Origin of the sequence: Bacillus sp. MZGC1 (genome assembly GCF_002998605.1) — a bacterium.
GTDB lineage: Bacteria > Bacillota > Bacilli > Bacillales > Bacillaceae > Bacillus.
The window spans coordinates 919,990-975,766 of the sequence record NZ_PVRE01000001.1 but is presented as its reverse complement, the minus strand read 5'-3'; the positions used below and the strand labels follow the sequence as shown (position 1 = coordinate 975,766).

At 41.4% G+C, this 55,777-nt stretch carries 64 protein-coding genes, 1 tRNA gene, 1 rRNA gene, 3 pseudogenes and 1 riboswitch (1 of these 70 cut by a window edge); of the genes and pseudogenes, 13 read left to right on the top strand and 56 right to left on the bottom strand.

Annotated features, from left to right (window positions below; all coding sequences use genetic code 11):
* Window positions 1–130: ribosomal RNA gene (locus C6Y06_RS04960) — 16S ribosomal RNA — on the bottom strand; the annotation flags it as partial.
* Between the two features lie 435 nt (window positions 131–565).
* A riboswitch (TPP riboswitch) is annotated at window positions 566–667 on the top strand.
* A 98-nt stretch (window positions 668–765) separates the two neighbouring features.
* On the opposite strand from C6Y06_RS04960, the gene thiT reads away from it, so the two are divergent.
* Window positions 766–1,341 carry an energy-coupled thiamine transporter ThiT gene (gene thiT, locus C6Y06_RS04955; protein ID WP_034659700.1) on the top strand — a complete coding sequence of 192 codons (576 nt, stop codon included), beginning with the start codon at window positions 766–768 and terminating at the stop codon, window positions 1,339–1,341.
* Between the two features lie 240 nt (window positions 1,342–1,581).
* Here thiT and C6Y06_RS04945 read toward each other — a convergent pair whose 3' ends face one another.
* Window positions 1,582–2,136 (bottom strand): GNAT family N-acetyltransferase, encoded by a 555-nt coding sequence (locus C6Y06_RS04945; RefSeq protein WP_106036569.1) that lies wholly within the window; start codon window positions 2,134–2,136, stop codon window positions 1,582–1,584.
* Window positions 2,137–2,307: 171 nt separating this feature from the next.
* On the opposite strand from C6Y06_RS04945, the gene C6Y06_RS04940 reads away from it, so the two are divergent.
* Genes C6Y06_RS04940 through ftsW form a run of 3 tightly spaced genes read left to right on the top strand, consistent with a single transcriptional unit; the run spans window position 2,308 to window position 5,251 of the window.
* Window positions 2,308–2,943: a helix-turn-helix domain-containing protein gene (locus C6Y06_RS04940; RefSeq protein ID WP_106036568.1), complete on the top strand. Its 636-nt coding sequence runs from the start codon at window positions 2,308–2,310 to the stop codon at window positions 2,941–2,943.
* 14 nt (window positions 2,944–2,957) lie between these two features.
* Window positions 2,958–4,112 (top strand): rod shape-determining protein RodA, encoded by a 1,155-nt coding sequence (rodA, locus tag C6Y06_RS04935; protein ID WP_106036567.1) that lies wholly within the window; start codon window positions 2,958–2,960, stop codon window positions 4,110–4,112.
* Window positions 4,113–4,117: 5 nt separating this feature from the next.
* Window positions 4,118–5,251 carry a putative lipid II flippase FtsW gene (gene ftsW, locus C6Y06_RS04930; RefSeq protein ID WP_106036586.1) on the top strand — a complete coding sequence of 378 codons (1,134 nt, stop codon included), beginning with the start codon at window positions 4,118–4,120 and terminating at the stop codon, window positions 5,249–5,251.
* A gap of 30 nt (window positions 5,252–5,281) precedes the next feature.
* Here the strand turns inward: ftsW and floT are convergent, their stop codons facing one another.
* Window positions 5,282–6,829 carry a flotillin lipid rafts scaffold protein FloT gene (gene floT / locus C6Y06_RS04925; RefSeq protein WP_106036566.1) on the bottom strand — a complete coding sequence of 516 codons (1,548 nt, stop codon included), beginning with the start codon at window positions 6,827–6,829 and terminating at the stop codon, window positions 5,282–5,284.
* Between the two features lie 11 nt (window positions 6,830–6,840).
* Window positions 6,841–7,371 (bottom strand): NfeD family membrane protein, encoded by a 531-nt coding sequence (locus tag C6Y06_RS04920; protein WP_060597128.1) that lies wholly within the window; start codon window positions 7,369–7,371, stop codon window positions 6,841–6,843.
* 204 nt (window positions 7,372–7,575) lie between these two features.
* On the opposite strand from C6Y06_RS04920, the gene C6Y06_RS04915 reads away from it, so the two are divergent.
* The gene (locus tag C6Y06_RS04915) at window positions 7,576–8,055 is read left to right on the top strand and encodes a DinB family protein (RefSeq protein ID WP_060597213.1); all 480 of its coding nucleotides are present in this window, start codon (window positions 7,576–7,578) and stop codon (window positions 8,053–8,055) included.
* 40 nt (window positions 8,056–8,095) lie between these two features.
* Here the strand turns inward: C6Y06_RS04915 and gbsB are convergent, their stop codons facing one another.
* A complete protein-coding gene (gene gbsB / locus C6Y06_RS04910; RefSeq protein ID WP_106036565.1) occupies window positions 8,096–9,304 on the bottom strand; it encodes a choline dehydrogenase in 1,209 nt (402 codons plus the stop codon).
* 27 nt (window positions 9,305–9,331) lie between these two features.
* Window positions 9,332–10,801, bottom strand: a complete 1,470-nt coding sequence (betB, locus tag C6Y06_RS04905) for a betaine-aldehyde dehydrogenase (RefSeq protein WP_060597130.1) — start codon at window positions 10,799–10,801, stop codon at window positions 9,332–9,334.
* 206 nt (window positions 10,802–11,007) lie between these two features.
* Between betB and gbsR the strand changes: the two genes are divergently transcribed.
* Complete coding sequence (gbsR, locus tag C6Y06_RS04900) at window positions 11,008–11,565, top strand: transcriptional regulator GbsR (RefSeq protein ID WP_106036564.1); 558 nt, start codon at window positions 11,008–11,010, stop codon at window positions 11,563–11,565.
* A gap of 72 nt (window positions 11,566–11,637) precedes the next feature.
* Window positions 11,638–11,709 (top strand) — tRNA-Ala (locus C6Y06_RS04895).
* A gap of 52 nt (window positions 11,710–11,761) precedes the next feature.
* Here C6Y06_RS04895 and C6Y06_RS04890 read toward each other — a convergent pair.
* The 18 genes from C6Y06_RS04890 to C6Y06_RS04805 all read right to left on the bottom strand — a co-directional run bounded on the left by C6Y06_RS04890 (window position 11,762) and on the right by C6Y06_RS04805 (window position 26,126).
* A complete protein-coding gene (locus C6Y06_RS04890) occupies window positions 11,762–11,953 on the bottom strand; it encodes a hypothetical protein (protein ID WP_066030501.1) in 192 nt (63 codons plus the stop codon).
* 112 nt (window positions 11,954–12,065) lie between these two features.
* On the bottom strand, window positions 12,066–12,875 hold the full coding sequence (locus tag C6Y06_RS04885) for a peptidoglycan recognition protein family protein (protein WP_060597133.1): 810 nt from the start codon (window positions 12,873–12,875) through the stop codon (window positions 12,066–12,068).
* Window positions 12,876–12,894: 19 nt separating this feature from the next.
* Window positions 12,895–13,158: a phage holin gene (locus C6Y06_RS04880; RefSeq protein ID WP_034659731.1), complete on the bottom strand. Its 264-nt coding sequence runs from the start codon at window positions 13,156–13,158 to the stop codon at window positions 12,895–12,897.
* A gap of 12 nt (window positions 13,159–13,170) precedes the next feature.
* The gene (locus tag C6Y06_RS04875) at window positions 13,171–13,383 is read right to left on the bottom strand and encodes a BhlA/UviB family holin-like peptide (RefSeq protein ID WP_066030499.1); all 213 of its coding nucleotides are present in this window, start codon (window positions 13,381–13,383) and stop codon (window positions 13,171–13,173) included.
* Window positions 13,384–13,518: 135 nt separating this feature from the next.
* Window positions 13,519–14,604, bottom strand: coding sequence for a pyocin knob domain-containing protein (locus C6Y06_RS04870; protein WP_066030498.1), 1,086 nt, complete (start codon window positions 14,602–14,604; stop codon window positions 13,519–13,521).
* A 146-nt stretch (window positions 14,605–14,750) separates the two neighbouring features.
* A complete protein-coding gene (locus C6Y06_RS04865; RefSeq protein ID WP_081311384.1) occupies window positions 14,751–14,897 on the bottom strand; it encodes an XkdX family protein in 147 nt (48 codons plus the stop codon).
* A complete protein-coding gene (locus C6Y06_RS04860) occupies window positions 14,898–15,245 on the bottom strand; it encodes a hypothetical protein (protein WP_066030497.1) in 348 nt (115 codons plus the stop codon).
* A 2-nt stretch (window positions 15,246–15,247) separates the two neighbouring features.
* Complete coding sequence (locus C6Y06_RS04855; RefSeq protein ID WP_066030496.1) at window positions 15,248–16,396, bottom strand: hypothetical protein; 1,149 nt, start codon at window positions 16,394–16,396, stop codon at window positions 15,248–15,250.
* 273 nt (window positions 16,397–16,669) lie between these two features.
* A complete protein-coding gene (locus C6Y06_RS04850; RefSeq protein ID WP_003212666.1) occupies window positions 16,670–17,053 on the bottom strand; it encodes a phage tail-collar fiber domain-containing protein in 384 nt (127 codons plus the stop codon).
* A gap of 11 nt (window positions 17,054–17,064) precedes the next feature.
* Window positions 17,065–17,988 (bottom strand): YmfQ family protein, encoded by a 924-nt coding sequence (locus C6Y06_RS04845; protein WP_106030406.1) that lies wholly within the window; start codon window positions 17,986–17,988, stop codon window positions 17,065–17,067.
* Window positions 17,972–19,021, bottom strand: coding sequence for a baseplate J/gp47 family protein (locus tag C6Y06_RS04840; RefSeq protein ID WP_106036563.1), 1,050 nt, complete (start codon window positions 19,019–19,021; stop codon window positions 17,972–17,974). The genes C6Y06_RS04845 and C6Y06_RS04840 overlap by 17 nt, the downstream gene beginning before the upstream one ends.
* Window positions 19,014–19,436, bottom strand: coding sequence for a DUF2634 domain-containing protein (locus tag C6Y06_RS04835; protein WP_060597150.1), 423 nt, complete (start codon window positions 19,434–19,436; stop codon window positions 19,014–19,016). The genes C6Y06_RS04840 and C6Y06_RS04835 overlap by 8 nt, the downstream gene beginning before the upstream one ends.
* Before the next feature lie 14 nt (window positions 19,437–19,450).
* A complete protein-coding gene (locus C6Y06_RS04830; protein ID WP_034659738.1) occupies window positions 19,451–19,717 on the bottom strand; it encodes a DUF2577 family protein in 267 nt (88 codons plus the stop codon).
* Window positions 19,714–20,724 (bottom strand): XkdQ/YqbQ family protein, encoded by a 1,011-nt coding sequence (locus tag C6Y06_RS04825; protein WP_106036562.1) that lies wholly within the window; start codon window positions 20,722–20,724, stop codon window positions 19,714–19,716. Before C6Y06_RS04825 ends, C6Y06_RS04830 begins: the two co-directional genes overlap by 4 nt.
* Before the next feature lie 11 nt (window positions 20,725–20,735).
* Window positions 20,736–21,404: a LysM peptidoglycan-binding domain-containing protein gene (locus C6Y06_RS04820; protein WP_003213616.1), complete on the bottom strand. Its 669-nt coding sequence runs from the start codon at window positions 21,402–21,404 to the stop codon at window positions 20,736–20,738.
* Window positions 21,397–25,506, bottom strand: a complete 4,110-nt coding sequence (locus C6Y06_RS04815) for a transglycosylase SLT domain-containing protein (RefSeq protein WP_223251429.1) — start codon at window positions 25,504–25,506, stop codon at window positions 21,397–21,399. The genes C6Y06_RS04820 and C6Y06_RS04815 overlap by 8 nt, the downstream gene beginning before the upstream one ends.
* Window positions 25,507–25,644 (bottom strand): hypothetical protein, encoded by a 138-nt coding sequence (locus C6Y06_RS04810; RefSeq protein ID WP_095285871.1) that lies wholly within the window; start codon window positions 25,642–25,644, stop codon window positions 25,507–25,509.
* Window positions 25,645–25,685: 41 nt separating this feature from the next.
* Window positions 25,686–26,126, bottom strand: a complete 441-nt coding sequence (locus C6Y06_RS04805; RefSeq protein ID WP_106036561.1) for a phage tail assembly chaperone — start codon at window positions 26,124–26,126, stop codon at window positions 25,686–25,688.
* Between the two features lie 152 nt (window positions 26,127–26,278).
* Here C6Y06_RS04805 and C6Y06_RS04800 point away from each other — a divergent pair, with 152 nt between their 5' ends.
* Complete coding sequence (locus C6Y06_RS04800) at window positions 26,279–26,368, top strand: putative holin-like toxin (RefSeq protein WP_081311383.1); 90 nt, start codon at window positions 26,279–26,281, stop codon at window positions 26,366–26,368.
* A gap of 292 nt (window positions 26,369–26,660) precedes the next feature.
* On the opposite strand, the gene C6Y06_RS04795 is transcribed toward C6Y06_RS04800, so the two are convergent.
* The 18 genes from C6Y06_RS04795 to C6Y06_RS04715 form a co-directional block, all read right to left on the bottom strand.
* Entirely contained in the window at window positions 26,661–27,104 is a 444-nt protein-coding gene (locus C6Y06_RS04795) for a phage tail tube protein (protein WP_003213309.1), read from the bottom strand.
* A 1-nt stretch (window position 27,105) separates the two neighbouring features.
* Window positions 27,106–28,452 (bottom strand): phage tail sheath family protein, encoded by a 1,347-nt coding sequence (locus C6Y06_RS04790; protein WP_060597153.1) that lies wholly within the window; start codon window positions 28,450–28,452, stop codon window positions 27,106–27,108.
* A gap of 3 nt (window positions 28,453–28,455) precedes the next feature.
* The gene (locus C6Y06_RS04785) at window positions 28,456–28,668 is read right to left on the bottom strand and encodes a YqzN/YkzM domain-containing protein (protein WP_003212736.1); all 213 of its coding nucleotides are present in this window, start codon (window positions 28,666–28,668) and stop codon (window positions 28,456–28,458) included.
* Window positions 28,655–29,110: a phage tail terminator family protein gene (locus C6Y06_RS04780; protein WP_066030489.1), complete on the bottom strand. Its 456-nt coding sequence runs from the start codon at window positions 29,108–29,110 to the stop codon at window positions 28,655–28,657. Before C6Y06_RS04780 ends, C6Y06_RS04785 begins: the two co-directional genes overlap by 14 nt.
* 4 nt (window positions 29,111–29,114) lie before the next feature.
* Window positions 29,115–29,615, bottom strand: a complete 501-nt coding sequence (locus C6Y06_RS04775) for an HK97 gp10 family phage protein (protein ID WP_106036560.1) — start codon at window positions 29,613–29,615, stop codon at window positions 29,115–29,117.
* On the bottom strand, window positions 29,612–29,968 hold the full coding sequence (locus C6Y06_RS04770; protein ID WP_034659744.1) for a YqbH/XkdH family protein: 357 nt from the start codon (window positions 29,966–29,968) through the stop codon (window positions 29,612–29,614). Before C6Y06_RS04770 ends, C6Y06_RS04775 begins: the two co-directional genes overlap by 4 nt.
* Window positions 29,965–30,348, bottom strand: a complete 384-nt coding sequence (gene yqbG, locus C6Y06_RS04765; protein ID WP_066030488.1) for a protein YqbG — start codon at window positions 30,346–30,348, stop codon at window positions 29,965–29,967. Before yqbG ends, C6Y06_RS04770 begins: the two co-directional genes overlap by 4 nt.
* A gap of 13 nt (window positions 30,349–30,361) precedes the next feature.
* Window positions 30,362–31,285 (bottom strand): phage major capsid protein, encoded by a 924-nt coding sequence (locus C6Y06_RS04760; protein WP_034659746.1) that lies wholly within the window; start codon window positions 31,283–31,285, stop codon window positions 30,362–30,364.
* 22 nt (window positions 31,286–31,307) lie between these two features.
* Window positions 31,308–32,396, bottom strand: coding sequence for an XkdF-like putative serine protease domain-containing protein (locus tag C6Y06_RS04755; protein WP_066030487.1), 1,089 nt, complete (start codon window positions 32,394–32,396; stop codon window positions 31,308–31,310).
* A gap of 38 nt (window positions 32,397–32,434) precedes the next feature.
* Window positions 32,435–33,892, bottom strand: coding sequence for a phage portal protein (locus C6Y06_RS04750; RefSeq protein ID WP_095285856.1), 1,458 nt, complete (start codon window positions 33,890–33,892; stop codon window positions 32,435–32,437).
* A complete protein-coding gene (locus tag C6Y06_RS04745) occupies window positions 33,889–35,190 on the bottom strand; it encodes a PBSX family phage terminase large subunit (RefSeq protein WP_189288310.1) in 1,302 nt (433 codons plus the stop codon). Before C6Y06_RS04745 ends, C6Y06_RS04750 begins: the two co-directional genes overlap by 4 nt.
* Window positions 35,191–35,198: 8 nt before the next feature.
* Window positions 35,199–35,843, bottom strand: coding sequence for a phage terminase small subunit (gene terS, locus C6Y06_RS04740; RefSeq protein WP_034659751.1), 645 nt, complete (start codon window positions 35,841–35,843; stop codon window positions 35,199–35,201).
* 152 nt (window positions 35,844–35,995) lie between these two features.
* Window positions 35,996–36,514 carry a sigma-70 family RNA polymerase sigma factor gene (locus C6Y06_RS04735; RefSeq protein WP_106036558.1) on the bottom strand — a complete coding sequence of 173 codons (519 nt, stop codon included), beginning with the start codon at window positions 36,512–36,514 and terminating at the stop codon, window positions 35,996–35,998.
* A gap of 119 nt (window positions 36,515–36,633) precedes the next feature.
* Entirely contained in the window at window positions 36,634–36,840 is a 207-nt protein-coding gene (locus C6Y06_RS04730) for an XtrA/YqaO family protein (protein WP_034659753.1), read from the bottom strand.
* The gene (locus C6Y06_RS04725; protein ID WP_106036557.1) at window positions 36,837–37,235 is read right to left on the bottom strand and encodes a RusA family crossover junction endodeoxyribonuclease; all 399 of its coding nucleotides are present in this window, start codon (window positions 37,233–37,235) and stop codon (window positions 36,837–36,839) included. Before C6Y06_RS04725 ends, C6Y06_RS04730 begins: the two co-directional genes overlap by 4 nt.
* A 50-nt stretch (window positions 37,236–37,285) precedes the next feature.
* A complete protein-coding gene (locus C6Y06_RS04720) occupies window positions 37,286–37,528 on the bottom strand; it encodes a hypothetical protein (RefSeq protein WP_095285854.1) in 243 nt (80 codons plus the stop codon).
* The gene (locus tag C6Y06_RS20015) at window positions 37,506–37,658 is read right to left on the bottom strand and encodes a hypothetical protein (protein WP_164847178.1); all 153 of its coding nucleotides are present in this window, start codon (window positions 37,656–37,658) and stop codon (window positions 37,506–37,508) included. The genes C6Y06_RS04720 and C6Y06_RS20015 overlap by 23 nt, the downstream gene beginning before the upstream one ends.
* A gap of 49 nt (window positions 37,659–37,707) precedes the next feature.
* On the bottom strand, window positions 37,708–37,917 hold the full coding sequence (locus C6Y06_RS04715) for a helix-turn-helix transcriptional regulator (RefSeq protein ID WP_223251428.1): 210 nt from the start codon (window positions 37,915–37,917) through the stop codon (window positions 37,708–37,710).
* A 158-nt stretch (window positions 37,918–38,075) separates the two neighbouring features.
* Here C6Y06_RS04715 and C6Y06_RS04710 point away from each other — a divergent pair, with 158 nt between their 5' ends.
* The 3 genes from C6Y06_RS04710 (at window position 38,076) to bioB (ending at window position 40,161) form a co-directional block, all read left to right on the top strand.
* Window positions 38,076–38,453: a helix-turn-helix domain-containing protein gene (locus C6Y06_RS04710; protein ID WP_034659756.1), complete on the top strand. Its 378-nt coding sequence runs from the start codon at window positions 38,076–38,078 to the stop codon at window positions 38,451–38,453.
* 199 nt (window positions 38,454–38,652) lie between these two features.
* Window positions 38,653–39,003: a hypothetical protein gene (locus C6Y06_RS04705; RefSeq protein WP_034659757.1), complete on the top strand. Its 351-nt coding sequence runs from the start codon at window positions 38,653–38,655 to the stop codon at window positions 39,001–39,003.
* A gap of 162 nt (window positions 39,004–39,165) precedes the next feature.
* On the top strand, window positions 39,166–40,161 hold the full coding sequence (bioB, locus tag C6Y06_RS04700) for a biotin synthase BioB (protein WP_034659758.1): 996 nt from the start codon (window positions 39,166–39,168) through the stop codon (window positions 40,159–40,161).
* 41 nt (window positions 40,162–40,202) lie between these two features.
* Here bioB and C6Y06_RS04695 read toward each other — a convergent pair whose 3' ends face one another.
* From C6Y06_RS04695 to C6Y06_RS04680, 4 genes are all read right to left on the bottom strand, one after another.
* A complete protein-coding gene (locus tag C6Y06_RS04695) occupies window positions 40,203–40,676 on the bottom strand; it encodes a stress protein (protein ID WP_106030412.1) in 474 nt (157 codons plus the stop codon).
* A 370-nt stretch (window positions 40,677–41,046) separates the two neighbouring features.
* Complete coding sequence (locus tag C6Y06_RS04690; protein WP_106036584.1) at window positions 41,047–41,880, bottom strand: undecaprenyl-diphosphate phosphatase; 834 nt, start codon at window positions 41,878–41,880, stop codon at window positions 41,047–41,049.
* Between the two features lie 127 nt (window positions 41,881–42,007).
* On the bottom strand, window positions 42,008–43,150 hold the full coding sequence (locus C6Y06_RS04685; protein WP_034659761.1) for an AI-2E family transporter: 1,143 nt from the start codon (window positions 43,148–43,150) through the stop codon (window positions 42,008–42,010).
* Between the two features lie 65 nt (window positions 43,151–43,215).
* A complete protein-coding gene (locus C6Y06_RS04680) occupies window positions 43,216–43,608 on the bottom strand; it encodes a DoxX family protein (RefSeq protein ID WP_095285853.1) in 393 nt (130 codons plus the stop codon).
* Window positions 43,609–43,809: 201 nt separating this feature from the next.
* Between C6Y06_RS04680 and C6Y06_RS04675 the strand changes: the two genes are divergently transcribed.
* The gene (locus tag C6Y06_RS04675) at window positions 43,810–44,814 is read left to right on the top strand and encodes a Gfo/Idh/MocA family protein (RefSeq protein ID WP_034659763.1); all 1,005 of its coding nucleotides are present in this window, start codon (window positions 43,810–43,812) and stop codon (window positions 44,812–44,814) included.
* A 61-nt stretch (window positions 44,815–44,875) separates the two neighbouring features.
* Here the strand turns inward: C6Y06_RS04675 and C6Y06_RS04670 are convergent, their stop codons facing one another.
* The 8 genes and pseudogenes from C6Y06_RS04670 to C6Y06_RS20550 form a co-directional block, all read right to left on the bottom strand.
* On the bottom strand, window positions 44,876–45,400 hold the full coding sequence (locus C6Y06_RS04670) for a type 1 glutamine amidotransferase domain-containing protein (RefSeq protein ID WP_034659764.1): 525 nt from the start codon (window positions 45,398–45,400) through the stop codon (window positions 44,876–44,878).
* 90 nt (window positions 45,401–45,490) lie between these two features.
* Complete coding sequence (locus C6Y06_RS20585; protein ID WP_376745187.1) at window positions 45,491–46,444, bottom strand: methyl-accepting chemotaxis protein; 954 nt, start codon at window positions 46,442–46,444, stop codon at window positions 45,491–45,493.
* A pseudogene (locus C6Y06_RS20580) lies at window positions 46,436–47,479 on the bottom strand (HAMP domain-containing protein); the annotation flags it as partial. The gene C6Y06_RS20585 and the pseudogene C6Y06_RS20580, both read right to left, overlap by 9 nt.
* A gap of 165 nt (window positions 47,480–47,644) precedes the next feature.
* A complete protein-coding gene (locus C6Y06_RS20675; RefSeq protein ID WP_106036556.1) occupies window positions 47,645–49,621 on the bottom strand; it encodes a methyl-accepting chemotaxis protein in 1,977 nt (658 codons plus the stop codon).
* A gap of 176 nt (window positions 49,622–49,797) precedes the next feature.
* The gene (locus tag C6Y06_RS20565) at window positions 49,798–50,748 is read right to left on the bottom strand and encodes a methyl-accepting chemotaxis protein (RefSeq protein ID WP_370876320.1); all 951 of its coding nucleotides are present in this window, start codon (window positions 50,746–50,748) and stop codon (window positions 49,798–49,800) included.
* Window positions 50,743–51,633, bottom strand: a pseudogene (locus C6Y06_RS20560) (HAMP domain-containing protein); the annotation flags it as partial. The pseudogene C6Y06_RS20560 and the gene C6Y06_RS20565, both read right to left, overlap by 6 nt.
* 280 nt (window positions 51,634–51,913) lie before the next feature.
* Entirely contained in the window at window positions 51,914–52,741 is an 828-nt protein-coding gene (locus C6Y06_RS20555) for a methyl-accepting chemotaxis protein (protein WP_407060619.1), read from the bottom strand.
* A 114-nt stretch (window positions 52,742–52,855) separates the two neighbouring features.
* Window positions 52,856–53,722, bottom strand: a pseudogene (locus C6Y06_RS20550) (cache domain-containing protein); the annotation flags it as partial.
* A 339-nt stretch (window positions 53,723–54,061) separates the two neighbouring features.
* Between C6Y06_RS20550 and C6Y06_RS04645 the strand changes: the two are divergent.
* A complete protein-coding gene (locus tag C6Y06_RS04645; protein WP_034659769.1) occupies window positions 54,062–54,802 on the top strand; it encodes a protein-glutamine gamma-glutamyltransferase in 741 nt (246 codons plus the stop codon).
* A 21-nt stretch (window positions 54,803–54,823) separates the two neighbouring features.
* On the opposite strand, the gene C6Y06_RS04640 is transcribed toward C6Y06_RS04645, so the two are convergent.
* Window positions 54,824–55,072 (bottom strand): hypothetical protein, encoded by a 249-nt coding sequence (locus tag C6Y06_RS04640; protein ID WP_095285850.1) that lies wholly within the window; start codon window positions 55,070–55,072, stop codon window positions 54,824–54,826.
* Between the two features lie 24 nt (window positions 55,073–55,096).
* Window positions 55,097–55,777, bottom strand: partial view of a nitronate monooxygenase gene (locus C6Y06_RS04635; protein WP_034659772.1) — the 3' portion only. Its footprint extends 351 nt past the window's final position; 681 of the gene's 1,032 nt are visible here — the last part of the coding sequence; its start codon lies beyond the right edge, outside the window; it ends in the stop codon at window positions 55,097–55,099.

Below are 55,777 nucleotides of genomic sequence, written 5' to 3'. Positions count from 1 at the left end.
AGGTTACCCACGTGTTACTCACCCGTCCGCCGCTAACATCCGGGAGCAAGCTCCCTTCTGTCCGCTCGACTTGCATGTATTAGGCACGCCGCCAGCGTTCGTCCTGAGCCAGGATCAAACTCTCCGAGGTATGCAGGATGCATATCACACATGCGTTGCTACACGATGTAGCGAACTTAGCATGTGATCATTTCCTGCCTCGCCAGTTTGACTGACTACCTATGATGTTTCATAGGATTTTTTTATAAAAACTCGAATTAACAGGTACGTTTTGTCTTGTTTAGTTTTCAAAGATCATCTTCATCGTCTCTCAGAGGCGACTTTATTAATATAACATTCTATCAAGATAAAGTCAACAACTTTTTTCTTTATGTTATTTAATAACCGCGCTGTTTTAGCGGCGAATACAAATATAACACCTTTCGAGAGAGGAAACAAGTATTTTTTCTAAATAATTTATTTTTCCTTATCTCTTCCTATATAATCATACAAAAATTGATTGCCACAGGAATTCTCTATTGTTGATCCTGAAGGTCTTTAGTATATTTATAATAGAAGAAAACTAAATAACCGCAGGGGGAGCTTTGTGCTGAGAGTGAACACTCGTTGTTCTGACCCTTTGAACCTGTCAGTTAATACTGAAGTAGGAATGTGGATTCAATTGAATACATGTGGTGTATTCAACTCGATATGTTTTTCTATGAATAACATACTCATCCTTACACGGTCTCTCCTTGCTCAATTCATGAAAAAGGAGATTTTTTTATGCAGCAATCAAATCAATTGGTACGACTGATGGAAATCGCAATTATGACTTCACTTGCACTTGTATTAGATTACTTATCAGGTCTCTTTTTAAGAATGCCAAATGGCGGATCTCTTGCGCTGATAATGATACCCGTCATTCTTATGTCTATTAGATGGGGAATATCAACCGGGTTTATCATTGGTGTGCTTATTGCAGGCCTTCAGCTGATGAATGGCCCTATTATCGCTACACCTGTTCAAGGATTTCTCGATTATTTCGTCGCATCTGTTGTCATTTCCCTAAGCGGTCTATTTTCTGGATTGATCAAAAAAGCCATTCAGGATCAAAAGCGAAAGCAGCAATTCTTCTATATTACCTTATCCGTATTTGTTGCAAGTTTCTTTAGACTGTTGACGTTCTTTATCTCTGGTGTTGTTTTCTTTTCTCATTATGCACCAAAAGGAACTCCAGGTTGGGTTTACTCTTTAATTTATAACAGCACATATATGGTTCCTTCATTTATTATTTGCAGTATCGTTCTTTGCATACTCATACCAAGTGCATCTCGTTTGGTTTTTCCTCACAAAAAATAACTGGCTGATTTCAGCTGGTTATTTTTTTATGCATAAATTGCCGCTCTATGGAATCTATTAATAGTAGAAGATTTCATGCTGGAGGTACGCCAATGAACCCTTACCCCATTATGCTGTGCTGTTATATTCTCAGTCTTGCTTATTTTTTGGCAGGTTTCTATGAAGCTTTAAAGATAGCAGGAATAAAAGGAAAAGTAGAAGCTTCTCCTCTTATCTCTTATATGCTGCTAGCTGTGCTTTTCACTTTTTTCTCTCATTATTATTGGAAACTGACGATTTAATTCGGTGTAGATGGTCATGTAATACAGGCAGCTCCCACCCATACCCTATTTCATTATACTTCTCGCCAGCCAGCTCGAACTGGCTGGTAACGACAAAATGAGGTTGAAGCTTTTGATAAAAATGCTTTGCCGAATTTTGTTCAAATACCCACAGCATTATATTCTGATACCCTTTCTCTATTAAATAACTCACTCCTTCTGCAATTAAAGCGATACCTGCTCCTGATTTCTGTTTCTCTTGCAATAAATAGATCGCGTAAAGTTCTCCATCATATGTTGAATAGCGCTCATCACGTTGTTTTCCAAAAGAAGCAAAACCAAATACCCCCTCGGCATCTTCTGCGACAAACGTCCCTTCAAGTGACCTTCTTCTCCAGCTCTCTTCTCGATCTTCTATATTTAAACCATCCAAATAATCCTGATTAATAATGCCTTGATAAGTCGTCTGCCAGCTCTTCACATGTATTTCGGCAATTTTAGGAATATCTTTTTGTACAGCATGCCTCACCTTCATCCGCGCCACTCCTTCTCACTGTTTTCACCCTATCTTCATTATGATAAATTCCTATTTCCTAAAATTCAATCAATAAAGGATATCCGTTGACATTTTGTCAACACACCTTTATATTGGGTACGACTTCTTCTATAGAAGAGTTGAAACATCATACAAAGGATGGCGTAAAAGATGGATTTTAAGACAACTGAGCTTGGGCCGCTCTTAAAGGAAAAATTGCAACAATGTTCTCTATCTTTAAGAGATCTCAGCACATACACAGGAATTGATAAAGCGACACTGTCTCGAATCATGAATGGAAAAAGAAAACCAACTTTGAATCACCTGCAGCGGCTTTCAGATTCTCTGAACATATCATTAGATCAACTATTGACTGCTGCAGGGTTTCCAGTCAAAAGCGAAAAGGTGCACGGTGATACGTTCATTCAAGCGGTAGAAGAGATCGAAAAAATACTGAAAGATCAGGACGTCTACGACGGTACATTTAGTCAGACCAAATTGAAACAAAAGTTAAACGAATACGAAGCCTATAGCCAAACAAACGAGGGAAAAGAAACGATCTCGGCAAATTTTGAGAAAAAGATGGAGACGCTAAGCGGCGTCGGACCATTCCTTCAACATTTGAAAAACATGTACAGCTTATTTATGACCGGACGGGGGACTTCTCGAGAATTAATGGTGATGGGGGGCGCACTCCTTTATTTCATTATGCCTGTTGACTTAATACCAGATTATATTTTTCCGATCGGCTATATTGATGATGCTGCGGCTGTGAAAATTGTCATAGACCAGCTGACAAATAGGTAGCAGGACAAGAAGCTATGAAAAAACAGTACAGCATTGACTTCGTACTTTTATTCACTGTGATTTGTTTATTTGTCATCAGCCTGATAGCTGTATATAGCGGATCGGGACAGTATGAAACGCAAGATATGTTTTATTTCGTCAAAAGACAAATTTTCTGGTATATCGTCGGTTTCGGCCTCATGGCAGCTGCTGCATACTTTGATTATGAACTGCTTGAGCGTTTATCTTTTCGGTTATTTGCAGGTGGTATTTTCCTCATTATTCTCGTGCATTTTTTCGGAACGAGTCAAAACGGATCCCAAAGGTGGATCAGCTTCGGTTCAATCAAAGTTCAGCCATCAGAGTTCATGAAAATTTTTGTGATCCTGCTGCTAGCGGCTGTCTTGAACCAATACAAGCATCAGCGATTTTCGTTTAAAGAAAGCATCATTCCTACAAGTAAAGTCGTTTGCTGGACCTTTGTCCCTTTTTTCCTCATCTTAATTCAGCCTGATTTAGGGACAGCGCTCGTGATATTATCCATCGCCTTTACACTGATGCTTGTGTCAGGGATTTCTAGCAAGATGATGGCCGCATTAATGGCTACTTTTCTTACACTTCTTGCATTTTTGGTCTACTTGCACAATGAGCACTTTGAGCATTTTACAAAAATCATTAAGCCTCATCAGCTTGATCGCATTTATGGCTGGCTCTCTCCTGATGAATTTGATTCAACATACGGGTATCAGCTGAAACAATCGATGCTCGGCATTGGATCAGGTCAATTATCAGGAAGCGGTTTTACACAGGGGCATCAAGTACAAGGAGGTAATATCCCTGAAGCGCATACGGATTTTATATTTGCCGTTATTGGTGAGGAGTTTGGTTTTATCGGCGCCTCCCTTTTGATGTGTTTGTACTTAATGATGATTTACCGAATCATTCATGTGGCTATGCATGCTAATACGCTTTATGGATTGTACATATGTGCGGGAGTCGTTGGGCTGATCGTGTTTCAAGTTTTCCAAAACGTAGGGATGACAGTCGGTTTAATGCCTGTGACGGGACTCGCGCTTCCTTTTATCAGCTATGGGGGCAGTGCGCTTTTGACCAACATGATCGCCATTGGCCTCGTGTTTAGCGTCAATCTTAGGTCATCATCCTATATGTTTGGGCGCAATTGGAATTGAAGATGATGACATTTCTTCTATCTCATCTCAAAAGAGTCGACCGCATTCTTGTTGGAACGATTGTGTTCCTCTGTTTATTTGGTTTACTGATGGTTTACAGTGCGAGTTATCCTTTAGGAGAAGTGAAGTATGAAAAGGGCAGCTATTTCTTCATCAAACAATGGCAATGGCTCCTGATTGGGGGATTCTTTTTCTTCATTGCCGCTCTGTTCCCTTATCAGATTTATCGTAAATGGATTCGGTGGCTTGTTATGCTGTCATTGTTATGCCTGATCCTAGTCCTGCTTCCTGGAATCGGTGTTGTCAAAAACAATTCCCAGCGCTGGGTTCAGTTGGGCTCTCTCATGCTCCAACCTTCTGAAGCTGTGAAACTAGTGATGGTGATCTATTTTGCCTATGTGTACGCGAAAAAACAGGCGTACATTACATCTTTTAAAAAAGGCGTACTGCCGCCACTCATTCTTTTAGGTCTTGTTTTTTTGTTGATCTTAAAGCAGCCTGATTTAGGCACAGCTGTGTCTATTTTATTAAGCTGCGGCATCATTTTATTATGCGCTGGGCTGAAAACGCACCATCTCATTTTGCTAGGATCGACTGCGGCAGCAGGTATCACATTTTTTGCAGTGACAGCTCCTTATCGTTTGAAGCGGCTGACTTCTTTTCGTGATCCTTTTCAGTATGAAGATGGAGATGGATATCAGCTGATTCATTCGTATCTCGCAATGAATTCAGGCGGGCTGACAGGGAATGGCTTAGGCGGGAGCATTCAAAAGCTAGGCTTTCTTCCTGAAGCCCATACGGATTTTATCATGGCCATCATCAGTGAAGAGCTGGGAATCATGGGGATTTTGTTTGTGATTGGTGCATATCTACTCATCATGTATCGCGCTATGCGAATTGTGCAGGCTTTACACGACCCTTTTGGAAAGCTGTTAACGATCGGGCTCACGTTTCAAATCATGCTCCAAGCAGTCTTTAATTTAGGCGCTGTCTTTGGTCTTCTTCCAATCACAGGCATTCCGCTTCCCTTTATTAGTTATGGCGGCTCCTCCCTAGTGTTCATGATGATATCTGCTGGTATTCTCGTGAATCTTTCTTCATATGTAAAGAGGAATCCATACTGGGCAAATGCCAAATAGACACCTTCTGATGGAAGGTGTCTATTGATTTTATTCTTCTATTTGAGTATCAGCGATCTCTTTTTTTCTTGGTTGTTTGATTTCATTCGTTAGTTCCTGAATGCTTTGCTTCACATTGCCTTTGCCGGAAAAGTTCTCAATAATTTCTTTGACATCAATTCCAGAGGATGCTTTCAGGCTTTCTTGCAGACTGGACATGAGGTTTGTAGCATAGCCAGTGACTTTATTGGCACCGCTGCCTTCGCCGTTACCTCCCGTATCCACAACAGTAATTTTATCAATGTTAGAAAGTGGTGCAGATACTTGCTTCGCATATTCAGGAAGCATTTTCACAATCATATCAAGGATTGCTGCCTGACCATACTGTTCGAATGCTTCAGCGATTTTCTCTTTGGCTTCGGCTTCCGCAAGTCCTTTCAGTCTAATGACTTCTGCTTCGGTTTCCCCTTTCGCACGATCAGCTTCCGCTTTGGCAAGCCCGTCAATTCGGACTTTCTCAGCTTCTGCCTTTGCCATTGCTTCAATGCTGTATTTCTTGGCATCTGCTTCAGCGAGGCGTTTCGCTTTTTCCGCCGCAGCTGACTGCTCAACAGCATAACGATCCGCATCTGCTTTCTTTTTCACTTCAGAATCGTATTGACGCTCACGACGCTGGATCTCTTTTTCTTCCAATTCAATTTGCTTCTGACGTTCAATGATTTTCACTTGCATTTCTTGTTCAGTTACGTGCTGACGGTTACGAGCTGTTTCAAGATCGTACGCTTGGTCGGCACTTGCTTTCGCTGTATCCTGTTCACGTCTGAATTCTGCTCTTTTCAGCTCATTGACCTTTTCTGCTTCAGCGATTTCAGTAGCACGCTCAAGCTCAGATTTCTTCGCATCTTTATCTGCTTCGGCACGTTTGATACGTGTTTCCTTATCCGCTTCAGCTGTTGCAATATCTGCATCGCGTTTCACTTGGGCAATTCTCGGTTTACCTAGTGATTCTAAATAGCCATTTTTATCACGGACATCTTTGATCGTGAACGACACAATGACGAGGCCCATTTTCGCTAAATCTTGAGAAGCGACACGCTGTACTTCTTGAGAAAATTTTTCTCTGTTTTTATAAATCTCTTCGACTGTCATTGATCCTAAGATGGAGCGAAGGTGTCCTTCTAGTACTTCTCTCGCTTCGTTTTCGCGGTCTTCTTTCGTTTTACCTAAAAATTGCTCTGCAGCAGTAGCAATTTCTTCAATCGATCCGCCAATTTTAATGATGGCCGTTCCGTCCGCCATGACTGGTACACCTTGTTCGGTATAGACTTCAGGCGTTGAAACATCTAGCTTGCTAGATAGTAAGCTGAGCGGCTCTGCTTGTTGAAAAACAGGGAGCACAAAGGTACCTCCGCCTCTTACAATCTTAATCTTGTTTCCACCTTCATCCACGTGGACATTTTTACTTCCTAGGTAACTTCCTGTGACAATTAACGCTTCATCTGGACCTGCTGTCCGGTATTTCGAAACAAATACACCAATAAGTGCAATAAGAATCACAAGCACAATTCCAATGATAATCAAAATGGTTGTTCCTGGCATAGCATTCCCTCCTAGATTTCTTCATTTGGTATAACTGATAAGACGCCTTTGTTCACTTCGACGACCAGCACCCGGGTTCCATATGGAATCTCCTCTTCGTCGAAACTGACGGCAGGCTTTGAGATTTTCCCGCTATTACTAATTAACAGCACTTCTCCAAACCCGTCTTTTGGAACAGATACAATGATCTCCCCAGTTCTTCCTTTTAAGTCGGCCTCTGTATATGAAAGAGATTCTTCAGCAGAGGAAAGAGGGACTAAGACAAATACATTCAAACAGGTCACAAGGACCACTGCGAGGATGGCAGATAATACTGCGCCAAGTCCACTCCCTACAATTGCTGTTTTTTCAGAGATAAACCCTCCAGCCGAGAAAAAGGTAAGAAATGCGAGGATCAATGTTGGTTGAAGGAATGAAACAGGAATCGCTTCAAACAATCCATCAAATACATCGCCGAAAAAGACGAAAACTAGTGTCAGGATTCCTGATATCATCAATATGTATAAATACAGCGTCTCAAGCGGCAGCCCGAACACATCCATCTTCCTCACCCTTTCTTCATGAAATGAACAGCCTTTGTTTCATTTAGACCATGCTCACCTCCAATGTATTCCTTCTAACAGGTAATACGAACCACTTTTGTAAAGGTTTCAAATTTCCTCACAATTCTTCACAGGAATTCCCCGATAGCTCAAGAATGATTGTCATGTACCACTATGTTAAAATTTGATCTTGAGGTGATGAAAATGAGTTTATTACATGAGGCAAGACAAGAATTGTGGCAAAAGCTGCAAGGTTTGAACGAAGAACAATTGAATCAAAAATTATCTGATGATACTTGGAGTATTCAAGAGGTGGCAGATCACTTAAAGAAGATGGATCTCATGGCAGCAAAACATCTAGCTGCTGAGGGAAAAAAAGCACCGATCAAGGAATATGAGCCAAAGCCGGTGGAAATGGCAGAGGACCGTTCTAGAAAAGCCACTGCGCCTAGAATTGTTGAGCCTGAACGCAAGCATGTGACACCTACACATTTAAAGGATGAGCTCGATACAGCACGTGAACAGCTCAATCAAATTTTATCAACGTTTACTGAGGAAGATTTCAAACGTGTCATTGCGCACCCGGTGTTTGAAGAGTTATCCCTTAAGCAATATCTTGATTTTATCGGCGCACACGAAAAACGTCATATTCATCAAATCAAAGAAATTAAAGAACAGCTATAAGACATAAAGAAGACTCCCTTTTGGGAGCCTTTTTTCATTGTTACACTGTTTTCGGTGTTAGATCAAAACAGCGAGCATAAATCCAGTTGTACGCTTTTTCATTTAGATCTCTTGGGTTTCCAATTGTTTGCGGATCTTTCATGGCTTCTTTAGATAAACGGTCAATCATATCTTTTGATACACCTTGTTCTTCTAATGAAGGAACTTCTAGATCTTCCACTAAATCATACATCCAGTTCACAGCAGCTTTTGCTGCTTCCTCTGTAGACATTCTGCTTGTATCAATGCCGAACGCTTGCGCAATACGAGCGAATTTTTCCGGATACCCTTTCCAGTTATACTCCATCACCGGTCCCATCATTGCTGCTACACACTGGCCATGCGCTACAGGAATAATACCTCCGAGTGTTTGACTCATCGCATGCGCAGCTCCAGCTGACTCGCTTCCATAAGAAAGCCCGGCAAGCATTGCAGCTTGTGCCATTCCATATCTAGCTTCTAGGTCCTCACCATCAGCAAAAGCACGGCGGATATAATGAGCAGCATATTCAATGGCCATGAGCGCTACCGCATCTGTAATAGGCTGAGCAAATTTCATCGTATAGCATTCGATAGCGTGAGCAAGCGCATCAATTCCAGTCATTGCTGTCACATGAGGAGGCATGGATACATGAAGCTCTGGGTCAATCACTGTGAGGTGAGCTGCAATAAGTGGTCCACCTGTGTTGAATTTAAATTCTCTTTCTTCATCCGTAATTACTGCCCACTGCGTAACTTCTGAACCTGTACCAGCCGTGGTCGGAATGGTGGTTAAAGGTGGGATTCTGTTTTCAAGCGGTTTTTTTCCCTCTGCCGCTTCGTAATCAAGGACTGAGCCTTCGTGAGTCGCCTCTACTCCGATTGCCTTCGCTGTATCCATTGAGCTTCCGCCGCCTACAGCGACTAATCCATTACAGCCTTCTTTTTCATATAACGCAGATCCTTCATTCACTAAACGGACTGGCGGGTTTGGCTCTACTTTATCAAATAGGATCACATCGATTTGTGCTTCTTTTAATGAAGCAACCACTGGGTCTACTACGCCCGCTTGATAAATACCAGGGTCTGTTACAAGCAATACCTTCGAGACACCGTATGCTTTCACTTCTTCCCCAACATGTTTCACTGCACCGATGCCATGTTTGATGACAGTCGGGATTTCAAATGTGTGGAATTTCTGCATGCTTTCAATTTTCATATTTAATGTCATATAGAATCTCCTCCAAATGTGTGATATTTATTTAAACCAATGAACCGCTTCAGGTTTCGTATTTCGATATACATGCTTCAGTTCCGTATATTCCTCAAGTCCGGTGCGTCCTAATTCACGTCCAAGACCTGACTGCTTATATCCACCCCAAGGTGCTTGAGCGAAATAAGGATGGAAATCATTGATCCAAACTGTGCCTAATCTTAATTGACGAGCCACTCTTTCGGCTTTTCCAATATCAGAAGACCACACAGCTCCTGCTAATCCATAAATCGTATCATTTGCCAGCTCGATCACTTCTTCCTCTGTTCGGAAGGATTCGACTGTCAATACTGGGCCAAAGACTTCTTCTTGGACAATCCGCATCTCTGACGTACAGCCTGAGAAAATCGTTGGCAAGTAGAAGAACCCATTTGAAAGCTCCTCTGCGTCAGGCCTTTTTCCGCCTGTTTCTAATCTTGCGCCTTCATCTAACCCAATGCTGACGTATTTCTCTACTTTTTCTCGATGCTCAGCTGAGATGAGCGGCCCGCTTTGGGTTTCTTCATCAAAGCCGTTGCCTAGCTTGATTTTTTTCGTACGCTTCACCAGTTCTTCTAAAAATTCATCATGAATGGATTCTTCCACTAGCAAACGTGAACCTGCTGAACATACTTGCCCTGCATGGAAAAACACAGCATTCATTGCCTGGTCAACCGCTACGTCTAAATCAGCATCTTGAAACACAATATTCGGATTTTTCCCGCCGAGCTCAAGGGCGATTTTCTTCACATTCCCACTGGCTCCCTGCATGATTTTCTTGCCTGTTTCAATACCGCCTGTAAATGAAATCAAATCTACATGTTCATTCACAGCAAGCTCATCGCCAACCGTTGCCCCTGGTCCAAGGACTAGGTTTGCAACTCCTGCTGGAATTCCTGCTTCTTCCATGAGTTGGAATATTTTGATCGTGGTGAGTGGTGTAATTTCACTTGGTTTTAAAACGATTGTGTTCCCTGCTGCAAGAGCAGGAGCGATTTTCCAGCTTGCTTGAAGCAATGGATAGTTCCAAGGAGTGATTTGCCCGCATACACCGACTGGCTCTCTGACTAATTCACTTTTTGAGTTCGGGATTGGTGACGCAATGATTTCCCCGCCATCTTTGTCAGCCAGACCTGCGTAATATTGGAACACGTTCGCAATATCGTCCATATCTGCTTTGCTTTCCTCTAATGTTTTACCAGTATCAAGCGATTCCAATTTGGCTAGTTCATCAAGATCACGTCTAATCAACTCAGCAATCTTAAACACCATATTTCCTCTTTCAAGTCCAGGCTGATTTGCCCAGTCCCCTTGATCGAAGGCTTTTCTCGCTGCTTTGATGGCTAGCTGCGCATCATTTCTTGATCCTTCGCTGACTGTCGCGATCACTTCTTGATTAAATGGATTGATGATATCCCGTGTGTCGCCACTTTTGGCGCCAACCCATTGTCCATCTATAAATAGTGTTTGACTCATAGAAGGAACCTCCTCTGATTCTCTTTGGTAAGTTTGTTAAATAAAAATTTAACGTTTTGAACATAATTAACTTATCATGTTCAAATTTTTCTGTCAAAGGGAGATAGGCTTCATTTATTTTGACATTTTGTATTCTTTCGTTAACATATAGTCCATAAAGATTTTTTTGAACGTATTGAATTCTCTTAATAGAAAGCAGGGACAAGATGAAAAAGCAGGAACAGCCACAAGCAGAAGATCGTATTTTAGCTGCTAAAGATCTAGTCATTGATTCCATAGCTGAAACAATGGATCTCTATGGCATTACACGAAGTGCAGGTATTCTCTATGGGGCCATGTATTTAAATGAGGAAATGACGCTCGATGAAATGCGTGAAGAGCTGCAAATGAGCAAGCCAAGTATGAGTACGGGTGTGAAAAAACTGCAAGATATGAATATTGTCAAAAAGACGTTTCACCGGGGCCGAAGAAAACACAGCTTTGTTGCTGAAAAAGACTTTTTTAAGTTTTTCACGAACTTCTTTCCGCAAAAATGGGAACGGGAGGTCGAGGTCAATTTAGCGGCGATTGAAGAAGCGCAAGAGCGGCTTCAAGAGGTTGCTAGTGATGATCAGTTGGAGGAACATGTAAGAGAGGAAGCGCAGCAGCTTCTTGAACAGCTTGAAAGCTCGAAAGCCTATTATGACTGGCTGAGACGCTTAGCGGACTCTGTACAATCAGGGGAGATCTTCGACTATATTCCGATTGATCAGAAAGATAAATAGGCGATATGTTTGCGTTTTACAGCTTGAATTTTACAGGAGGATTGATTATAATAAATTATGTCGTCATACATCGGGGCGTTAGTTCAGTGGGAGAATATTTCGCTGGCAGCGAAAGGGTCAGGGGTTCGAATCCCCTACGCTCCATACGAAAAACCATTCTTGAGAAATCAAGGATGGTTTTTTATGTATATATTTCTTACAGTTGTGTTTGTTCTTTGTTTTTTCTTAACCTTAATATCTTTATGATCCGGTACGCGATCACAGAGAGATAAGCCGTGATGAGAATGATTGTGTAAGACACAGGGAAATCGCTCGTCATTCCGTGATAAATGAAATAGATGAGCAGCACCACTGACAGCATGATGACTTGGAACAGTTCCTTTTTCATTTTATTCTCACCTTATGATAGATTCGGTCGATTATATCACAAATGATGTCATTTTTTATTAGCTATCAGCAAGGAAAAATCCCTTCACCTGCTGATAGCACTTTATGAATGATCACTTTTTCAGCAATTGTTCCATTTTGTTCTTCGTCTTTGGTCCGTAAATCCCGTCTGCCGCTAAGCCGTTCATGAGCTGAAACCGCTTGACCGCATTCGCCGTTTTCGGTCCATAATAGCCATCAATCCCATTGTTTTTTGCTCCTTTGTCTGGGTAAAAATAGAGGGAAGATAAGGCTTTTTGCACGGCTGTCACTTGAGATCCTTTTGTCAAGGGCTTGGTTATTTTTAAAATGCCAGATGGCAAATTTGACGATTTCTGTTTGGTCACGGGTGCTTTGTCTTTGTGGCTCAGGCTCTCTGTTCGGACTGGCTTTCTTGTGCTTTTGCTGTCGGTATGAGCTGTGGCTATTCCAGCTTTAAATTGATCCCATCGTCCGAGCAATTTCCTTGGACATTCTTTCCCACTCCAATGTTTATGGGGCACTACATTTGATAAAGGAATCCCCAAATCGCCCATCAGTTTCCGAATGAGCCATTGAGCATTTTCGACTGCTTGTTCAAAGTTGCCGTCTGTATTTTCACAAATTTCAATTCCGATTGATTTCATATTGCCATCGCCTCTGCCATCCCCTGCGTGCCAGCCGTTCTCGTTTAATGGTAAATGCTGATAAATGACCTGATCGTCGACAGTGTAATGCCAGCTGACCCCAGTACTTGAACGTGCAACAAACGCAGCGTGACTTCCCGCATTTGCACCTTTTGCAGTGTTAGAGGTATTATGCACCGTAATATAGAGCGGCTTCATCCTATTTCCTGGTCTGTTGCGGTTGTGTTTTGGAATGTAGGCTTGAATGATATTGACCATATTGTTTCTCCTTCAACTATTATTTTGTTAGCCCTCTTTGTTTCAGGGTATCTTTTTGTAATTGACCTTTGTAGGTCACATAATTGTTTTTAAACCAAGCGATAACGGCTGTAACCATCGTAAAAATGGTGGAACCTGCTACATATAGTGCCTCACCGGCGGTTTGTACTTGCTCCTCACTAATCGGCAGCACCGTCTGTCCAAACATGACTAGCGTTTGATTGATCAGAGCAATAAAAAGAAGCACTGTGCGAATCACAGTGCCTTTGTCGAATGTTTTCATGATTTTTACCTCCTATTTTAAATTCCGCTCAATTTTGTCGAGTTTGTCGATCACAACGTCATACTTTTCACTAAACTTTGCTAACACATCATTTTGCGCCTCGATTTGCTCATTGAGTTTACTTTCTCTTTCTTTTGTTGTATTGAGAACATAAAACAGAATCCAGCAAAAGAGAACGGCAAACGGGCCTTGTGTCATTAAGTTTTGGACGACATCTACTTCCATTTGAAATCACCTTCTTTCCGGCAAAAAAATAAAGCCATTAGGCTTTGTACATTTCTCCAGTTATATCTTGGTAGTCGTCTGCGGTGATTCAAATTAACTACATAAAAAAGTCATAGTAGCTTGCCCATATTATAGCTACCATAGTGGAATTGCTTCATTAATTTCAATACGGGTTACATTTAACGGATCATTTGCAATTAATCCATCAAATTTTAGAATACCATCTTTAGATAAAGACAACCTTGCAGATCCGTATGAACCAACCGTCGCACAAGTGAAAACGGTTAAAGAAGAAGGTTTCTGCGTTAAAATTGCAATTTCTGTTTCATTAGCCGGAACTTGCTCAAATGATCCTCTCAAATATAAAATATTTTGTCTAACAGAATATTTTAATGGGTTGACTAAATATTGCTTTATATTACTATTTAGATTTACATTATACCAGGAGGCATTTAAATCTGTAGATGTAAGCTGCCTTTCCCATTCAGTCCATGTATAGTCAATCTTCCTAATTCTATAAAAAGAATTAAGACCGTTGACTGCATCATAAATAGTTTGTAATAGGGTATTTCCATAACTTATCACTATCATAAATGCCTTTTTGATCTCTTTAGGACCATTTAGACCAGCATTATAAATGAGATACATTCCTGTTTCTGTAATCTCATTATAGTCAGTGGTTTCACTTACCCCTTTATACATAGGCTTACCATTGTTTTGAGTCAATTTATACAGCTGTCCATTGTTCCATTTATCTTTTTCAGCAGTTGTCGGAAGCTGAGTCCAATTGATAGATATATGGCTAGAATTGTAGTAGAAGTAATATGCATTACCTGATGTATCTATCACAAAACCTGTTCCAACATTATTTTGTCCCACTGTCTGAATCCCTCTAATGGCAAATTGTGAAGGGCTATCCTCTATTCCACTAGGTGCATAAAATGTACAAGTCCCTTTGTCTTTAATTGAGTCAAAGATTTTTGATCCGACAGGAATATTTAGAAGATGTACTCCATCATCACCTGTAATTTTATACAGCTGCGACTCATTCCATTTCTTTTTTTCTACTTCTGAAGAGTGTTGTCTCGAATCCCCCATATGAAGAGTTAATTGTTCTGATATCCTAGTGTCGTTATGAAGCAATGTTTTCAACATCTCGTTGAATAGATCAGCATGAGCTTTATCACTCGTTTCAAAAGAACGAGGAGTTTTTATATCCAATGTGTACTCTCCTTTCTACCATTACGTAAGTTGTTTCAATGAGATTAAGACAGAATCCAGCAAAAGAGAACGGCAATGGGCCTTGTGTCATTAAATATTCAGGCAAATCCATTTCCATCCTACTCCCAAAGGCAAAATAAAAACGCCTATTCAGCGTTAGTTGGATATTCTTCGTTTGTTATTTCTTTGTATTGTTTCGGCGTAATCTTCTCGAAACGAACAAATTTTGCTACGTCCTCATTTTCATAACATTTCCATTGATAGAACAATGAAATACTGCGGAACCAATCCAATTAAATGACCTCCTTTTCCCTCAGCAGCATGATAAGTTCTGATAAATTCCTTGATTGTTCTTCTGCTCTCTTTTCTGACTCTGCCAGTTGCTGAAGCAGATCAGCATTTTGCTGTTTTAATAGATCCATTTCTGACAATGGTAGCGGGTCTGGTCGCAAGCTATCAATGTATTTTTGTGTAGCCGACTCATACCATGACTTTTTCGCTTCATTGTATTTACCTTTGTACAAACCATCTTGAGGTCTTACATCTGTATATCCTTTTGGGAGGTCTTCGTGCTCTTCAATTTCTATTTCTTCTCCTGGAAGGTAATTGAATTTTTCATCGTATTTATATATCCATTTCATTTTCATCCCTCCTGAGCCGCCATGAATTTAAAGCCGAACGTGATAAATTCATTTGGGTTTGTTGAATTGGAGACGCCTTGTATATACACATTACCTTTAGTATCAATATGTGTTCTGTGTGTTTGTGGTGTTGAACCAGTGCCGATACTAGATGCTACCCCTATAAAATGCATATCCTGTATAGGACGATAACCACTAGGCAATGTAAAAACAGGTACTGCAAAACCGATAGTACCCCCTGTAATAGAACCAATTAACTCTACCTCTCCAAATGGATTCTTATAAAATTGCACTTTTTGAGTGCCATATTGTTTCCATCCGTTTATTATTGTTGTCGGAAACTTCCATTCTATTTGCTCTACATTTGTTAAAACACGTTTCCAGCCTTGCCACCCCAAATTTAAATCAAGGTAGTTCGTATACATGTAGTTGTTATAATCTATGGCCATAACCCATCCAAATGTCCCTTTTCCATTGCTATCTTGAGAAGTAAAATGATACATACCTCGGCAAGATCTTGTTGTTGGGGTGTTTAGTGCTTTACCTGTGACATAAAATGTACCATGCCTCGGACCTAAAGAAACTAACTTTTCGAGTAAATCTTCACCATCAGAAACAGATATAATCACTCCTCCACTATCCGCAGTGATCTTAGATAATTGGCCTTCATTCCATTTATTTCTCTCCGCATCTGTCGGAAGCTTTGTCCAGTTAATAGAAGTATGCGCAGCATTATAATAAAAACTATAAGCATTACCAGCAATATCTACAGCAAAGCCAGTTCCAATGTTATCTTGACCTACTGTCTGTAACCCTCTTAATGAAATATTCGCTGGAGTTGGGGAATCTTCAACTCCAGAAGCTGCATAAAAAGTACACATTCCTTTCCCTTTTATCGCGTCAAAAATCCTTTCATCAGCAGGAATATTAATTAACTGACTACCATTATCAGCAGTAATCTTATAGCTCTGAGAATCATTCCATTTTTTCTTTTCTGCTTCAGACGTATGTGGATTTGTATCATCAATATGTTGATTGATTGCTTCTAATAGTCCTACATCATTGTCAAAAAAGTCTTCAACTATATTATTAAATAGGTCGGCATGGGCTTTATCAGTTGTTTTAAAAGTTCGTGGTGTCTTAATCTCCATGTTTGATCATTCTCCTTTCAAAATCTATAATCGCTTGTTTAATCTATTTTTACTTGTAATGATATATGACTTCACCTTTTACTAAACTTAAAACCCAGTGGGATTGGCTTTATATGAAGAAAGATGCACACATACCTTTAAATTGATCTAACGATGTGATTGAAGTGCTCCTAGTGCCTTTATACTCAAAGCAACTCCTATAAAGTAGATCGCCTGCTTTGGCTGTATTCTTCTGGCAAAATAAACACTGGGTTATTTCCTGAAGTCACTCCATTAATAAATATCATCAATCTCAAAAACAAATTCGATGTCGCCGTCTTTTTGTTTGTCTGTCATGGTGCGGATGGCGGTGAATTTGCCGGCTTCGTCGACAAGTGCTAGTTCGTTGATGACTTCTCCTGCAAGTTCTCCTTCGGCGATCGTGCAGGTGTAGCGGATTTTTGCTGGTTCCATGAAGGTAAACGAATCAATCTCTTTTTGGACGAGTTCTTTTTTCAGTTTTTGTTCAGTGCCGTCTAGTGAGATCGGTTTGCCATCCTTCGTCCCGCCGTTTCCAAATGCCATTTTGACGACTTTTGTGAGTTTTGTTCCCTCTGCTCTTGCCTTTGCCATTTGTTGACGTGCATATAATGTTGTTACGGTTAATTGATCAGCCATTGTGATCCTCCTTATAGCTCTATTTTTTGAGAAGTTGCTGCTAGCATTTTTGATCCGTCAAGCGGAACAGATCCATCGAGAATCCAGTAATGATCCTTGATCAGTAAGCTGCCGCCCTGTTCAGTTTGGACATGTACTGCCAATCGGAACGTCATCTTCTTTTTGGTTTGATGTGCCAGCTGGTTCTTTGTGCGTAAAGTCAGTGCCGCTTTTTGCCCTGTTTCATGTACAGCTCCAGTGATGACATAATTCATGCGATATGTGGTTTCTGACTTATGCTGAAGCGGCATTCTCATCTTCAACGAATGCCGAAAACGAGCAGGTACATCGGTTGAACCTCTTGTCCCGCTAAGATAAAACGTACCATTTAATACAAATTCACCATTCAGTAAAATCGGGATATGATCGAAAAAACCCACTCTGCTTCGCAGTGTGAGCCTCCCGTGATGATCATTTTTTTCATGTACATCGGTATGATGAAATGCAGTGAACGTATAAGCCAAATGAGCCGGCTTTAACGTTTCAAGTATTTCTACAATATATCTAGTGTTTTGCAGGTCATCTAGGTTCACACGTAAGGCGAAATGATAGCGATTGGTGGTGAGACGGATGATGGCACTTGGATTTTTGAGAAAGCGATTCACCGATTTCTCTAATGAAAGATACGTGATCGGTGGAATGTTTGACATCATATTGAGTAAGCGTGCCCTGCGAAGTTCAATGGAGTCACCTGATTCTCGCTGCACCTTCAGCATTCTTTCCCATCTATTCAATCCCCATGTCGCAGTTAAAGGGAAGAACTGATCCGTTAAATCGAAAATGGATTCATCCAATTGCTCAAACTCCGGTGCTTCTGTTTTGAGTAGATGATCTACTTCATAAATCTCTGTAAAATATGGCGGCAAGTAGTTTTTCATTTCATCCTGTTTGCTCAATAACCTTCACCTGCCTCAGACGCGGTATCTCAATGTCCTGTAACACTAAGTTTTTTGATTCCCCATTCAATAACACGTTTGCATAATCTGATACACTTTCTGAATGGTACAGAATGTCATTTAAGGCGGACATTCGAATGGTACTCTTTTCAAATGCGATTGATTTCAACAGCGCTTTGACCTTTTCTTCTATTTCTTTCTGCGCTCCTTCAAGGGTCCAGTCCATTTGAAGTTCGACGGCTACTTCTATGTCAATATCCAGCCATTTGGCGCTTTCGACGGTTGCTTTTGAACCAATAGGCGCTTGTCCTTCCCCTTCGCCTGATACTGGGTCGATATATTCCTGTACTCTTTTAACAAGCAGATCTGATGCAACATCTAGATTGCCGTCTGTGATGACAATTTTGACCGTCCCTTCTCCGTTCCAAAGCGGGAATACTTTCGCTCTGCCAACCCCTGTCACCTCCTCAGCCCATTTTTTATAATGCGCCTTGTTGGCACTGACAGCCTCTCGCCTAGCACGTATTAAGTAGCGATCATATAACGAAGCGTCATCTTCTTCTTCTTGTCCCGGTATCACCAAATCTTTCATGATAATCGATTCAAGCCCTGGGATTGTATCAAGTGAAAGCAGCGGCTGATCTGTTAATTGACCATTGCCGACCTTGCCAGGTGTCTCGCATTCTAGCGTGCCATCGTTCGAATATTGGAAATAGACATCTTCAATAAAAAACCGTGAACCAGCTGGGATGTTGATATCCTCCGGCTGAATAGCTGCGGACCATACCGCTTTAGTCGCTGGTTTTCTTTCAATTCCTACTTCAGCAGCCCGCCGATCTAGAAACTCTCCTTGTGCTGTATCTGCAAAGACCAGCTCGAATACTTGATCAAGCCAAATATAGGACTGGGCTAATTCAGCGGCAGCAGGTGCCAAGACATTCCAAATGACGCTGTTTTCTCTTTTATCTATGTCATCTGGCAGTCTGTCTAGCATTCTTTCCATTAATGCTTCGTACGTTTGTTCCTCAAACATCGCTCTCCATCACCTCCTCTATTTCTAATGTGCCTTCATCTGTGACAATAGCTAGCTTGACATGAAACGAGTCATTTTGCTTTGTGACCTCTAATTCTTCAATATGATCAATCCGTTCGTCCACAATCAATGCTTCCTCTAGCAGCCTCGGAATCTCCATTTCTTTGTATTCATCCGTGGCTTCTGTATCCGTCAAGAGCTCCTGAATTTCAGTGCCAATGTCGTGGCTGTAGATAGGATATGCATACCGCTCTGTCCTGAGTGTCATATAAACGAATTGACGAATTGCTTCAATGCCTGAAATGGTTTCACCTGTCAGTCTGCCAGTTTCAACATCTATTCGATACGTCGTCGAGGTTTCCACCTCTTCCTCTTCTTCTATTTCCTCGATTTCTTCCTCTGGTGAAAGTGCCACATTCATCACCTCCCTTACAATTTGTCGATGATGTAGAAGGACTGCCCTCCTGCCATTGCCAGCACCATAATGCTGTCTCCCCTTTTCAGTTCATCATCCTCACCCTTATTTAGGCGCTTTGGCCAAATCAGTAATTCTTCCGGAATGACTAGCTTATGGTTTTCATTTAACCGGATGCTTACAGGAGAAACTGCCGTGACTTCTCCAACCACCAGATCAATTGGAGAGGCGGCATCTACAGCATTCACTGCTAATCGTTTAATCGCTTCACTTAATCTCACGCTTGATCACCCTTTGGGATGGAATTTTTCTCAACGACATCAATTGTCATGGTGTGTTTCACCCCACTGAATTCATGTTTGTCTTGATCGATCCAGTAGGTTTTTTTCACGTTGATTTCAGGGATTTTCAAATAGATTGGAAGACCGCTTTGCAGTTCAGGAATACCTAGCGCTTGTATGCTTTTGATTTCTTGCTTGACGCCTTTTTTCTCTGCCAGCCGTACTTTGGCTCTTTTTTGTAGCTGCGGCTGGTTGATTTGCCCTGTAACCGTCTCAACATGCTGTAAAATACCGTATTTACTCTGACCTGCTTTATCCTGTTCGACCACCACAATCTCTGATTTGCTGCCTTTTTTCTTATTCTTTCCCTGTTCATCTGCAGACGTGCGCAGTTTGACACGAGTGGCTGTCTCTTCAATCGAGGTGCTGTACTGATAACCAATGAGATTGACGCCTGATTCAATGACCCATACGTCCTCTGGATCTGGCCAAGCTCTCAGCCCCATCTTTCCTTTAGCAGAATAGATTTGATAGTTTCTACCAGTTTGACGCTTTGTTTCTTTTAACGCTTTCAGAATCATGTCATACAAACTCGTATCGTTTTTAAACACTAGTGATTTTATGACATGTCCTGTATTGGCGATGGAGGTCATTGGAATTTGAAAGTCAGCCCCTATCCGCCTCAAGATTTGATCTGCTCTTTGTTTTGAAAAAACATAGACATCTTGGTTTTTCACCAAATATTGAAGCATGTCGTATGCGGTAAAGGTCAGCTTCCCTTCAACAGGCCTCCGGGAAAACACAATGCCTCTGAACAGCTCTTTTCCTTTCCATTTAAAAAGAACCGTGTCCCCTTCTGAGACACGGTAATATGTTTGACTGCCTTGTTTAGTGATAATATTTGCCTGAATAGAGCGAGGGGCTTGATACCTTTGCCCCTGAAGTGTCACACTCTCTGTGACAAGCTCATACATGGTGCCGCTTCTGATGGCAAAAAGCTCGATCAATGCCAGCCCCCCTATTGTGGTATTTTTAACCTTTGTCCAGGGAAAATCCAATGCCCCGGCTGCTTAATATTGCGTTTGCTACGTTTAATCATCGCTAATTTATTGGCATTCCAAATACGCCGCCATTTTGTACTGTCGCCATAAAATCTGCCTGAAATAGCCCATAGCGTATCCCCTTTTTTGACGGTGTACATTTTTGGCGGGGTTTTTGAAGGCCTTTTCTTTTTCGTTTGTTTTGCTTTTTTCTTTCGTTTAATTTTCCTAGGCGATGCGGTTTTGTATTCCTTTAACTCGATCGTAAATTCACGATCGCCAATATCATATGACCCTTCTTTATGGGTGAAGCTTTCAATGCTACACGTCATATTAATTTTTGTCCCCGTTACAATGAGCCGCACCGACTTCTTTGAACGCATCATTCGTTCTATTTTCGCTATCGCATTCTCCGGTGATGGAATGCTTTTATATTCAGCAATTGGCGAATATTTCTTAGGAAATAATGAAGTGAATGATACTTGCTTAGCCGATGGGACATCAATAAAGGTCAGTTCTCCAAAAGAAGCAACCTTTACCGTTTCATTTTGTACGTTATTTGTGATTTCAAGTTCGGATGGAAGGACAGGGAATCGCAACTTGTCCTTTCCTTGGGAAATCCACAATTGATACACTGATTTACCCATCGATCACGACCCCCTTCGTTCCTGTATGAAGCTCTACTTCCAGTTCATCTACGAGCATTTGTCTAATTTTTTCGACAAGCGATTGCTGATCTTGTCCATTATGGAAATGCTGATCCCCATTGAATTGAATGGTAATTTGCTTATTGCCTGACGCTGTTGTACCACTAGAAGACTGAGCTGAGGTGACTTGCTGCATTTGTGATTCTGGTAAAGGTGCAGACGCATTTGCTGGGTCATATACTTGCATCCCAAGTGCTTTGGCTGCCTGCGTTAATAAATATCTCCCTCGAATCCCTCTTTCTTCAGGAATAATCCATTCGCGTTTGTTTCCTTCTCCGACTCTAGCAACCTGCTCCTGAGTAATCAGTCCACCATTTGCGTAGCCTTTATAAGGCCCGCCTCTTCTCATACTTCGTAATCCCGGTGTATTGAAGACTGTTCCATATCTGCCCTTAATGTAGTTAATGGCTGCTACGGCATTATGAATTGGGTTCCAAATGTCATTCATACCTTTGCCTTTATTGGAGTTAAACGTCGGTCCAATGGTTTGCATTAAGCCTTTAGAAGGCGTTCCCTTTTTAGCGTTGGAATCCCATAAGTTGATTGCTCTCGGATTTCCATTCGATTCATGCTGTGCAATGGTCATAAGACCTGGAAGCCAGTTCATCGATGTGCCAGTTGCCATGAGAGCTGCCATGAGCCATTGCTGAACACTAAGACCTGAAGCCCCCATACCACTGAAAGCTCCGATTAATGAACCAGCCTGATTTTCAGCAAACTTTTTCACATCCACTGAGTCCAGCCCTTTAACGACACCGATCGATGCAAATTTCCCAAGACTCATCATGACGCGTGAAGGGGAATGAATGTCTAATTCCTCTCTAAACGCCTGCTCTACTTTCTTCGCCATTTCTTTGGCAGCTTGTGTGACTTCACTTGCTTTTGAACGCATGCCGTTGTTAAAGGCATCCATCATTCCTGAGCCCCAGCCTGGTGATTCTTGTTTTGCTTGTAGGAATGGTTGTTTGATGTGCTGATCTACGTATTGGCTAGTACCAACTGATGTGGCATTTTGACCTGTGGCAAAACCATTAACTGTTCCAGAACCCCAAGTTGGTGATGCTGTCATCACTTGTTGGTATGGTGCTTTTACACGACTTTGCAAAAAGCTGTCTGTTCCTGTGGGTGTCACCTGCTGACCATTCGCAAAAGCAGCAACTGTTTGCTGACCATACTTACCTGAGTCTGAGGTCAATTGAGCAAAAGGTTGCTGAATATTCTTTTGCTTCCATTGATCAAGTGTAATCACTTTTTGATTTAATCCTTGTTCAAAATCCTTATTAAATTGCTCGCCTATGCTGGAGGCTTGAATGTTCCCAGTCATCGAGACAGATCCGTCTATTGAACCGACAGAAGATGATGAAGCTACTGCTGTAGGAGCTGGAGAGCTTGATACTTGATTTCCAGCTGCTCCGCTTGGCATAACAGACATTCCAAGATGAGAAGCAGCCTGAGCAAGCAGCATCTTCCCGCGTCCTCGGTTATTTTGAGTTGGAATAACAAATTCGTTACCTGCTTCTCCGACCCATGATAAGGTTGGCTGGGTGATATAGCCGCCTGTGGCATTGTTATCGGGTTTTTTCTTCCCAACAATCCAATTTATGACTACATCTACAATACCGCCTGCTTTGTCAAAAATCTTTTTAACCCAACCAAATGCTGCAGAAAACCCATCACTAATAGCTTCTGCTACTTTTACAATCGGCTTTTGAATGTTGTCCTCAAACCATTTGGATAATCCATCCCATATATCTGTCACGACTTTATACGCTTCTTCAAACTTTTTACCGAAACTATCTTTAATGGTTCCTACCGTATCTACAAGTGGGTTCCATACATTTTCCATAAACCATGACGATACAGCTCCAAAGATTGATTGTATCGTTTTCCATGCATTTGATAATGCTGTCCAAATCCCTGTAGCGACTGTAACGACTGTGCTGCTTAGCGGTGTCCAAACGTTTTCAATAAACCAACCCGCTACTGCACTGAACGTTTCTTGAATCCATGTCCAGGCATTCACTAAACTTGACCAGATGGTCGTTGCTACCGTAACAACTGTGTCGCTGAGAGGTGTCCAAACGTTTTCGATAAACCAGCCTGCTACGGCACTGAACGTTTCTTGTATCCATGTCCAGGCATTGACTAGACTTGTCCATATGGTCGTTGCTACTGTGACGACTGTATCGCTTAGCGGTGTCCATACATTTTCAATAAACCAGCCTGCAACTGCACTGAAGGTTTCTTGTATCCATGTCCAGGCATTGACTAAACTTGACCAAATGGATGACGCTACTGTGACAACCGTATTGCTTAATGGTGTCCATACATTTTCTGTGAACCAAGCCGCAACTGTTGACCAAACTTCGACAATTTGATTTTTGATTTCAATGGCTTTTTGGCCAATCTTTTCAAATCCGCCGCCATCAAACCATTTTCCAATTGTTTCACCGATAGATTCTCCACCCATACTTCCAGCGATGCCGCCTACTAGACCGCCGATGGCTGTACCTACCCCTGGAACTACGCTTCCAATAGCTGCACCTGCTGCAGCACCTGCCATCCCGCCAGCGATTCCGCCTCCAGTCGTACCAATCTTTTCACCAGCATTCTCTTTGTTCATACCGATTAGATTTGTTGCACTAAGTACACTTCCTAGAATAGGTACTTTCTTTAATAACTTGCCGCTCCCTTTACCTATACTCTTCATCGCATTCCCTAATCCACTTAACCCCTTGCTACCTTTCACTAAACCCGTAAGTCCGCCAACTGAAGCTGCGATACCCGCACCTTTCTTTAGTCCACTAGGAATTTTTCCAAATAATTTACCTGCATTTGTTTTCAGTTTCCCTAATCTACTTGGAGGTCTTCTATTCATTTCGGTTCTTGTTGTGGCATTTGGGTTTGTGGATTGTCTTGGTGATTGACCATTTCTATTTTTAGTTTTAGTAGATCCTCCCCTGCTTAAACCTCTTGCACAACAGGGGCAACAACTATTGCGAAACAAGCCTTTTCCACCTCGCGGCTGAGGTTTCGTTTTGGGAGCTGGATTTGATGGTGTTGATGTTGGTGTTGATGTTGGTGCTGTTGTTGGTGCTGGAGTGGCACTTTCACTTGATTGATCACTTGCACCAAAGAGACGATCTAATCCAGTCTTCACCAATTGATCTAGTTTTTCTTCAGGATTAAATTTAATCTTCTCTTTAATTCTTCCGATCACATCTTGTTTGTAATCTTCCATTTTATTTTCAACCCAAGGAAGTGCTTTTTCATCCCAAAACTTTCTAGGACTCAATTTTTCCTTCACTTTGTCTGCAACGTCACCTGCATATTTTTGAATTTCATTTAATCCTTTATTGGCAAGGTTTTGAAGCCAACTCTGTTTAGATTCATCTGTTTTCACTGATGGACTAACAGCCTCAGGCTCTTTTTTTATGTTTTGTTCTTTCACAATCGACTCAGCCTGATCTCGTTTTTTCAACTTACTCTTTGCATTGTCTTGAACAGACACTCTGATTTCGTGTTTAGACATCGTCAAGCTTTTGAGTGTCTTTTTGATTCGTTGAATTGCAGCGGTGGCTTGGTCAACCATGTTTAATCTCATATAATACGTTCTGTTCATGAGCTGATAGATAGATTTTTTGATCGATGACATTTTACCTGACAATTGATCGTTTAGTTTAAACGTCAGCAGAATGGGGCTTGTTCCCGCTTGTTTTAAACGGTTTATGCTGGATTTAATGACATCTAGTCCTTTCGCTTTAATGGATATGACCAGATGATTTGGGAGCATATTTAACTGATTGTTTAATGCTTTTAAATCACGATAGATTCCCTGATCCAGTCTCATGGAAAATACTGAAATTTTCCGAAGCGATAAACTGAAGTTTCTTAACTTCTTTTCATCTATTTCCAGGTTTATTTTCACTGGTTTTCTAAATGGTTTTAGCTGCTTCTCAAACGTTTGAAATCGTTTTTGAATGCGCATAAGCTTCTTCGATACTTTGTCTTCTAATTCAAATCGTGCAGTGAGTTTCGCCAATTATTTCCCTCCTTTCTTTGCTTCTTTTTCTAGCATGTCTAGTTTGTAGCTGATGAGTCCGAATAGGAATGCTTTGAACGGTCTTGGTGATTCGTATAAATCTAGGAGTTCAGATGGGGAGTAGTGAAGCTCGTGCATGGCGTAATATAAAAACACCGCTTCTTTATCCCCATCTTTTATTAGTTTTTTGCTGCTTCTTCTAAATCTTCAATTTCGTCTTCGAATCCATTGATTTCGATGGCTTTGTTTAACCAGTTCGCATATTCACCGCCAACTGACAGGACGCGTTTTGCTACTTCAACTGGATCTTGTGTGCTGTAGGCTTCCCTTAATTCCTTTGTGCGGAAATCTGGATAAATGGTCGATTCAATCGCAATTCGTGCGTAGAAGCGCTGACTGTCTAAGTCCTTTACGCGGCCTCTGCCTTTGACATTTTTGAAGGTCGTATTTTCTTTTTCCAGTTCATCAATGCGTTCAGTTGTAATGGCTTTAAAGACAAAAGGAATGACATTCCCTTTTTTATCAACAAAACGCTTAGATATAGGTACTTTGACCTCTTCCGCTTCTACTGTTTGTCCTGGCATAAAAAATGAAAGATCAAATGTTTGTTTTTCGCTCATGTTTAAAAACTCCCTTTGTTATGTTTTTTTGAATGCAAAAAAGCACATCCATTTTTTGAATGTGCTTTCCAATCTTTTCATGTATAATTTAATTTGTACAATTGAATGGCTTGCTCAAGGGTGTCTGGCTCATCCCCGATAGGAAGGGGGTGATGCTCATGTCAACATTTCAAGCGCTTATGTTAATGCTTGCATTCGGGTCATTTATCGTTGCCCTGTTGACGTATATAGACAAAAAATAGACTCCCCTTGAGCTTTGGACGGTTGAAGGGAAAGTCTATCCTTAAAACTATCTAATTGATTAGCCAGCCCCTTGAGGGCCTCATTGTACATTGCCGGGATGTTGACGCATCCTGGCTTCTTTTTATTTTATGCAAAGTTCTTTGCATGTAAACATATTTCTAAGAAACTTTTTGAGGTTACACAGTAACTCTTTTGTAGCTACTCTGTAACTATGAAAAATTATACCATATCGTTGAATAAAATAAAAATAACATATATTTTCGTCATTCGTAATGCCTTTTTCAATTGTAATTAGAAAGAATTCTTCAGCTTTTCAGGAAGATCAAAGTCCTCGAACGTAAACGGAACTTCTTCTTCAAGCGCTTCTGAATCGACATCCAGTCCAGCAATTTTAGCTGAATCAAAGTTGACATCAAATAATGTCACACGCTCAGTACCTCGGCCTGATGACTTATCGTCAATTACAGCCTGAAGAGTGAAATATGGGTCTTCCCCTTTTTTCACATAGTTGAGCATTAATTGAACGAAACGTGACGTGACTTTATAGAATGTTGCCGTTCCTGTTCCGTTTGCCCCTGTTGTTTTATGACCAGTCATTCGGCGGCCCATCACATTGACTTCTGATTTGTTTTTCTCCACGTTTGCTTCAAACGTTTTGATAAAGGCAAGCTCCTCACCTTCTAAGAAAAGACGACCTTCTTTACCTGAAATTGTATTTTGCGCTTTAAAAGCCATCTTACTTCACCTCCACATTGAAATAGAATTTTTCTGCTGCATCTACTGGTTGAACCGCTAGATCGATGATAAATCCATCACGATCTTCATTGAGACCGATCACGATATCTGTTTCTGAGTTAAAGCCTGTAATGCCGCTGCCATCTTGAAGCTGTGTGAGATACTGAGTAATCAGTGTTTTCACAAGCTGCACCCCATCATCTGATGCTGGAATGTCATTGCCATTGGCTTTGCGTAATTTAATCAGATTTTTTAATTCGAACGTCAAATCATTGTTGATCGCATCAAGCACACGAATGATTTTGTTTTTCGCCATTTGCTGGTTCTTTTCAGCTGTAAAGCTTGTCAAGGAGTTAATATCTTTTTCAACACTCACGGTACGATCTCTCGCATCAAAGGTGAACAGGAACTCCCCTTGTGATAATCGGTATTCTACTTGATCATTATCAAGGCGTTCTAATGTATCCACTGCTCCTTCGTATTCTACAAAGGTCAGTGACTGATTGAAGTTTGCACCTGCACTTGCACCTGCGACCCATGCTGTTGCTTGAGCAGGCGTTAGTTCTGTTCCATCTTCCAGCACAACACCGCTTGTCACATTGATGATGCCTTCTTGGTCAGCTGCATAGTTGGCCACAACTCCTTGCACCTTACGTCCTTGCTTATCACGTAAACGCTCGATAAATGAAGCGAAGGTCGCTTTTAATTGCTCACTATTATCGATCGGGAGAGCAATAACATCAAAGTATTCTGTTTCTGCTGCTTCTAGGAAAGCTGTATAATCTGCGACACTTGCCACACCATTTTTCCCGCCGCTTAGTGCCACACCAGCCGTGATGACGGCTTCACCTTCACCAGAAAATTGAACATATTTGTTTTTCACAAGATCTTTGACATCCGTGACAACCTGCTTATCCACAATATCTGTTCCAAGATAAGTGATGACGTCACGCTTTGTGCTATCAAGTACATTTTCTGCCACTTGTACAGTGATCTCATTTCCTTTTAGACCGCCATAATTGGCTGTGACCACAAAGTTTTCTGCGATTTCAGCTTTGGCCGTCTCCCCTTCATTTAGGCGGTAAAGCAAGACCGTTTGTGCTTTTTTCTTTGCTTCACGGAAAAGAAGAAGTGACTTGTCATCAATGTTGAGTCCGACCTTTTTATTTAAGTCTTCCATATTGGAAACGGAAATAAAGGTTTTTGGTTCTCCCCAGCTCATCACAAGAGGAAGTGCCACCGTACCTCGATCGCCTAAAGTAATTCTCTGCTCTGCTGTTGTTTTAAAATTAAAGTAAATGCCAGGACGCTTTTTCTCTGTACCTGGTGTAAATGTGCCTCCGTTCATCCTTTAAACCTCCTTGGACAAAAAAGCATCAATGTGCTTTTTCGCTTCTGTTTTTGTAATTGGTTGATGTTTGATATAAAAAAGAGCACCTTCAAGGATTTCTGGTTTAACCCCAAAAAGATCCTTACTGTGCTCTTTTAAGGCTTCAAATGAAAAGCCAAATTCTTTTTCTTCGCCAGCTGTTTGAGCGGGCTCTGCTTTTTTAGTCTTGCTCACGTTTGATCACCCCATCTGAAAAGTTGATATCTTCAAGGCTTGCTTGTTTGTCTCGGTTGTACCAATAACTGCTATCCCACGTCAGGACAATCGCTGCTACGCCTTGATCTATCATTCTGGTTTCCACTCTTTTTATGCGGACATAATCATCAAGCACCTCTCCATCTTCACTCATCATCTGAATCATTTGACGATCAGCAAGCAATGCATCAACAATTGTTTCTGCCGCGTCATGCGCTTTTCCTGTATCCATATGAAACACTTTTACTTGCAGCGAATAAGATTTCATAAACGTAGATACCGTATCTGGACCGCTGATGACTGTTACGGGCGGCACATAAACGGATGGCACTTGAAAACGCTCTGGCAAAAGTCGATCATACATTGTCACAGGAAAGTGTGTGTAAATATAATGCATGATTGCCCCGACTTCTTGATTCATTTCATCACCTCCCAAAATGTCGATCGAACCAGCTTTGAAGCTTTCGATCCAGCGACTGTTCAAACATTTGCTCATAGAGCATGACAGCATGATCCCAGTAGCCATTTCCATCTATCCATTGAGAGGCAAGCATCATTCCTGTCTTTGCATTCGGATCATATTCAAAGCGGCTGCCAGCCCATCTGCCAGGCGGCACCCATCTTCGCTCTCCACTTGAAGAAGTAGCATGTCCGTCATTAACATAGGAGGCATATTCAAGCTGCGTTCCCACTTCAAGCGTGAGACCACCTTTTGACATAAGAAAATGATTCTCCTTGTCTCCTTGCGTAAAGGAGCTTAGAAGCCGGCCTGTATCGACAGCATTCTCCTTGATTAGCTCATCCTGAATGATGTCCAAAAGCTCTAGGCCCATGTCTTGCAACAAATCTTGATATTCTGCTTTTAAGCCGCCGGCACACGCTGTTTCCAGCTGTGAAAGCAGCCGGTCAAGTCCATCAATTTTCATAGATTTTCCTTCCTGACTGCCATCACTTCAATGTGATGATTTTTCACTATTTTGGGCTGCTGCAACTTAAGTGAGACGCCGTTCCACACCATTTTGTCATGCAGGCGAATATCACTTGCTAAAGGGAAATGGACAAGATAGGACTGATAAATAACTGTATTCGGCTCTTCTTGCACAAGGGACTGATTCTTTTCTATGACATAACAAGCCAGATCTGTCAGGCTAGGAGCATCGGGATAGGAAAGAGTCATTTGTAAGTCATCAGCTGGAACCCCGAATTTTCCTCGGGAAGCCTCCTGATGTTCAAGGTGAAAAAGATCACAGCGGTCTGTTAATAAAGAGTGATAACTCATAATGATCTCACCTTTAATTTGGTACTGCCGCCAGTTAATGATGGTTCAATGTAATCGACAAGCAGGGCATATACATAAGGTTTGCCTTTCACTTGATCAGCTGCCTTCGCATATGAATAATCACCCATTTTTTCTGACGTAAAGCCTTTCATCATAGATTCGTCATCATTCAGCATGGCAAAATATTGGGCCATTTTTAATAATGCGATTCTTGCTTTTTCAGGAAGGGGCTGATATTTTTCGCTTGAGAAATCATGACCTACGATCTGAAATACCGAAGCTTCGGCTTCGATAATATCTGCTGTCAGTCTTTCTACAGATCGATTTTTCACACGCTCAAATACAGAATAGGCTTGCAGTTCTTCAGGAGAAATAATCATGGCCTGCCGTCACCTACTCTTTCACTTTCATCACTTTTGCTACAGCATCCTCTTCCTCAAATTTGCTGTCTAGCTTCGCTGTCAGGACAATAATAAATTTACGGCTGCGAATATCTTTTTCTACTTCAATTCGAATATTACGAGAAAAACCTACGATAATATTTTTAGGGTGTGTCAGCAAAATATCTGATACGTCTGTTCCCGCTTCGTCATATGGCTGCATATTGGCAAGACCTTTGACTGGCACACCGAATGCAGAAGAAAGTCCGCCTTGAATGACCGCATCTCCGAGATTTGTCTGACGGTTTGCTACTTGATCCTTCCACTCAACCTCTAAACTTGGGGATGTGTAGAAACGGAAATCCTGAGGTACACGTAAATATTTTGACGGCATCGCTTTATAGGCTTGTTTAAACATTTGGCGGCTAATTTCCGCTCCATTTGCATCAACAATATGAGATACTGCTTGTTTTCTCACGCCATCCATTTGGGCTAAAAATGGATCTGATGAAGTCGTATCCCCATTGACGATGAGCTCTTCAATATCGACCGCCGCTCGTTCAGCCAGCATTTGCATAATTGTCTGCTGGATTCCGTCTTTTTCAATATTGTTTTCAATACTGTCGTAGGTCATGTGAATCTCTGCAATGACCTCTTTCGCATTTAGCTGGACAGTGCTTGTCGCTGGGACAACACGGTCTTTTGCATCAAGCGCTTGGCCTTCTTCTGCTGGGCGCAAAATACGCTGGCCAAAGCCGATTTTTTCGATTTTTTGTGAATCACTTTCCATCGGAATGATGCGTGCATCATTTAAAACGGTTGGTGTGTTTTGCATCATTCTAATGAATGTGTTGGATTGGGTTGCGTTCATGAGACCGCCGGTTTTTAAGCTGGCAAGTGTCATTTCAGCCTTGCGAATCAACTCTTGATTTCTCACACTATTTCCTCCTTATTTAGGCTTATAGTAAGCCATCCCATATGGGTGTTGTTGTGTCGTTTTGTGTATCGTGGATTGTTTGTTTTGACATGCCCCGCGCCTTTTCAAGCATGTGAATCCGCTCTGAAATAGGCAAAAGCTGCTGCTCAAGCACTTCCTGCACCGCTGCTTTTTCTCTGCTGGCTGATTTCTCTAAGGAAGAGAGCTGCTGACGAATCGGTGCAACGACTTGCTCGAGCACTTTTTGGACAGGTTCTTCCCCGGTTTGATCTGTTTCTTGTTGTTCAGCCTGCTGTAAGACGTTTTCGATGGCCTTTTTTGCTTTTTCGAGCTCTCGTACTTGATCTGTCGTCAAAGCAGCATCTTCCTTTTGTACGGCGGCTGGCCTTTCACCAATCGTTTGAAGTACATCCTCTGTCTTCAGGATATCCTGCATGATTGGAATGAGCTGTTCTAAGGCAGCTCTTACATCCGCCTCATCACCATCACTTGACTGTAAAGTTTCCAGCAGATGGTCTAAAACGTTCCAAAATGATTGTGACATGTTTGCACCTTCCTCTTTTAAAAAGAAATTTTTCAGCAAAGAAAAAAGCCCTCTCTCATTCGTGCCTTGAGATAGAAGCTGATCTTGTTCTTCTATGGCGACGATATCCGCCGTTCCAGCCATTGAATAGCCTGTAATGTGGCCCTTCTGAATTTGATCCCAAATCTCTTGGGAAGCTTTTGTCACAAGCACCCAAGACCCTTTTCGAATCAGCTCGCCGCCTACCTCTACATCAGCCGGAGCAATATACGATTCAACCACTTCGCCAACACCATCCTGAAAATCATGCTGCTTGTCAATATGACGGGCATCCTTCATAAAGCCGTGTGCCGCTCTTTCAATTTCCTTGGCTGTCATAAAGTCTTGATGTGCATCAGGCGTATTCGGCTCATACACGACACCGTACACGAGGCGATGAGCATCTTCTGCCTTTGTCAGGACACTGACCTCCTTTTGAAAGTCAGGCCGCTTTTTCTTTGCTTTCATCAAAAAGAATTTCTTCTTGTTCGCTGCTTTGTCCACGTAGGAAACATGCGTAATTTTAGCGTTTTTTAGTTCTCTTGGCATATGTTCACCCCCTTTCAAAAAAGTGCACGCGCTTCTGTTTATTTCGTCAGCTGATCCGGCTCTGGTTGAGGCTTTTCTTCAGCTGATTTCATGCGGCTTTCTAAAGGTCGGTGATATAGTTCCTCAGGCCATTCTTCTAGCGTTTTTCCGAGAATTCTTCCTGCTAGATCGCGCAAATCGTTAGGTGACACTGCCCCCGCCTGAATAAATGGCGTCAGTACCTTGGCAATCTCTAATGGGTCTCTAAAATCAGGACCATTTAATAGAAAACGGACATGCCAAATATCAAGATCCGGCAGGAAAAGAGTATTGAGTTTTCCTGTGATGAGATGCCGTTCCGGCTGAAATACCTGCTCTTCTGTTGTTTTACGCGCCGTATCTGCTGTCGCTTTGTTATAGTCTTGAGACTCACCTGTGTAAATTGGAGGAAGGCGAAACGCAGAGCGGATTTTGTTTCTTGTTTTTTCATCGTATTCTAAAAAGAGCGCATCTTCTTGCAGGATCTCGGCTAGGGATTTAAAGTTCACTTTGACATTTGAGACATCTTCTTCTCCCGTTAACCCTTTTTCTGTCGGTAGACCTTCAACTTCAAGCAATAGAAACTTATGTGCATGATCAGATCCTTCAATATCGTCCATATAATCTTGAAGCTGCTGATAAGAGGATTCTGACAGCATGCCATTTTCGACAATGATGGCACCTGGTACATGCCGCCCTTGTTTAAAATAAAGATAGTTCAGCTCCTCTGCCTTGCGTGCTCCGTACATATTGACGATGTTGCCAATCCAGCGGGGAATCCCATACGTTCCACTGCCAATTTTAAAATGAATCACTTCTGTTGCGCGAAGCGGCTCTGGTGTAGTGTCATCGTACTTGCCTGTTTCACAGTGCAAAATGCGCGGATCACCATACTCCTTGAAGAAGACTTTCTTTTCGTTGATTACCTGTACATATTTACGGAATCGTTTCTTTCGATTCATTGTCTTCATTTCGCCATTTTCGGTGTACCTGAATTCGACGTCGACTGGCTCACTAAGCTTGCAAATGCGGATATGAAGCGCATCTAAATACTCGATTCCTGCCGGCTTTCCTTGTCCATCTCTCAGCACCTCTAAAAAACCATTGCCCGTTTTCTCTCGGTCTTCGAGGACATAGCCAAGAATCACATCAGCGGACTCATCATAGTTCATGTACTTCGTAAACTCTTCAAGTCTTGTCCATTCCTTCTCTGCGGCTTTCTTTTTTGCCGGTTTTACACCTTCTGCATTAAAGTCAAAGGCGTATTCTACCCCAAACCCAAAGCCTAAAATATTGGTTTTGTACGCATCAATACATTGCTGAAGAATGGTTGAATATTCTGCCATGCTTTTTAATTCATTGATGTTGTAAGGCGGGGGAACAATGTCATCTTTTTCGTAGGAAAATTCATCTGCATACATTTGTTTTGTATGATCAGACATGTTTGCCTTCATAATCGTTGCTTTCAATTGTTTCATTGTATAGACCTCCTCTCTCTGTTTGGGCGGACACGCTCCGAGGCGGTCTGTTTCAAATCCGTCACTTCATAATCATCCAGCGCATACCAAATGGCTGATAATGTGTGTGGATCGATTTGAAATTCATCTTCCTCTAAACGGCCATCCTTATCTGCCTTATAGGTCAGTGATTGAAGTTCATAGATTGTGTACGGACAAGCATCAGAGCAAATGATTTTCTTAAACCGTTTGATCTTTTTCGTATACTGCAAACGTGAGCCTTGGTATTTATGTGCAGCCACCATTTGAAATCCACGCTGCCGAAAATAGTGAATGGTTTTAGGCTCGGCTGCGTCAGCTTTGATGAGTTCCTTTGATTCAATGAACTCTTTTAGATCAACGGCTGTTTCATCATCTGTTTTTCCGCGGTCGTAATATTCCCAGTAAATATATAAGTACTTTTTTTCATGATCGACGGCTAATCGAATGAGCGCATTGTACGATTCAACAAATCCAAAATCCATGCCTGCTCGTTTCAGCGGCCTGTCAATCTGCTGAATCGCTTCTAATACATCAGAATGATTTCTCACCTCAAATTGAGGAAAAACCTTTGTTCCATTGATGCCAAAATAGCCCTTCCTCGCAATTCGATAGAGGTCTGGGTCGTATTCTTTCAGCTCATCCAGCTGCTTCACATAGCTTTTAGGGAGAAATAGATTATCTTCCGCTGTGGAGTGATGGTAGTACGTATCCTTGATGACAACGGTGCGCTTTTTGTATAAGGTTTCGTCATCTAGGACAAATCGCTTCAGCTGTTCATCTCGAAAGAAATGTCTGTACGTCCAATTATCTTGACCAACAGGATTGGTCGATAACATCATATAAAGCGGTAAGGACGGATGCCTCAGCCTTCCAAGCAGCTCTTTAAAGCCTTCATAAGAAACCTCTGAACACTCTTCAATCCAAATGATCGAGATGTTGTTGATCGATTTCAATTTCTCAGGCTTGTCCAGTCCTTTGAATAAGATGCTGCTGCCATTTCGAAACGTCAAGGCAAGCGGCGAACTTCGGCACTTCACCACATGATCGATGTCAAGATCGCTGACGATCTCTTGTAATAGAGAAAATGTTGATTCACGGTGCGTATCATATACTTCTCGAATGACAAGTGCTGTCCGTTTTTCTTCCAGCAGCTTTAAAATGAGTTTTAACGCAATGTGATAGCTTTTGGAGGAGCCGTAGCCGCCTACTAAAAATTGAAACTTCTGATTCCAATCGAATAGAAAATGTTCAAAGTGAGGATTGACTTCTTTTTCAATCAATGAAGTCATGAGTTATCCTCTTTTCGCTTGATCATGATGTGAAGATCTTCCTCTTTTTCTTCGCGCACTGCTTTTTTTGTTTTTTCGATGGTCAGTTCAATTTGCTTTAGCCTTAATCTTCGTTCATCCTTCGCATGTGCGAGCTCTTCAAACTGTTTAATGAGACGCCTGAGCTCTCCCATTGCACGGGATTGGGCATTTAAAAAAGTGGCATGCCGATCCCATGAAAATTGAAACGAATATTCTTCTGTGCTGATTTCTTGTTCTGGCTGAATGCCTTCTACTGTTTCTTCTAATGAAGAAGGCATGTATGCCGCCTTTTTCAGCTCTTTGATCATGTCATCTTGATCTGACACATACATGATGCGCTGCGCCCGAATAATGGCAGCATATTGAATTTGAATTTGATCCCAGATTAAATCAAGCGATGTACGCCCGCCCATTTTCTCCATGATTTCAATTGTTTCATCTGAAAGAAACTGATTGAAGATCGAGTGTGCCTGCTTTGACGAACCTTTTTGCCTTTGCCATCCGTATCGTCTTTTCCATGATTTCACGGTATGGATCGAGACATTGTAATGATCAGCAATTTGCTGGTACGTCATCCCTTTCATATAATCTTGCTTGGCTCCTATCCGTTTATCTTTCATTTACATTCACCTGCCGCCTCCTTTTAATTCGAACGATTTCCTGTGAAGGAATCATTTGTGTAGGGCTAGCAAACATCCGTTTGGTCTTTCTAACTATAGGTGGCAACTGTAAGACAAGTGCTGCTCCATTTATTTTGTAAAAGAAAAAACGCCTATTCAGCTGCTTCGAATAGACGTTCTTGTACTTTTTTGGACATCTTTGTCCGAGCTCTCTCCATATGTTTTTGGACAGTTCCTTTTTTCACATCCAGCATAACCGCAATCTCGCTAAACGATAATCCTTGTGTTGTGTGCATGAAGAATACGTCCTTTTCTCGATCCGTTAAAACGGACAAGGCTTCGTCAATTCGTTTCTTGTCCCGCTCACTGAATTCTCTTTCATTCTCTTGGATGAGGGTATATTCATGTGATAAAGCCTCTAACACTTCTGGATTTGCTAGGATGGTGCGCTGATAGACTGAACGTCTATCTAATCCTCTGCGTGCGCCTGGCTGTCTGCCAATTTGAAGCCATTCCACGACGTATTCGAGATCGCTGACCATACTGGCGATAATTTTTTTATCATGCTTCTCTTGATCTGACAGCTGTTTCTCTTCTTTTTCTCTATATGGTTCATATCTTTTTCTAGCATCCTTTAATGCTCGTTTGTATTCGATGAGTAAATCTTGCATATTGGCTCTCTCCCTTTTTTAAGAAAATAAAAAACGGACACCAATCAGTCCCCTTTTCATAGGGTCTTGATCAGTGTCCGCAGGCTTTCCGTCTTGGACGTATTATGTTGTGTTGTGATCTAGCTGATTTTAAAACCAATCTCGTGATCTACTCTTGCAAAGTGACCTTTTGCCGTTTGAATAATGGTTTTTCCATGTTCAGGTACATCCAACTTATAAGCCGTTCCTACATTCCCATCTAATACGATGACTTGAATTTTTCCTGTTTCCATCTCACCGACAAATGTCTGGTTTTCTTGAATGAATAATTGTTTTGGCTCGTTCATATGCTTGTCTCCTTATTTGGTGAGGATTTCGTGCCATCACCTATCGCATTTAAAATGATTTCAATTCTTGGACGCATACTATAAAACTGGGAAACTCTTAAATCGACAATCTGTAGAGGGACCTTATCCGCAATAGAATGAAGTGCTTCTTGAATATGTTGTAGTCTTGGCTGAAAGATGCTGACGTGCACCGGGCGTATCAAACCTTTTTCTGCGTATGTACGCTTGTTTTGACAGTCAGCTATGTCAAGCGGCATGTCGTCAAATAAGCGAATCTCGAGTGATAGTGCGCCTTTTATTTTATGCGGGCATTGTGCTTTTGCAGCTGCTCGTATTCTTTTTATCAATGTATCTTTTGTTAAAAACTCTGCCTCAATGATAAAATGGATGACCATGTTAGAATCTCCCGTCATCCTTTTCAAACTGACGGATGTCTTGTTCGTTTTTACTCGCTTTGAGCAAGCATTTGAGGATTGTCATAATTTGCTTCCATCGTTTCACGTCGCCTTGATTCCTCCTTTTTTGCTTCAGCGATCTTTGCCGCCAAGAGGTTCATGTATGTTTGCTTATCTTCTACCGTGGCAAAAACAAACACCGGTTTCTGATGATGAAAGGTGATCCAGCCGCCAGCTTGGACTAAACAAAGCTGCGCTTCCTTTCTGGCATCAAACGTCATCTGATGTTTCATCTTCTTCAAATCCCTCCAGACTGTCCTCAATCTCTGTTTGATATCCATAACGTTTCATGTCATATGACCAGTAGCTTTTTGGATATCCAAAGTCATTCATCTGCGCTACCATTGGATGTTCAATATTCATTCTCTCCGTCTCCCCTTTTCTAAGAAATGGTCTTCCTTTAGAGAATTACTCATTTCGTGTAACTTTTGGTCAAAAAAAGCTCTTGAACACCCCTATTCAGCAGATCTGCAATATGCTTTGCGATTTCTAAGCTAGGCTTCGTTCTGCCCATTTCTATATTTGCATAGCCGCTCGTGTACTTATATCCTAATTTTTTCGCCATATAGGTTTGTGTTTTTCCTTGTAAAATGCGTTCTTCTCGTAAATGTTCAAGTTTCATCTTTCCACCTCTTACTCAATATGTGTAAGTTATATTCATTATGATAATATACACGAAACGAGTAAGTCAATCATTTTTTATTCTTTTTGTGTAATTATTTATCTTTTCCGTGTAATTCATGATAAAATTTACTCATAACATGAAAAAAGGTGTTTCCAATGGATAATTTGACTGGAAAGATTTTAACTGAATTAAGAGAGAAGCATGGATGGAGCAAGTCAACGGTTGCTAAAAAACTCGGATTAAAGGCGATGTCCACCTATGCAAATTGGGAATATGGCTTGAGAAAGCCCGACGGTGAGATGATTGTGAAAATCGCCGAGTTATATGGGGTCTCAACGGATTATCTTCTCACAGGTAAGGACAAAGGCGGAACTGATGCCGACCTTGCAGACGATCCTGATTTGCAAATTGCGTTTAAGGCTGCCTCCGATTTTTCCGAAGAAGCACGAAGACAAACCATCGATTTTATTCACTACATTAGAGAAAAAGAGAAGCAAAAAGGCCGTCAGCCAAAACAGCGAGACGACGATTGATGATCTCTTTTCATAAAGCTTTACATTGCTGGGATGAGCCCAGCTTTTTTTTATGCCTCTTTTTCCCCTAAAAAAGAGAAGGCATATGAATAATATATGACAATTTTCACCATAAATACTCTTTTTTCTACATAATTTTATTGACATATAATTCTATTATTATTAATATATGTATATACCAAAAAAAGGAGTGTTACCGATGAAAAAATTAATGAAAGCTTGTACATTGTCTTTAGCTGCTTTAGGTGCTCTTACGTTCTTCCAAACTGAAGGTGCTCATGCAGCTGCACAGCCAAAAGAACCAGTCATAGCAAAAGCTCCTATTATGAATAAAGTAATTACGTTGACCCGTACGCTTCCTGTAGGTTCTTCGATCGCCGTCTCTCTTCCAGCAAGCCAAATTACTGTGACGGGCGCAACTTATGCGATTCAATTAGATCAAACAGCTCCAAACTTCACTTGGATTCGTGCCGTACAACGCGGTTCAGTGACGGTTTCTTACTATAATTCACTTGGAGAACGTGTGATTAACTATATTACTGTTCGATAAGCCATATTGCTTTACATATGAAAAGGCGATGACTTCATGATCATCGCCTTTTTGTGTGTCTACATGTATATTCATAGACTTCATTTATCCAATGCTTGCCAACGACCATCTCTTATGTTAACTTTTAATAAAAATAAGTTAACATAATGAGAGGAGCTTATGATGGGAAAACAAATATCTTTGTCTTGGGAAGCGATGGCGGAGAAAGCGCTGAAAAATGAACGGATCACGCTGCAAGAAGGTCTAGACATTCTTGCAGCTGACGATAAAGAATTATTATCTATGATGCATGCAGCCTATCAAGTACGATTTCATTTTTTTCAAAACAAGGTGAAATTAAATATGATTTTTAACGCAAAAAGCGGTTATTGTCCTGAAAACTGTGGTTATTGTTCACAGTCGATCATTTCAAAAGCACCGGTTGAACGATATACAATGCTTGATCAAAAAACGATTGTGGCTGGCGCGCGTGAGGCGCTCAAGAGAAAAGCGGGGACTTATTGTATTGTCGCAAGCGGCAGAGCACCTTCTCACAGAGAGTTAGATGAGGTGACGGCAGCAGTAAAAGAGATCACTGAGACCATGCCTTTGAAGGTGTGTGCATGTCTTGGGTTATTAAATGAAGACAAAGCGAGGCGGCTGAAGGAAGCAGGGGTTCATCGGTATAATCACAATATCAATACACATCAAGATCATCATGCTCACATTACGACAACTCATACATATCATGATCGTTTGTCGACCCTTGAGGAGGTCAAACAGTCCGGCATGTCACCTTGCTCAGGGGTTATTATTGGGATGGGTGAAACCAACCAGCAAATTGTTGAAATGGCTTTTGCGCTCAGAGCCCTTGATGCGGATTCAATTCCAGTCAACTTTCTTCATGCAATCGAGGGAACACCGCTTGAGCATCAAGAACGAACACATCCGATCAAAGCATTGAAAGTGTTGGCGCTCATGAGGTTTGTCAATCCAACCAAGGAAATTCGAGTATCTGGAGGCAGAGAGTTCAATTTACGGACGCTTCAGCCGCTTGCCCTTTATGCGGCAAATTCCATTTTCGTAGGCGATTATTTAACAACAAAAGGCCAGCAAGTCCAAACGGATCATCACATCATTGAAGATTTAGGTTTTGACATAGAAGAATGTGCGTTATAAAAAAAGTCTGCCGGTGAATCGGCAGACTTTTGGCAATAAGATTAGAATCTTTTATGGAAATCGACAGTGCCGCTTCCTTCCTCACGGTCAAAGCTGCCAACAAATGTCCAGTTAATATAGCCGCCGTCACCATTGTTGACGAACGTACCATCTTCAAATACCCAAATACCAAACGTAATACCATCATATTCAACACTATCATAGTAGACAACATTGTTCAGTCCGCTAAAGTCATGATCTTGGCTTAAGTTTTGGACAACTACGTTATAGTTTTGACCTGCTTCATAGAAGGCACTGTACGCCGCATTTTTTACAAATCCATCACGATTTTGAGATGATTTTACTGCTTGTTCAATTTTATCGGCAATGGCTACTGGGTCAATAGAGACACTTCCATCAACACCTGTTGTCGTCGCAGCTTCAGCCGTTTGACCAAAAGTCGTAAGAGATAGAGGGGCAGCAACCATTGACGTAGCAATCATAGAACTAACAACAAATTTGCTTGTTTTTCTCATTATTTCTAACTCCTCCTTTAATTGGTATGTTTATGTACTACCCCTTCCTCTGTCTCTTAAACACTAAATTATGAAAAAACTTCTTTTTCTACCAATTAAGAGGGTGATTTTACTGTTTAAAAGAGCTGAAACAACAAAAAAACTACTCTTTTATAAGAGTAGTTTCAGATTGTTGACAAAGGGCTAAAATGATCTTTATTTTAGCCCTTTGTCTTCTTTTCAGCTCAGCGTGTTTGAAAACCTTTGCAGTCTAGGAAGGACGAGCACCGGAGCGGAGCACATTCGTGAGCACCGGCGCGCAGACCTGACAACGAATGCGAAGGTTTGTCTACACGCTGAAACTACTCTTTTATAAGAGTAGTTTACAGCATTACATGAACAGGATAAATAAAATCACACCTAGGATAATTCGGTATATCGCAAAAGGCACAAGTTTGATTTTATTGATCAGTTTTAGGAAGAATCGAACAACAAAGAGAGCCACAACAAATGCACTCACAAAGCCGACGATAAAGAATGGCAGCATGTCTGTTGTTAAATATTCGGAATTTTTCACAAGTGTTAAGAAGCTTGCGCCTGCCATAATCGGCATCGCCATGATAAATGTAAAATCAGCTGCAGCACGGTGATTCAAACCAAGAATAACCCCGCCTGCAATCGTCGAACCTGAGCGAGAGAAGCCTGGCCATAATGCCAAACATTGAAACAGTCCGATATAAAGCGCCTGTTTGTACGTCATGTTATCGACAGAGCTTGTTTCTGTTTTACGTTTATTGATCCAGTCAGCGACAAGCATCAGCACTGCGCCTAAAATCAAACCGACAGCGACTGTTCTCACGTCAAACAAGTATTTATCAATATAGTCTTCAAATAAGAATCCTAAAATGACGGCTGGGACGAGTCCTACTGCAATTTGAGCAATAGTCAGCTTATGCCCGCTGCGCTTTTGTTCTTCGGTGATATTTTTCTTTAAGCCTAACAAGTTCAAAATACGATCCTTGAACACAATCATGACAGCTAAAATAGAACCTAACTGAATCACGACTTTAAATGTGTTTGCCGCCTCTGGCGTAATGATTTCCTTTGATTTTAACCATAGATCATCGACTATGATCATGTGACCTGTAGATGAGACAGGTGCATACTCTGTTAATCCTTCGACAATTCCTAAAACCAGTGCCACGAATAAATCCCATAGATTCATGATTTTCTTTCCTTTCAATTCTGATCTTTTGAACAGGCCAACCATCTATGTCCACATAAAGACAAGCTTTCTTCATCGAAAGCTCGTCTTTATGATACTATATTTTTTTCAAAAAAAGATTATGACATTAAACCTTTTCTTCTTTGTACAAATTGGATCGCATTTTGAACCAATCAAACAAGTGGGTCGTGATGACCTTCAGGACGGCATATGTTGGAATCGCGACAATGATGCCGACTACGCTGAACAATTTACCTGCTGTTAATAGAACAAAAATAATCGTGATCGGATGGATATGAAGGTTTTTCCCCATGACCTGAGGTGAAATAAATTTCCCTTCAATGAGCTGAACCACTGTCCAGACAATGATGAGTTTTAAAAGCATCACTGGTGATGTCACAAGCGCAATCACAATCGCTGGTGTAATCGCAATCGTTGGACCAAGGTAAGGCACCACACTTGTACATGCCGCAATGATCGCCAGCAGCAACGCATAGTCAAGTCCAATAATCAGATAACCGATTAAAAGAAGAACACCAATACAGAAGCTGACAATGATCTGTCCGAGAATATAAGAGCTCAGGCGATGGTTCATTTCGTGAAGCACGATATGTGTATGATCTCTAAACTTATTCGGAATAAATTTCAGGAAATAGTCAGGCAATTTTTTACCGTCTTTTAATAAATAAAACAGAATGAACGGAACGGTCACGATCGAAATGATGATTTCGGTGAGCGCCCCTAAGAAAGTCCCTACACCGGTAAAGGTGCTTTCCAAAATCTTCGTCGCTTGACTTGACGCTTTACTCACCAATTCAGAGACGTTAAAATTCATCGCTTTCTGCGCTTGATTAATAAAGTTGCTTCCCGTTAGTTGGCGAATCTGTTCTTCTACCGTATCAACATATTTCGGAAGGTTATGAAACAGACTCATCGTTTGTGCTTGTAAAAAAGGAATAATAGACACAATGGTCACTGTAATGATACCAATAATGACAATATATAAAAGCAAAATTGAAAAGATCCGTTTGACTCTAAACCTCTCTAACAAGTTGACAATCGGATTTAATAAATAATACACGACCCCCGTTAAAATAATCGGTAAGGCGATGGTTTTGACGAGTACAATGAGCGGTGTGAAAATAAAAGATGTTTTCATGAAAACAAGGATATTCAATCCGATTAATAGCAGGACGAGTAAAAAGAGAACAAACTTGTTATCAAGAAAAAATTTTCTAAATCGACTGCTCCACATTTGCATAGAATTCATATCGTTCCTCCAAACTCGGGCTATTTTATTAATAAATTGTACACTATCTGATCATGATATGGTGGTCATTGTTTCAGCTTTTTTTCCCATTTCGCAATGGACATCGCCCATATAATGAGAATCGGCTGTCCAATAAGCCTTATCCATAGCAAGGCCTGATCTGTGCTTTTTTGACCTGGAAATGGAATTCCCTCTCGTGCAGCAAATAAGTTTGCAGGGAAAATGAGTACAAGATAGACAGCCATGATTTTTGCTGCTGCAATCCTGACATTTGGCAAAAGTAGCAAGACAGCCAGCAGCCATTCAAGGCATGCAGTCGCATAGACTATCACATATGGAAATGGCCAGCCTGGCATCATACGGGCAAAGCCGCTCGGCTCTATCACATGAAAAATACCGGCTGCTATGAATAAAAGCGCAAAGACGTATGTACTTCCTATATGCAGGGTGCGCTTCATGTTCGTTTCCTCCTCTCCCTTCTATCAGAGTATTACCCGAATGAAGGAAGAAACTACCCACTTTTCGTACATTTATATCCTTTATGTAAGACGCATCAGCCTATATAAAGGTTTCATCCGCTCTTCAATAAAAAGAATGTTCTTTCATACAAACGCTTTCAAAGGATGTATAATCAGAGAAAAGCAGAAGGAGGGAATGACATGATTCGATTTGCTGTCATCGGAACGAACTGGATTACAGATCGATTCTTACAGGCCGGTGAAGGAGCAGCTGATTTTACATGTACAGCCGTCTATTCACGGTCCGCTGAAAAAGGCCAGGCATTTGCCGAAAAATACGGGATTGATACAGTTTTTACGAACTTACATCAAATGGCGGAAAGTGATGCGTTTGATGCCGTGTATATTGCAAGTCCAAATGCCCTTCATAAGGAGCAGGCCATGTTGATGATGGAGCACCAAAAGCACGTTTTATGCGAAAAACCATTCGCCTCTCACCGAAAAGAAGTGGAAGAGATGATTGCTGCAGCGAAAAAACATCAAGTGTGTTTAATGGAAGCGATGAAAACGACATTTCTGCCAAACTTCCTGCAAATCAAACAGCATCTTGATCAGCTCGGGCCCATTCGGCAAGTGGTCGCTCATTACTGTAAATATTCCTCAAGATACGATGCTTACCGAAATGGCGAGATTCCAAATGCTTTTAAGCCTGAATTATCGAATGGTTCTTTAATGGATATCGGTGTGTATCTTGTCTACCCGGCGATCTATTTATTTGGTCTGCCGAATCAAATCACCGCGAGAGGCTATAAGCTTTCTTCTGGTGTAGATGGGAGCGGCTCTGTCCTTTTACAATATGACGGGCATCAAGCACTCCTTTTCCATTCTAAAATTTCAACGTCTCATTTATCTGCGGAAATTCAAGGAGAGGACGCCACGATGGTGATTGATCAATTCCACCGTCCTTCGCGTATCACGATCCACGATCGTCAAGGACATCAAACCGATATCTCTCTCAAAGATGATCAGCCAGCCATGTATTATGAAATCTGTCATTTTATTGAGTGTATTCAGCAAGGAATGGGTCAGTCTCCAGTCAATACATTTGCCTTATCTGTTCAAACCATGTCCGTCATGGACGAGGCGAGAAGACAAATGGGTGTGATGTATCCTGCCGACAGACAAAATGAATGGGGCATGAAATGATAAACAAAGGGCGAACATGATGTGTCTGTTCGCCCTTTGTTTTTTGTTTCAGATCCTTTGTTTATGTTGCCGCTAACACATCCGCAAATGCTTTCACATATGGAGGGAGATCCGGCGGACGTCTGCTCGAGACGAGGTGGCCATCTGTGACGACTGCTTCATCAAACCAGTCCGCTCCAGCATTTGTCATATCATCTTTAATACCAGGTGTACTTGTTACTTTTTTGCCTTGCAGGATTCCTGCTGAAATCAGCACCCAGCCAGCGTGGCAAATTTGCCCGATTGGTTTTGCCTTTGCATCAAATGAACGAACAATGTTTAACACTTCTGGATAACGGCGCAGTTTATCTGGTGCCCATCCACCAGGGACAAGCACAGCATCATATTCATCCGCTTGAATGGAATAAAATTCTGCATCAGATACAGCCGGCACACCGTATTTTCCGATGTACTCATGATTTGCTTTTTCTCCTACAAGATGCACAGTTGCCCCTTCTTCTCTTAAACGCAGAACCGGATACCATAGCTCTAAATCTTCAAAATCATCACTGACAAACGCAATGACCTTCTTATCTGATAAACGCATAACATCTCTCCTATTCTTTCGATTTCCTCTATTGTACGAGATGACCTCTTAAAAAGAAAAGCGGTTCCCCTTGAGGAGAACCACTTGATCTTATTCGCTGATCTTGAATTTTTTAATTAAATCACGTAATTCTTCCGCCATTTGGGAAAGAGTCGTAGATGAAGAACTAATCTCTTCCATAGAAGCAAGCTGTTCTTCAGCAGATGCGGCGATATCTTGGATGCTTGCTGAACTCTCTCGTGATACATCTGCAATTTCATTCACCGCTTTAGAAATTTGCTCTGATCCTTTTGAAAGCTCGCGTACTGTTGTATTCATTTCATTGATTCTTGTTGCGATTTCCGCTGTTTGCAGATTAATTTGTGAGAAGCTTTCTTTCGTTTGATCTGTAATGGAAAGACCATTCTTCACTTCTTCATTCACTGATTTGAACATATTTTGAGATGTTTCGATTTCAGATACGATTTCTTTCACAAGCTTTTCAATCTCTTTTGCTGAATCCGATGATTGAACTGCAAGTTTACGCACTTCTTCTGCGACAACAGAGAAGCCTCTGCCTGACTCACCTGCACGTGCTGCTTCAATGGCAGCATTGAGTGCAAGTAAATTCGTTTGATCCGCAATGCCATTAATCACGCCTAGAATGTTTGTGATATCTTTTGATTTATGCTCCAGCCCGTTGATCACCCCTTCAGCTTCTTTCACTGAATGGTCGATCGTCTTCATTTGGCCAACGGTTTGCTCCACAAGCTGCCCGCCTGATTCCGCGACTGTTTTTGATTGAATAGATGACGCTGTGATGACATCAGACGTTTCTGCGACTTCGTTCAGTCCTTCGTTCATTTGTTTTAAATGAGACGCGCTTTGCTCCACCATTTCGCTTTGATTTTCGTTGCCGTTTGAGAATGATTCAATAGATGATGTAATATGTTCGGTTGCTTTTGTTGTTTGACCTGCACTTGCCGTCAGTTCTTCAGATGAAGAAGCCACGTTTTCTACAGATGTTTGTACAGCTTGAATGACATCTCTTAATGACTCACTCATTTCATTAAAGCTTGTGCCTAGCTGTCCAATTTCATCTTTTGACCGGACATCAATTTTTTCTGTTAAATCTCCCTCACTGATCTTCCTTGAGGAAGAGACAAGTATAGAAAGTGGTTTTGTAATGGAACGGATGATCAAGAAGATCAGAATCCCGCCAATGATGAGCGCGCCTGCTAAAATGATAGCGGCCATGTTAAAGACTGGCTGTGCAGCTTCTTCTACTTCCGTCACAAACATCGTACCGACAATTTTCCAGCCAGTCGCTTTGTTTGTGGTGAACTCCATTTGCTTTTCTTTTCCTTCAAACATATAACTCATAGAACCTTCATCTTGTGAATAAAGCTTTTCTAGCCATTCCCCAGATAATTTGGATCCAGCTTTTTTCGTTGGATGGGCAACAAAGGTACGATCCGGACTTCCGATAAAGGCATAGCCTTGTTTCCCAATGTTTATGCTATTTGACTCTTTTACTAGATTCGCAATGTCTAGGTTCATTGCAATGACGCCTGATCCGTCCTCTAACTTTTTAGAGATTGTGACCACAAGCGTACCGGTTGAAGCCGTTGGATACGGTGCTGAAACAGACAGCTCCCCGTTTTTCGCCCAGCCGTCTTTATACCAATCCCGCTCCGTTGCGACATAGTCAGCAGGCATTTTTTTATTAGGATATCTTGAAAACACTTTGCCATCACTTGAAGCGACAAAAATGCCTTCTGTGTCATCATTCATACTCATGAACTGCTCAAAGCGCCCTTGAATATCTGTCGTGCCTTTTTGCTTAAGCTTTTTCTCCGTGATCCATTTGCTAAAGAAATCGGCTGCGTCTGTTTTCACTTTCACAACCTTCGTAATATTTTTATCTAGCTGCTCTACGTTCTCCTTGGCGCTTTGCATGATTTGATCATTTAAAGAGGTGCTCGCCGTATGATATGAAGAGAATGCCAATACAATGATTGGGCATAAGAGAATAAATAAGAAAGAGAATACGAGCTTTTTTGAAATAGATGGCTTCCTGAAATACTGTATGAATTTCATAAAAAAGAAAACTCCTTTTAGTAAGATAGTATATATATCGGAAGTACTACTAGGTTGTTTACTTTTTTAATTTATTAAAGTCTAAATAAGTCCAAAACACCCAAATTATATGCATCGAATGGAAAAACACCTGACGTCAAAACGTCAGGTGCTTCCCTATATCTCTTACATTTTAAATTGTTTAATGAGCTCTCTTAGCTCTTCTGCCATCTGAGATAACGTGGCAGAGGATGAGCTGATCTCTTCCATAGATGCCAGCTGTTCTTCTGCGGATGCTGCGATATCTTGGAAGCCTGCGGAACTTTCTCTTGAAAGCTCTTTGATTTGATTCACCGCATGTGAAATATCATTTGAGCCATGCGAGAGTTCTTTGGCGGTTCCGTTCATTTGTTTCATTTGTTCTGTCATTTCTGATGTTTTATCGGTGATTTTCTCAAAGCTGACTTTCGTTTCATCTGTAATGTTTAATCCAGCTTGTACTTCACCTGCTACTTGTTTAAACATTTTCTGTGACTTTTCAATTTCCTCCACAATCTCGTTCGTCAGGCTTTCAATTTCCTTTGAAGAGCTTCCTGATTGCTCTGCCAGCTTACGAACTTCTTCTGCAACAACAGAGAAACCTCTGCCTGCTTCTCCTGCCCGAGCGGCTTCTATCGCAGCATTTAAAGCAAGGAGATTGGTCTGGTCAGCAATGCCGTTAATGACACCCAGAATGTTAGTAATATCCTTTGATTTCTGCTCTAAGCCTTGAATAACAAGCTCTGCTTCTTTCACTGCCTGCTCGATGGTTTGCATTTGACCTGCTGTTTTTTGAACGAGTTCTCCACCAGCCTGAGCCGTTTTGCTCGAATCAATCGACGATTCCATCATATGTGAGGTCGTATCGACCATATGGGATAAGCTGCGATCCATTTCGTTCAACTGGACTGAGCTTTTTTCGATCATATCATTTTGGTGTTCAGTGCTGTTTGAGAACTGTTCAATAGACGATGTGATATGCTCAGTCGCTTGGGTGGTCTGTCCTGCACTTGCTGTTAATTCTTCAGAAGAGGCGGCCACATTTTCAATGGAATTCTGAACAGCTTGAATGACGTGTTTCAGCTTTGCTGACATCTCGTTAAAGCTCTGCGCAAGCTTCCCGATTTCATCGTGCGTACGAACTTCAATATGCTGGGTCAGATCACCCTGACTGATTTTCTCAGCCGATTCAGAGAGCTCTATCAGTGGCTTTCGAATCGATTTAATAATAAAATAAATCGCGATTCCGCCTATGGCCATCGCAGCTGCCAGTATGATCATTGTTAAGTCGAGAACTGGCTGTGCAGCTTCTTTGACTTCGCCCGTATACATTGTTCCAGCAAGCTTCCAGCCTGTTGCTTCATTTGTGTCAAAAAACATTTGCTTCGGCTGTCCATTGTATTCATATTTAAAGCTGCCTTGTTTTTTATCATACAATTTCGAGATGAAATCACCTGTCAATTTCGCCCCAGGCTTGTCTGTTTTATGGGCAATATAATGCTGATCTGCAGTCGCGACAAACGCATAGCCTTTTTTGCCAATTTTGATGCTGTTTGTATCTTTCACGATCGTGTTCAAGCGCACATTGATCCCAATCACACCAGAACCATCTGCTAATTGTTCTGATATTGTGATGAGCAGGTCATCTGATGACTTGTCGACAAAAGGATCTGAAATGATGAGTTTCTCATCTCCCATCGATTGTTGAAACCACGATTCGTTTTTTGCGCTCGAGGCACTACCTTTGTGAATCTTGGAATATTCAGTTAGTTTACCATTTTGATCTGCAATGAATACTTCCACCACATCTTCATCTGTTTCCGATAATTGCTCTAATTTCACCTTGAGTAAATCCTTGTTTTTAGAAGCCAATTCACTCTTTTTCACCGATTTGGCTAAATAGGAAACGATATCAATTTTAGGCTGTACATCTTTATTAATGAGTTCGTTTAATTGCTGAACACCATTTGCAGCACTAGACATAATCTCATCATTGAGAGACTTTGAGGCCACTTCATAAGAAAATGCTGCCAATACGAGAATTGGCACTAGGAGAATCGCTAAAAATGCAGTAATTAATTTCTTCGACATTGTAAAGTGCTTAAAAAAGTTGATTTTTTTCATGACTCTACTCCTTTTGAATTATGATTTGTGGTCTTCCCCTTCTATTCTTAGGTAATACGAATTATTTTTCAAGACTTAATGTTCAAAAATTAATCAAAATGATCAAATTAACCTATTTCTTTTGATTTACTTAATGAAAAAAGAGCCCTCTAGCTGAAGGACTCTTTTCATTATGTCTATTCGACTTTAAATTTGCTGATCAAATCACGCAATTCTTCTGCCATTGATGAGAGCGTAGCAGAGGATGAGCTGATTTCTTCCATTGATGCCAGCTGTTCTTCCGCTGAAGCCGCTATGTCTTGAATGTTTGCGGAGCTTTCACGTGAGACGTCTGCAATCTCACGGACAGCCTCTGACACATGGGCAGAGCCATTTGAAAGCTGGATAACCGTTTGATTCATCGTTTGAAGCTGGTCAGAAATTTCTTTTGTCATTTCGAAAATATTATGGAAGCTGGCTCTTGTTTGTTCAGTGAAGCTTAAGCCTGATTGAACTTCTCGATTCACCGCAGTGAATACTTCCTGTGATACATCGATGTCTTGAACGATCTCTTTAATCAAATTCTCGATTTCTTTCGCCGAATTGGCTGATTGAACAGCCAGTTTTCTTACTTCTTCTGCTACAACAGAGAAGCCTCTGCCAGATTCCCCAGCTCTTGCTGCTTCGATTGCTGCATTTAGCGCAAGTAAATTCGTTTGGTCAGCGATTCCATTGATGACACCTAGAATTTGTGTAATGTCTTTTGATTTACTTTCAAGAGCGCTGATGACATTCTCTGCTTTTTTCACGGATTGATCAATGACATTCATTTGAGAAGCGGTTTTTTCCACAAGCTGTCCGCCTTCCCCTGCGATATCTGTTGATTTGATCGATGAAGCAGTAATGGATTCAGCCGACTCATTCATGTGCTGAAGGCCTCGGTTCATTTCTTCTAACTCGTCTGAGCTGGATTCGACTTTGTCATTTTGACTTTCATTTCCATTGGAGAATTGTTCAATGGCTAGTGTAATATGCTCTGTTGCTTTACTTGTTTGACCTGCGCTGGCGGTCAGTTCTTCTGATGAAGAAGCGACATTTTCGACTGAAGTTTGGACGGCACCAATGAGGGTTCTTAATGAGTCAATCATTGTATTAAAGCCTTTCCCAACTTGGCCAATTTCGTCATCTGATTGGATCTCAAGCTTATCGCGCAAATCACCTTCGCTTACTTTTTTCGAGAAACGGGCAAGGTTGGATAATCTTTTAGATATAGAGCGGACGATAAAGAAGATGAGGGTACCTGCTACGATAAGTGTCACACTGAACACAATAATGGCTGTATTGAAAACGGGCTTTGCTGCATCTTCTACTTCTGATACGAGCATCGTTCCACCGATTTTCCAGCCGGTTAATTCATTGGTCACATACGCAACCTTTTTATCTATCCCTTTGAGTGTGTAGCTGCCGCTTCCTTCTTTGTTTTTAAAAATAATATTTGCCAGATTCTCATTGACCTGACTTCCTGGCTTTTGGGTCGGATCTGCTAAAACTGTTTTATCTCTCTCCATGATGAAGGCATAGCCTTTTTGCCCAATTTTGATTTCTTTTAACTTTTGCAGCAGGGTGTCAATTTCCATATCAAGTCCAATAACACCTGAACCATCTTTCATTTTTTGAGTAATGGTGATGACCATTTTGCCTGTGGAGGCTGCTACATATGGTTTTGTGATGACTTGTTTGCCGTTTTCTGCATTGAGCGCTTCTTGATACCATGGACGCTCTCTTGGATCGTAGCCATCAGGCATCTTTTGAACAGGATATTGCATAAACAATCCCTTTTCGGAACCTGCATAGATAGCAGAAACATCTTTTTCATTAATTTTTCCAAATTGCTGCAATTCTTTAATGGTCGCATTTCTATTTTTTTCTTGAAGATTAGACGCTTTGAGTGAGTCTGTAAACAGGGTCACAGCATCTGCTTTGTTTCCTATATTCTCATTGATTAAGGTATCAAATGCATTGACTTGACTCATCGCACTGCCCATAATCTGTTTGTCTAGCTCTGTCTTTGATGTAAAAAATGCACTAATTGTCAGTGCAGTGGTTGGCAGGATAAGGACTACCAAAAAGGCAATAATTAATTTTTTTGAAATGGATGGTTTTTTTAACCATTGGATCATTTTCCCCATTTTCTCTTTCCCCCTTTACTTCTCTAAAGTTATTATCGGATGAAAGGTTTATTTTTACAGGCTGAAAACGATGTTTAAACATAAAAAAATACCCAGACAATTCTGGGTATTTTTTCATCATTTTTTAATCAATTTTAAATTGACTTGTGAGCTCTTTTAGTTCCTCTGCCATGTTAGCAAGTGTCACAGAAGAAGATGAGATTTCTTCCATAGAGGCCAGCTGCTCTTCAGCAGAAGCCGCAATGTCCTGAATGTTTGCCGCACTTTCTCTAGAGACTTGGCGCATCTCCTGCATAGCTTGTGAGACAAGCTTTGAACCGCTCGATAGATCAATCGCTGTATCGTTTAATTGAGTCAGTTTTTTCGACATTCCTTCTGCCGCCTCATAAATGTTCTGGAAGCTTTCTTTTGCTTCTTCTGTCATACCGAGTCCTGCATGTACTTCTCGATTGACCGTTTTGAACATATCTTGAGATTTAGCAATTTCTAACACAATTTCTTGAATGAGCTTTTCAATTTCTTTCGCTGAATCTGCGGATTGGACAGCTAGTTTTCTCACTTCTTCTGCAACGACGGAGAAGCCGCGTCCTGATTCACCTGCTCTTGCTGCTTCGATGGCTGCATTTAGCGCAAGTAAATTCGTTTGATCTGCAATGCCGTTAATAACATTTAAAATGCTCGTAATATCTTTAGACTTGTATTCTAATTGTTTCATGACTTGTTCTGCTTCTTGTACAGATGTATCAATATGTTTCATTTGGCTCGCTGTGCTTTCAACAATTCGGCCGCCTTGACCAGCCGCCTCTGTCGATTGAAGTGAGACAGCAGCCACTTCTGATGACGTATGTGACATGTCTTGTAATCCTTCATTCATTGCCACAAGCTGGTTCGTACTAGATTCGACTTTCTCGTTTTGTGCTTCATTTCCATTTGAAAATTGTTCAATCGACATCGTGATATGCTCGGTTGCTTGACTTGTTTGGCTGGCACTTGCCGTCAGCTCCTCGGAAGCGGAAGCCACATTGTCGACAGATTGCTGTACCGCTCGAATGACGTCACGGAGGGATTCACTCATTTTGCTAAAGCTTCTTGTCAGCTCTCCTATTTCATCCTTCGATTTGGTTTCAAGGGTTTCGGTTAAATCCCCTTCACTCACTTTGTTTGAGAAATCAACAAGCTTTCGAAGTCCAATTGTGATGGATCGAACGATAAAGAAGATCGCAACGCCGCCAAGGATAAATGAAGAAATTAAAAGAATAATGGCAGAATTCCAAACTGGCTGTGCTGCTTCTTCTGTTTCTGATACAAACATCGTTCCAGCAATTTTCCAACCTGTTAAATCATTTGTCACAAAAACAAGACGCTTTTGTTCTCCTTTATTCTCATAAGTTGACGTTCCTTCTTTTCCGCTGTAAAGGATAGATGAAATATTTTCAGTGACCTTAGATCCTGACTTTTCTTCTGGATGAGCCACAATTTGTTTATTTTTATTCGCAATAATTGGATATCCTTGTCGTCCAATTTTAATCTCTTTTATTTTATCGACAATGTCTTGCACATCAATGTCAATTCCGATCGCTCCCGACCCGTCCTTCAGACGCTGGGCAATCGTGACAACCATGCCGTTTGTTGTGGCCGAGATGTACGGATTGGTAACAACTGGATTACCACTCTCATCCTGCATAGCTAGTTGATACCAATCACGCGTTGTTGGATCATAGCCTTTTGGCATGTCTACTTTAGGAAACTGAATGAAATCACGCTTTTTACTTGCTGCATAAAAGCCAACCACATCATCTTCATTGATTTTACTGTATATCTCGAAATGCTCATACAGTTCGTCCTGGTTGTTCTTCTTAAAGTCTGCAGCAGTAGATGTTTCAGTAAAGAGTTTTACTGCGTTTTCCTTATTGATAAGCTTTTGCTGAATCATGTCATTCAGTTCATTGACTCTTGTGTTTGCTCCGTACATGATTTCATGATCTAATTCTTCTTTGGCAATCTGATATGAAATCGTACTGAGTGTAATAATTGGCAAGACAAGAACGAGCGTGAATGAAATAATCAGTCTCTTAGAAATCGATGGTTTTTTCAACCATTTTATTGCATTTTTCATGTTTTTCCTCCTTTTAAACGATATGTTATATATCGGACATCTTCATATTATTTTCATGTTTTTCAAATAAAAAGGATGCCTTTTTGTTTATTTTCACAAATTGATTCCTTGCCCAAGCACCCTGCATACGCTAATACAAAAGGGGGCGCTTTTCATATGATTATCCTTTCAGGAAAGCCAGTGACAAATGAGCAGCTGGCTTCATTTCAGCTAGAGGGACAAAAGCGGATCATTTTGATGCAGTTACAAGCCTCAAATGATACGTTCCGCTACAGGCAAGCATCTGATTTGTTATTTGAGGTCACATTGAGATCGAACATTATGAATGCTGCAAGAGATTTGCATAAAAGTGGTGCCTCATTTGCCATCTTCCAAAAATCTCGTGCAAATGATGCCTTTTGGCGTGTATCGGAAGCAGGAGCACTAGAGCTGCGCTATCAAGTGGAACCATCTAGAGGAATTAAAGACATTTTTGAAAACGGCTCACAATATGCATTTGAATGTGCCACCGCCATTGTCATCGTGTTTTATATGGGGGTCTTGCAAACGGTAGGAGACGAGAAGTTTAACCGAAGGCTTCGCAGCTTAACCCTGTATGACTGGCATTATGATACATTGTCGATTTATACAGAACGCGGGAATGACTTTATCTATGGGGATTGCTTATATTTTGAAAATCCAGAGTTTAGCTATCAGCAGTCACAGTGGCGCGGGGAAAATGTGATTTACTTAGGAGAAGATCAATATTACGGACATGGACTTGGGATTTTAACAGCGGCAGAAATTATCGACAAATTGAATAAGAGAAGGCGGCCAGGTGCTGTTCAATCTGCTTATCTATTGCCGCAGACCACCCGGATGGATGTGATTTATCTCAGGCAAATGTTTGGCAGCTAAAAAAAGCCTCTTGTCTATTGGTTATGACAAGAGGCTTTTGTATGCCTTGCGTTTACGATAATCTTGCAGCGTGCCAAGCATCGTGTTCGCAAGGATCTCCATTTTTTCTAAGTCTTTTCTTGTGACCGGCGGATCGTGCCGGCTCCATTTTACGTAACGAACAAAATAGTAATGACGAATGGGCGTAAGGACGGCAGAAGAGTACGGAAATTCATCAAACCAAAATTCAATTTGTCCTTTTTTTCGGTATGAATGCTTTAAGATGTCCATCCTTTCACACCACCCAACATGAATTTATATGTGCGTCAGTTCATGCATGATCTCCTCAACGGTTAAAATCGAGTGAATACGGCTAACGCCCTGTCCTGCCCAAAGAGCCATTTGATCAGGGTTTCCTGCAGCCGCGGCTGCTTTTCGCATCGGTGTCGTCCATACATGCTGAACCGGATAAGGAAGAACCCTATCTTCATTCTGTCTTTCTTCCTCCATCCACTGATTCACAATACCTCTTGCTCTTTTCCCAGAAAAAAGCCTCGTGATCTTTGTTTCACTGCTTTCTGCCTGTAAAATCGCCTTTTTGTATACGTCTGCCGCAGCACTTTCCTGGCTGGCTAAAAATCGTGTGCCGATTTGAACCGCATCCGCTCCAAGCGCTAGAGCGGCTTTCACACCTGCTCGTTCTGTGATCCCGCCTGCGGCGATCAATGGCACATGACAGAGCGGCTTGACGTCAGAGATCAGACTAAAGAGTCCCACCAGGGCATCTCCTTTTGCAGGTAAAAAGGTACCTCGGTGACCCCCTGCTTCACTTCCTTGCAGAACAATGGCATCCATCCCTTTTTCCTCTAAAAGCAGTGCTTCCTCTTTTGTTGTGGCGGTTCCAATTAAAAAGACCCCCTTTTGTTTTAAGCGATGAATCGTTTGTTCATTTGGACAAGCGAAGGTAAAGGAAACGACTGGTACGTCTTCTTCCTG

Bases quoted from the DNA above. Each gene is read 5' to 3' on its own strand.
- thiT (WP_034659700.1), top strand. From the start codon at position 766: ATGCAGCAATCAAATCAATTGGTACGACTGATGGAAATCGCAATTATG.
- C6Y06_RS04945 (WP_106036569.1), bottom strand. From the start codon at position 2,136: ATGAAGGTGAGGCATGCTGTACAAAAAGATATTCCTAAAATTGCCGAA.
- C6Y06_RS04940 (WP_106036568.1), top strand. From the start codon at position 2,308: ATGGATTTTAAGACAACTGAGCTTGGGCCGCTCTTAAAGGAAAAATTG.
- rodA (WP_106036567.1), top strand. From the start codon at position 2,958: ATGAAAAAACAGTACAGCATTGACTTCGTACTTTTATTCACTGTGATT.
- ftsW (WP_106036586.1), top strand. From the start codon at position 4,118: ATGACATTTCTTCTATCTCATCTCAAAAGAGTCGACCGCATTCTTGTT.
- floT (WP_106036566.1), bottom strand. From the start codon at position 6,829: ATGCCAGGAACAACCATTTTGATTATCATTGGAATTGTGCTTGTGATT.
- C6Y06_RS04920 (WP_060597128.1), bottom strand. From the start codon at position 7,371: ATGGATGTGTTCGGGCTGCCGCTTGAGACGCTGTATTTATACATATTG.
- C6Y06_RS04915 (WP_060597213.1), top strand. From the start codon at position 7,576: ATGAGTTTATTACATGAGGCAAGACAAGAATTGTGGCAAAAGCTGCAA.
- gbsB (WP_106036565.1), bottom strand. From the start codon at position 9,304: ATGACATTAAATATGAAAATTGAAAGCATGCAGAAATTCCACACATTT.
- betB (WP_060597130.1), bottom strand. From the start codon at position 10,801: ATGAGTCAAACACTATTTATAGATGGACAATGGGTTGGCGCCAAAAGT.
- gbsR (WP_106036564.1), top strand. From the start codon at position 11,008: ATGAAAAAGCAGGAACAGCCACAAGCAGAAGATCGTATTTTAGCTGCT.
- C6Y06_RS04890 (WP_066030501.1), bottom strand. From the start codon at position 11,953: ATGAAAAAGGAACTGTTCCAAGTCATCATGCTGTCAGTGGTGCTGCTC.
- C6Y06_RS04885 (WP_060597133.1), bottom strand. From the start codon at position 12,875: ATGGTCAATATCATTCAAGCCTACATTCCAAAACACAACCGCAACAGA.
- C6Y06_RS04880 (WP_034659731.1), bottom strand. From the start codon at position 13,158: ATGAAAACATTCGACAAAGGCACTGTGATTCGCACAGTGCTTCTTTTT.
- C6Y06_RS04875 (WP_066030499.1), bottom strand. From the start codon at position 13,383: ATGGAAGTAGATGTCGTCCAAAACTTAATGACACAAGGCCCGTTTGCC.
- C6Y06_RS04860 (WP_066030497.1), bottom strand. From the start codon at position 15,245: ATGAAATGGATATATAAATACGATGAAAAATTCAATTACCTTCCAGGA.
- C6Y06_RS04855 (WP_066030496.1), bottom strand. From the start codon at position 16,396: ATGGAGATTAAGACACCACGAACTTTTAAAACAACTGATAAAGCCCAT.
- C6Y06_RS04850 (WP_003212666.1), bottom strand. From the start codon at position 17,053: ATGGCTGATCAATTAACCGTAACAACATTATATGCACGTCAACAAATG.
- C6Y06_RS04840 (WP_106036563.1), bottom strand. From the start codon at position 19,021: ATGTTTGAGGAACAAACGTACGAAGCATTAATGGAAAGAATGCTAGAC.
- C6Y06_RS04820 (WP_003213616.1), bottom strand. From the start codon at position 21,404: ATGGGTAAATCAGTGTATCAATTGTGGATTTCCCAAGGAAAGGACAAG.
- C6Y06_RS04810 (WP_095285871.1), bottom strand. From the start codon at position 25,644: ATGCACGAGCTTCACTACTCCCCATCTGAACTCCTAGATTTATACGAA.
- C6Y06_RS04805 (WP_106036561.1), bottom strand. From the start codon at position 26,126: ATGAGCGAAAAACAAACATTTGATCTTTCATTTTTTATGCCAGGACAA.
- C6Y06_RS04800 (WP_081311383.1), top strand. From the start codon at position 26,279: ATGCTCATGTCAACATTTCAAGCGCTTATGTTAATGCTTGCATTCGGG.
- C6Y06_RS04795 (WP_003213309.1), bottom strand. From the start codon at position 27,104: ATGGCTTTTAAAGCGCAAAATACAATTTCAGGTAAAGAAGGTCGTCTT.
- C6Y06_RS04790 (WP_060597153.1), bottom strand. From the start codon at position 28,452: ATGAACGGAGGCACATTTACACCAGGTACAGAGAAAAAGCGTCCTGGC.
- C6Y06_RS04780 (WP_066030489.1), bottom strand. From the start codon at position 29,110: ATGAATCAAGAAGTCGGGGCAATCATGCATTATATTTACACACACTTT.
- C6Y06_RS04775 (WP_106036560.1), bottom strand. From the start codon at position 29,615: ATGAAAATTGATGGACTTGACCGGCTGCTTTCACAGCTGGAAACAGCG.
- C6Y06_RS04770 (WP_034659744.1), bottom strand. From the start codon at position 29,968: ATGAGTTATCACTCTTTATTAACAGACCGCTGTGATCTTTTTCACCTT.
- yqbG (WP_066030488.1), bottom strand. From the start codon at position 30,348: ATGATTATTTCTCCTGAAGAACTGCAAGCCTATTCTGTATTTGAGCGT.
- C6Y06_RS04755 (WP_066030487.1), bottom strand. From the start codon at position 32,396: ATGCCAAGAGAACTAAAAAACGCTAAAATTACGCATGTTTCCTACGTG.
- C6Y06_RS04750 (WP_095285856.1), bottom strand. From the start codon at position 33,892: ATGAAACAATTGAAAGCAACGATTATGAAGGCAAACATGTCTGATCAT.
- terS (WP_034659751.1), bottom strand. From the start codon at position 35,843: ATGAAAGATAAACGGATAGGAGCCAAGCAAGATTATATGAAAGGGATG.
- C6Y06_RS04735 (WP_106036558.1), bottom strand. From the start codon at position 36,514: ATGCAAGATTTACTCATCGAATACAAACGAGCATTAAAGGATGCTAGA.
- C6Y06_RS04730 (WP_034659753.1), bottom strand. From the start codon at position 36,840: ATGAACGAGCCAAAACAATTATTCATTCAAGAAAACCAGACATTTGTC.
- C6Y06_RS04725 (WP_106036557.1), bottom strand. From the start codon at position 37,235: ATGGTCATCCATTTTATCATTGAGGCAGAGTTTTTAACAAAAGATACA.
- C6Y06_RS04720 (WP_095285854.1), bottom strand. From the start codon at position 37,528: ATGAAACATCAGATGACGTTTGATGCCAGAAAGGAAGCGCAGCTTTGT.
- C6Y06_RS20015 (WP_164847178.1), bottom strand. From the start codon at position 37,658: ATGAATATTGAACATCCAATGGTAGCGCAGATGAATGACTTTGGATAT.
- C6Y06_RS04715 (WP_223251428.1), bottom strand. From the start codon at position 37,917: ATGAAACTTGAACATTTACGAGAAGAACGCATTTTACAAGGAAAAACA.
- C6Y06_RS04710 (WP_034659756.1), top strand. From the start codon at position 38,076: ATGGATAATTTGACTGGAAAGATTTTAACTGAATTAAGAGAGAAGCAT.
- C6Y06_RS04705 (WP_034659757.1), top strand. From the start codon at position 38,653: ATGAAAAAATTAATGAAAGCTTGTACATTGTCTTTAGCTGCTTTAGGT.
- bioB (WP_034659758.1), top strand. From the start codon at position 39,166: ATGGGAAAACAAATATCTTTGTCTTGGGAAGCGATGGCGGAGAAAGCG.
- C6Y06_RS04695 (WP_106030412.1), bottom strand. From the start codon at position 40,676: ATGAGAAAAACAAGCAAATTTGTTGTTAGTTCTATGATTGCTACGTCA.
- C6Y06_RS04690 (WP_106036584.1), bottom strand. From the start codon at position 41,880: ATGAATCTATGGGATTTATTCGTGGCACTGGTTTTAGGAATTGTCGAA.
- C6Y06_RS04685 (WP_034659761.1), bottom strand. From the start codon at position 43,150: ATGAATTCTATGCAAATGTGGAGCAGTCGATTTAGAAAATTTTTTCTT.
- C6Y06_RS04680 (WP_095285853.1), bottom strand. From the start codon at position 43,608: ATGAAGCGCACCCTGCATATAGGAAGTACATACGTCTTTGCGCTTTTA.
- C6Y06_RS04675 (WP_034659763.1), top strand. From the start codon at position 43,810: ATGATTCGATTTGCTGTCATCGGAACGAACTGGATTACAGATCGATTC.
- C6Y06_RS04670 (WP_034659764.1), bottom strand. From the start codon at position 45,400: ATGCGTTTATCAGATAAGAAGGTCATTGCGTTTGTCAGTGATGATTTT.
- C6Y06_RS20585 (WP_376745187.1), bottom strand. From the start codon at position 46,444: ATGAGTGAGTCATTAAGAGATGTCATTCAAGCTGTACAAACATCTGTA.
- C6Y06_RS20675 (WP_106036556.1), bottom strand. From the start codon at position 49,621: ATGAAAAAAATCAACTTTTTTAAGCACTTTACAATGTCGAAGAAATTA.
- C6Y06_RS20565 (WP_370876320.1), bottom strand. From the start codon at position 50,748: ATGATTGACTCATTAAGAACCCTCATTGGTGCCGTCCAAACTTCAGTC.
- C6Y06_RS20555 (WP_407060619.1), bottom strand. From the start codon at position 52,741: ATGTCGATTGAACAATTTTCAAATGGAAATGAAGCACAAAACGAGAAA.
- C6Y06_RS04645 (WP_034659769.1), top strand. From the start codon at position 54,062: ATGATTATCCTTTCAGGAAAGCCAGTGACAAATGAGCAGCTGGCTTCA.
- C6Y06_RS04640 (WP_095285850.1), bottom strand. From the start codon at position 55,072: ATGGACATCTTAAAGCATTCATACCGAAAAAAAGGACAAATTGAATTT.